At 59.5% G+C, this 57452-nt stretch carries 48 protein-coding genes (2 of these 48 cut by a window edge); 24 read left to right on the forward strand and 24 right to left on the reverse strand.

Features of this window, described 5'->3' with window-relative positions:
• Together HSW_RS01770 and HSW_RS01775 are read left to right on the forward strand one after the other, a co-directional pair.
• Positions 1 to 17, forward strand: partial view of a hypothetical protein gene (locus tag HSW_RS01770; protein ID WP_155832780.1) — the end only. The gene continues 304 nt to the left of window position 1, outside the view; 17 of the gene's 321 nt are visible here — the last part of the coding sequence; its start codon lies off the left edge, out of view; it ends in the stop codon at positions 15 to 17.
• Between the two features lie 177 nt (positions 18 to 194).
• A complete protein-coding gene (locus HSW_RS01775) occupies positions 195 to 1304 on the forward strand; it encodes a catalase family protein (RefSeq protein ID WP_052346007.1) in 1110 nt (369 codons plus the stop codon).
• Between the two features lie 153 nt (positions 1305 to 1457).
• Here HSW_RS01775 and HSW_RS01780 read toward each other — a convergent pair whose 3' ends face one another.
• The 6 genes from HSW_RS01780 to HSW_RS01805 all read right to left on the reverse strand — a co-directional run bounded on the left by HSW_RS01780 (position 1458) and on the right by HSW_RS01805 (position 9702).
• The gene (locus tag HSW_RS01780) at positions 1458 to 2024 is read right to left on the reverse strand and encodes a glycosyl-4,4'-diaponeurosporenoate acyltransferase CrtO family protein (RefSeq protein WP_044000584.1); all 567 of its coding nucleotides are present in this window, start codon (positions 2022 to 2024) and stop codon (positions 1458 to 1460) included.
• A 260-nt stretch (positions 2025 to 2284) separates the two neighbouring features.
• Positions 2285 to 2686, reverse strand: coding sequence for a RidA family protein (locus HSW_RS01785; protein WP_044000585.1), 402 nt, complete (start codon positions 2684 to 2686; stop codon positions 2285 to 2287).
• A gap of 98 nt (positions 2687 to 2784) precedes the next feature.
• The gene (locus HSW_RS01790; RefSeq protein WP_044000586.1) at positions 2785 to 3375 is read right to left on the reverse strand and encodes a Crp/Fnr family transcriptional regulator; all 591 of its coding nucleotides are present in this window, start codon (positions 3373 to 3375) and stop codon (positions 2785 to 2787) included.
• Between the two features lie 1042 nt (positions 3376 to 4417).
• Positions 4418 to 5155 (reverse strand): DUF3800 domain-containing protein, encoded by a 738-nt coding sequence (locus HSW_RS01795; protein WP_197031927.1) that lies wholly within the window; start codon positions 5153 to 5155, stop codon positions 4418 to 4420.
• A 77-nt stretch (positions 5156 to 5232) separates the two neighbouring features.
• Positions 5233 to 7614 (reverse strand): ribonucleoside-diphosphate reductase subunit alpha, encoded by a 2382-nt coding sequence (locus HSW_RS01800; protein ID WP_044000588.1) that lies wholly within the window; start codon positions 7612 to 7614, stop codon positions 5233 to 5235.
• 375 nt (positions 7615 to 7989) lie between these two features.
• Positions 7990 to 9702, reverse strand: coding sequence for a CotH kinase family protein (locus tag HSW_RS01805; protein WP_081768217.1), 1713 nt, complete (start codon positions 9700 to 9702; stop codon positions 7990 to 7992).
• Positions 9703 to 10145: 443 nt separating this feature from the next.
• On the opposite strand from HSW_RS01805, the gene HSW_RS22385 reads away from it, so the two are divergent.
• Complete coding sequence (locus HSW_RS22385; protein WP_155832781.1) at positions 10146 to 11270, forward strand: metallophosphoesterase; 1125 nt, start codon at positions 10146 to 10148, stop codon at positions 11268 to 11270.
• A gap of 266 nt (positions 11271 to 11536) precedes the next feature.
• Here the strand turns inward: HSW_RS22385 and HSW_RS01815 are convergent, their stop codons facing one another.
• Positions 11537 to 12499: a ribonucleoside-diphosphate reductase small subunit gene (locus tag HSW_RS01815; RefSeq protein ID WP_071883048.1), complete on the reverse strand. Its 963-nt coding sequence runs from the start codon at positions 12497 to 12499 to the stop codon at positions 11537 to 11539.
• Positions 12500 to 12952: 453 nt separating this feature from the next.
• Here HSW_RS01815 and rplU point away from each other — a divergent pair, with 453 nt between their 5' ends.
• Together rplU and rpmA are read left to right on the forward strand one after the other, a co-directional pair.
• A complete protein-coding gene (gene rplU, locus HSW_RS01820) occupies positions 12953 to 13258 on the forward strand; it encodes a 50S ribosomal protein L21 (RefSeq protein ID WP_044000590.1) in 306 nt (101 codons plus the stop codon).
• Positions 13259 to 13356: 98 nt separating this feature from the next.
• A complete protein-coding gene (gene rpmA / locus HSW_RS01825) occupies positions 13357 to 13662 on the forward strand; it encodes a 50S ribosomal protein L27 (RefSeq protein WP_044000591.1) in 306 nt (101 codons plus the stop codon).
• Positions 13663 to 13795: 133 nt separating this feature from the next.
• On the opposite strand, the gene ribD is transcribed toward rpmA, so the two are convergent.
• Complete coding sequence (gene ribD, locus HSW_RS01830) at positions 13796 to 14839, reverse strand: bifunctional diaminohydroxyphosphoribosylaminopyrimidine deaminase/5-amino-6-(5-phosphoribosylamino)uracil reductase RibD (protein WP_044000592.1); 1044 nt, start codon at positions 14837 to 14839, stop codon at positions 13796 to 13798.
• Between the two features lie 96 nt (positions 14840 to 14935).
• Here ribD and prmC point away from each other — a divergent pair, with 96 nt between their 5' ends.
• The 7 genes from prmC (at position 14936) to rfbA (ending at position 22193) form a co-directional block, all read left to right on the forward strand.
• A complete protein-coding gene (gene prmC / locus HSW_RS01835) occupies positions 14936 to 15820 on the forward strand; it encodes a peptide chain release factor N(5)-glutamine methyltransferase (RefSeq protein WP_044000593.1) in 885 nt (294 codons plus the stop codon).
• Between the two features lie 107 nt (positions 15821 to 15927).
• Entirely contained in the window at positions 15928 to 16524 is a 597-nt protein-coding gene (locus tag HSW_RS01840; protein ID WP_044003982.1) for an acyltransferase, read from the forward strand.
• Positions 16525 to 16593: 69 nt separating this feature from the next.
• Positions 16594 to 17889, forward strand: a complete 1296-nt coding sequence (locus HSW_RS01845; protein WP_044000594.1) for a nucleotide sugar dehydrogenase — start codon at positions 16594 to 16596, stop codon at positions 17887 to 17889.
• A gap of 67 nt (positions 17890 to 17956) precedes the next feature.
• A complete protein-coding gene (galE, locus tag HSW_RS01850) occupies positions 17957 to 18982 on the forward strand; it encodes a UDP-glucose 4-epimerase GalE (protein ID WP_044000595.1) in 1026 nt (341 codons plus the stop codon).
• Positions 18983 to 19072: 90 nt separating this feature from the next.
• Positions 19073 to 20125, forward strand: coding sequence for a dTDP-glucose 4,6-dehydratase (rfbB, locus tag HSW_RS01855; protein WP_044000596.1), 1053 nt, complete (start codon positions 19073 to 19075; stop codon positions 20123 to 20125).
• An 87-nt stretch (positions 20126 to 20212) separates the two neighbouring features.
• Positions 20213 to 21220: an SDR family oxidoreductase gene (locus tag HSW_RS01860; protein WP_044000597.1), complete on the forward strand. Its 1008-nt coding sequence runs from the start codon at positions 20213 to 20215 to the stop codon at positions 21218 to 21220.
• 100 nt (positions 21221 to 21320) lie between these two features.
• Positions 21321 to 22193, forward strand: coding sequence for a glucose-1-phosphate thymidylyltransferase RfbA (gene rfbA / locus HSW_RS01865; RefSeq protein ID WP_044003983.1), 873 nt, complete (start codon positions 21321 to 21323; stop codon positions 22191 to 22193).
• 181 nt (positions 22194 to 22374) lie between these two features.
• Here the strand turns inward: rfbA and chrA are convergent, their stop codons facing one another.
• Positions 22375 to 23607, reverse strand: coding sequence for a chromate efflux transporter (gene chrA, locus HSW_RS01870; protein ID WP_081768218.1), 1233 nt, complete (start codon positions 23605 to 23607; stop codon positions 22375 to 22377).
• Positions 23608 to 23775: 168 nt separating this feature from the next.
• The gene (locus HSW_RS01875; protein ID WP_044000598.1) at positions 23776 to 24753 is read right to left on the reverse strand and encodes an isopenicillin N synthase family dioxygenase; all 978 of its coding nucleotides are present in this window, start codon (positions 24751 to 24753) and stop codon (positions 23776 to 23778) included.
• 418 nt (positions 24754 to 25171) lie between these two features.
• On the opposite strand from HSW_RS01875, the gene HSW_RS01880 reads away from it, so the two are divergent.
• Complete coding sequence (locus tag HSW_RS01880; RefSeq protein ID WP_071883049.1) at positions 25172 to 27217, forward strand: OmpA family protein; 2046 nt, start codon at positions 25172 to 25174, stop codon at positions 27215 to 27217.
• A gap of 159 nt (positions 27218 to 27376) precedes the next feature.
• On the opposite strand, the gene floA is transcribed toward HSW_RS01880, so the two are convergent.
• Together floA and HSW_RS01890 are read right to left on the reverse strand one after the other, a co-directional pair.
• The gene (gene floA / locus HSW_RS01885) at positions 27377 to 28378 is read right to left on the reverse strand and encodes a flotillin-like protein FloA (protein WP_044000600.1); all 1002 of its coding nucleotides are present in this window, start codon (positions 28376 to 28378) and stop codon (positions 27377 to 27379) included.
• 135 nt (positions 28379 to 28513) lie between these two features.
• Complete coding sequence (locus HSW_RS01890; protein WP_044000601.1) at positions 28514 to 28984, reverse strand: NfeD family protein; 471 nt, start codon at positions 28982 to 28984, stop codon at positions 28514 to 28516.
• Positions 28985 to 29090: 106 nt separating this feature from the next.
• Here HSW_RS01890 and HSW_RS01895 point away from each other — a divergent pair, with 106 nt between their 5' ends.
• The gene (locus tag HSW_RS01895) at positions 29091 to 29615 is read left to right on the forward strand and encodes a GreA/GreB family elongation factor (protein WP_044000602.1); all 525 of its coding nucleotides are present in this window, start codon (positions 29091 to 29093) and stop codon (positions 29613 to 29615) included.
• Positions 29616 to 29724: 109 nt separating this feature from the next.
• Here the strand turns inward: HSW_RS01895 and proS are convergent, their stop codons facing one another.
• Entirely contained in the window at positions 29725 to 31200 is a 1476-nt protein-coding gene (gene proS, locus HSW_RS01900; RefSeq protein ID WP_044000603.1) for a proline--tRNA ligase, read from the reverse strand.
• 187 nt (positions 31201 to 31387) lie between these two features.
• Here proS and HSW_RS01905 point away from each other — a divergent pair, with 187 nt between their 5' ends.
• A complete protein-coding gene (locus tag HSW_RS01905; RefSeq protein ID WP_155832782.1) occupies positions 31388 to 32740 on the forward strand; it encodes a hypothetical protein in 1353 nt (450 codons plus the stop codon).
• A gap of 87 nt (positions 32741 to 32827) precedes the next feature.
• Positions 32828 to 34312 (forward strand): OmpP1/FadL family transporter, encoded by a 1485-nt coding sequence (locus tag HSW_RS01910; RefSeq protein ID WP_044000605.1) that lies wholly within the window; start codon positions 32828 to 32830, stop codon positions 34310 to 34312.
• 80 nt (positions 34313 to 34392) lie between these two features.
• On the opposite strand, the gene HSW_RS01915 is transcribed toward HSW_RS01910, so the two are convergent.
• Positions 34393 to 35334 carry a hypothetical protein gene (locus HSW_RS01915; RefSeq protein ID WP_155832783.1) on the reverse strand — a complete coding sequence of 314 codons (942 nt, stop codon included), beginning with the start codon at positions 35332 to 35334 and terminating at the stop codon, positions 34393 to 34395.
• 177 nt (positions 35335 to 35511) lie between these two features.
• Between HSW_RS01915 and HSW_RS01920 the strand changes: the two genes are divergently transcribed.
• Complete coding sequence (locus HSW_RS01920) at positions 35512 to 37722, forward strand: S9 family peptidase (RefSeq protein ID WP_044000607.1); 2211 nt, start codon at positions 35512 to 35514, stop codon at positions 37720 to 37722.
• 154 nt (positions 37723 to 37876) lie between these two features.
• Here HSW_RS01920 and HSW_RS01925 read toward each other — a convergent pair whose 3' ends face one another.
• Together HSW_RS01925 and HSW_RS01930 are read right to left on the reverse strand one after the other, a co-directional pair.
• Complete coding sequence (locus HSW_RS01925) at positions 37877 to 38119, reverse strand: hypothetical protein (protein ID WP_044000608.1); 243 nt, start codon at positions 38117 to 38119, stop codon at positions 37877 to 37879.
• A 189-nt stretch (positions 38120 to 38308) separates the two neighbouring features.
• Positions 38309 to 39229, reverse strand: a complete 921-nt coding sequence (locus HSW_RS01930; protein ID WP_044000609.1) for a pirin family protein — start codon at positions 39227 to 39229, stop codon at positions 38309 to 38311.
• A 129-nt stretch (positions 39230 to 39358) separates the two neighbouring features.
• On the opposite strand from HSW_RS01930, the gene HSW_RS22390 reads away from it, so the two are divergent.
• Positions 39359 to 40783, forward strand: a complete 1425-nt coding sequence (locus HSW_RS22390) for an energy transducer TonB (RefSeq protein ID WP_052346009.1) — start codon at positions 39359 to 39361, stop codon at positions 40781 to 40783.
• Between the two features lie 11 nt (positions 40784 to 40794).
• Here the strand turns inward: HSW_RS22390 and HSW_RS01940 are convergent, their stop codons facing one another.
• From HSW_RS01940 to HSW_RS01970, 7 genes are all read right to left on the reverse strand, one after another.
• Positions 40795 to 42282, reverse strand: coding sequence for an ArnT family glycosyltransferase (locus HSW_RS01940; RefSeq protein ID WP_081768219.1), 1488 nt, complete (start codon positions 42280 to 42282; stop codon positions 40795 to 40797).
• Between the two features lie 170 nt (positions 42283 to 42452).
• Positions 42453 to 43895: an aldehyde dehydrogenase gene (locus HSW_RS01945; RefSeq protein ID WP_044000611.1), complete on the reverse strand. Its 1443-nt coding sequence runs from the start codon at positions 43893 to 43895 to the stop codon at positions 42453 to 42455.
• 73 nt (positions 43896 to 43968) lie between these two features.
• Positions 43969 to 44898: a glycosyltransferase family 2 protein gene (locus HSW_RS01950; protein ID WP_044000612.1), complete on the reverse strand. Its 930-nt coding sequence runs from the start codon at positions 44896 to 44898 to the stop codon at positions 43969 to 43971.
• Positions 44899 to 44917: 19 nt separating this feature from the next.
• Positions 44918 to 45661 carry a class I SAM-dependent methyltransferase gene (locus tag HSW_RS01955; protein WP_044000613.1) on the reverse strand — a complete coding sequence of 248 codons (744 nt, stop codon included), beginning with the start codon at positions 45659 to 45661 and terminating at the stop codon, positions 44918 to 44920.
• Positions 45658 to 46647 (reverse strand): glycosyltransferase family 2 protein, encoded by a 990-nt coding sequence (locus HSW_RS01960; protein ID WP_081768220.1) that lies wholly within the window; start codon positions 46645 to 46647, stop codon positions 45658 to 45660. Before HSW_RS01960 ends, HSW_RS01955 begins: the two co-directional genes overlap by 4 nt.
• 152 nt (positions 46648 to 46799) lie before the next feature.
• Positions 46800 to 47522, reverse strand: coding sequence for a glycosyltransferase (locus HSW_RS01965; RefSeq protein ID WP_044000614.1), 723 nt, complete (start codon positions 47520 to 47522; stop codon positions 46800 to 46802).
• 32 nt (positions 47523 to 47554) lie between these two features.
• Positions 47555 to 49768 (reverse strand): hypothetical protein, encoded by a 2214-nt coding sequence (locus HSW_RS01970; protein ID WP_155832784.1) that lies wholly within the window; start codon positions 49766 to 49768, stop codon positions 47555 to 47557.
• A gap of 314 nt (positions 49769 to 50082) precedes the next feature.
• Here HSW_RS01970 and HSW_RS01975 point away from each other — a divergent pair, with 314 nt between their 5' ends.
• The 3 genes from HSW_RS01975 to HSW_RS01985 all read left to right on the forward strand — a co-directional run bounded on the left by HSW_RS01975 (position 50083) and on the right by HSW_RS01985 (position 53519).
• Positions 50083 to 51501 carry a hypothetical protein gene (locus HSW_RS01975; RefSeq protein WP_044000616.1) on the forward strand — a complete coding sequence of 473 codons (1419 nt, stop codon included), beginning with the start codon at positions 50083 to 50085 and terminating at the stop codon, positions 51499 to 51501.
• A 103-nt stretch (positions 51502 to 51604) separates the two neighbouring features.
• A complete protein-coding gene (locus HSW_RS01980) occupies positions 51605 to 52138 on the forward strand; it encodes a hypothetical protein (protein ID WP_044000617.1) in 534 nt (177 codons plus the stop codon).
• A 43-nt stretch (positions 52139 to 52181) separates the two neighbouring features.
• Positions 52182 to 53519 carry a hypothetical protein gene (locus HSW_RS01985; RefSeq protein WP_044000618.1) on the forward strand — a complete coding sequence of 446 codons (1338 nt, stop codon included), beginning with the start codon at positions 52182 to 52184 and terminating at the stop codon, positions 53517 to 53519.
• Positions 53520 to 53606: 87 nt separating this feature from the next.
• On the opposite strand, the gene HSW_RS01990 is transcribed toward HSW_RS01985, so the two are convergent.
• On the reverse strand, positions 53607 to 54392 hold the full coding sequence (locus HSW_RS01990) for an SDR family oxidoreductase (protein ID WP_044000619.1): 786 nt from the start codon (positions 54390 to 54392) through the stop codon (positions 53607 to 53609).
• A 165-nt stretch (positions 54393 to 54557) separates the two neighbouring features.
• Here HSW_RS01990 and HSW_RS01995 point away from each other — a divergent pair, with 165 nt between their 5' ends.
• The 3 genes in view from HSW_RS01995 to HSW_RS02005 are tightly spaced (at most 26 nt apart) and all read left to right on the forward strand, a layout consistent with a single transcriptional unit that may run on beyond the window.
• The gene (locus HSW_RS01995) at positions 54558 to 55094 is read left to right on the forward strand and encodes a 3-hydroxyanthranilate 3,4-dioxygenase (RefSeq protein ID WP_044000620.1); all 537 of its coding nucleotides are present in this window, start codon (positions 54558 to 54560) and stop codon (positions 55092 to 55094) included.
• A gap of 26 nt (positions 55095 to 55120) precedes the next feature.
• Positions 55121 to 56449: a hypothetical protein gene (locus HSW_RS02000; protein ID WP_044000621.1), complete on the forward strand. Its 1329-nt coding sequence runs from the start codon at positions 55121 to 55123 to the stop codon at positions 56447 to 56449.
• A 20-nt stretch (positions 56450 to 56469) separates the two neighbouring features.
• Positions 56470 to 57452: the 5' portion of an amidohydrolase family protein gene (locus HSW_RS02005; protein WP_052346011.1), read on the forward strand. The gene runs 46 nt beyond the window's last position; only the first 983 of its 1029 coding nucleotides appear in the window; the start codon lies at positions 56470 to 56472; its stop codon lies beyond the right edge, outside the window.

Here is a 57452-nt window from a genome sequence, read left to right on the forward strand (position 1 = left end):
GCCGCAAACGGCCGTAAAAGACACTCCGCGTCCGTGCCGCTGGTAGCGGCTTTGGAGGGCTGCCCGTAGGGGTAGCCCTTTGTTTTTGGTCCTGTTACTGGTGGGTGCCCGGAAGCTCAGCTATAACTAGCCACCAAGCTTGTCGTATCGGAAAACAAGCCCCTGTATCGTTTCAGGGACTGTTTCTCTGCTATATGCCCGCAACCATTCCAACCCAGTATGTCCGCTTCGATTCCGGCGTCGAAGAAATCCAGCCCAACGAGCAGGAGCTCACCAACGAAACCGTGGAGTCGATGGCGCGGGTGAACCGCTTCATGTTCGAGAAGCACCGCCATGCCATCCGTGACGCCCATGCCAAAAGCCACGGCGTGCTGCGCGGCGAGCTGCACATCTATCCCAACCTGCCCGCGCACCTGGCCCAGGGCATGTTCCGGGAGCCCCGGGTGTACCCCGTGATTCTGCGCCTGTCCTCCGCGCCCGGCTCCATAGACCCCGATACGCAGTCGGCGGTGAAGGGACTGGCCGTGAAGATTATTGGGGTAGAGGGTAAGAAATTCCTGCCCGATCAGGCCGACGAAATCACCCAGGACTTCCTGATGGTCAACGATACCATCATCCCGACCGGCGACATCAAGAGTTACCACGACATGCAGCTGCGCCAGGAAAAGGTGTTTCTGCACGCGCCGGAGGTAGTCACCAAACTTATAACCGAGGCTGGCACGCTGGTCAACTCGGCGCTGGATGCCGTGGGCATCAAAAAGGAAATTCCGCTGGTGGTGCCCCCGCATCCCAACAACCACATTTTGGGCGAAACCTACACCACGCTCGGCTCCATCCGCTTCGGCGACTACGTGTCGAAAATCAGCGTGGTCCCGCTCTCGGCCAACGTGCAGGCGCTAGCCGGCGAGCAGGTGAAAATCACGGAGCCCGCCGGCTGGCGCGATGTGGTGGTGGACTTCTTCCGCACCCAGGGTGCCGAGTACGAGCTGCGGGCCCAGCTGTGCACCGACCTGAAAACCATGCCCGTGGAGGACGCCTCCGTGGACTGGCCCCAGGACCAGAGCCCCTACCAGCCCCTCGGCAAAATCGTCATTCCGGCCCAGGATGCCTTCAGCCCCGCCCGCCGCGTATTTGCCGACGACGTGCTGTCGTTCAACCCATTTCATTGCCTGCCCGAGCACCTGCCGCTGGGCTCCATCAACCGGGCGCGCATCAAGGCCTACGAAACCTCCACGGCCTACCGCCACCGCATGAACGCCCAGCCCCGCCGCGAGCCGCGCGACATCAACGAGCTGCCCGACTAAGGTAACTAGAGCGTAAGCTAAAAGAACGTCATACAGAGCGGAGCGAGGTATCTCGCGTGCTGACGCTGTACTATCTGAACAGGGTAGAGGCGCAATATTTTGCGTCTCGTCATTGCACGATTCGCACGCGACGAGCCGCAACGTATTGCATCTCTACGCTGTTCCAGCGGGGTTTTTCGGTGGGGTTAGACGGAGCCGCAGGTACTGTTGCAACCAGATAGGGTACAGGTTGTAGCCCACGTTCAGCAGCGTGAGCAGCGCCGCCCAGCCCCAGTCCCCCTGCGCGCCAGCATAGCCACTGGCGAACAGAAAAAACAGCAGCGCCGCCACGTGAAACCGCTCCATGTGGTAGCTGTGCCCGATGAGAGCCGCCACGGCCCGCCGGCCGCTGCGCACGTGCCGATAGTGCGGGTAGCGCCGCCGCACCAGCTTGTTTACGAGACTGCCGTGCTGGGCCACGCGGTTGATAAGCGGTACGCCCAAATGCTGGTACGAGGCCGGTTTCTTGCTGAGCTGCCACCATCCAAACCACGCCCGGGGCACGGCATACGCCAGCAAACTCAGCGCCAGCAGCCCCCACAGCCACGGCCGCGCCATGTGCAGGTAGCAAAACCCCGCCAGCGGCCCCAGCGCCAGCCCCGACCACAGCACCGACGGCACCGCATTGTAGAAAGCCAGCCGCGCCTTCGACGGAGATGCGGAATTGGGGGAGGGTATCATGCTTGCAACGTACGCAAGTTTGGTTGCCAGCGCGGGTTTGCAATCAGGCGCCGCTGACGCAAGTTTAGCGCAGCGTAACTTATACCGCACGCCGCCGGGAGGCTGTGCCTCTCCCGCCCAAACGAACCGCGCCGCCCGGATTTCTCCAGGCGGCGCGGTATCGGTTTGCTGCGTGTGGCAGGGGGAGAGAAGCCCCTCAAACGCAGAACAGCCGCTGCCGAGGCGGTAGCGGCTGCAGAATACTGACTGTGTGAGCAATACTAGCGCACGGCCGTGGCTTCCACTTCCACTTGTAGCCCCTCGTAGGCCAGGAAATTTACTTCTACCATCGTAGCCGCTGCCTGGATGCCGTGCCGGGCTACCCAATCGGTGAATACATCAAAGCTTCCGCCCTCACCAAACAGCGCGGCCGTATCGGTCGTGTACACGCGCAGCTGCACAATGTCGCGGCACTGGTAGCCGGCCGTCGTTACCACTTGCTCCACATTACTGAGTACTTGCTGCAGTTGGGCCCGCATGTCGCCGGTGCTGGGCGTGCCTTGGGCGTCGATGGCGGCCTGCCCCGCGCAATAGAGCGTGGCGGATGGCTGACTTACTTCTACGGCTTGCTGGTAGCCGCTGTGCGCTTGCCACTGCCACGGATTGATTGCTCGCTTTTCCATTAGGGAAGTTCGTTACGTGTGCCTAGCCCAATCGGGCGGCGGCACGAGTGAGTTTGTAGAGGCAAAGGTCCGGGTTGGCGGCCCCCACTCCCTGTGACTTAGCTCACTTTTTTGGCAGCTTGGGTGGGCTCAGCCAGCCGGCTCAGGGTTTCGCGCGATACGCCCAGGTAAGCGGCCAGCAATGTCTTGGAAACCCGTTGGGGCAGCCTGGGGTACTGGCGCAGGAGCAACTCGTACCGCTCGCGGGCCGGCAGGGCCAGCAACGACAGGATGCGCTGCTGCGCGGCCACCCCACCCCGCGCAAACTTGACCAGAAAAAAACGCGCCATCTGGGGTAGCTGGCGGCAGAGGTATTCGTAGCCTGCCAGCGGCAGGCACCACACGGCCGTGTCTTCGAGGCATTGCAGCGACAACGTGGCCGGCGTCTGGGCTAAGTAAGCCGCGAAGTCGCCCTCCCACCAGTCTTCCTGCGCAAACGACACGACGTGGACACGGCCCGCCGCGTCGGTATGCACCAGCTTCAGCAGGCCGGTCACCACAAAGTACATCTCCCGCACCTGCTCCCCCTCCCGAATCAGAAACTGATGTTTGCGCACCTGCCGGCTGGTAAACTGCGCCTGCACCAGCGCAAACTCCTCATCCGTCAGCGACACTATTTGTTCCAGATGCTCCCGTAACTGCTGCTGCATGGTCGCTATATACGCTATGCGCAGCTGCCGCAGCCAGGGTAGGGCATGAAGCCTACCTCCCAGCCGCCCCCATCCCGTTACGCCCGGAGCGAAGTGGCGTAATGCTACTGCCCCAACAAAAAAACGCCCTTCGGTTATTCCCCACCGGGCGGCCCGGTAAGGCAACTCTATTCGTTTCGGTGCTCCGGGGGCTTCTTGGGGCTATTGCTGGCGCGCGTGTAGCGGAGCATACCTCTTGCCTCCTCCTGCCGAAAGGCTATGCTTCTCCCGCCCGAACGAAAGACGCCGCCCGAATTGCTCCAGGCGGCGGGGTATTTGTTTTACTGCGTGGCGGCAGTGGAGGTACTACCAGTAGTTGGGCACAGAGCCATTCTCGCCTTGGTTACAATCTATTAAGGGGGTATATTTGTTCCTCAATATTTGACCCACCTTAGGGTGTGAAAGTGCTCATCACAAGGTTTCTAACATCAATCCTGACTCAGCTTCTGTACAAAAAATTTCAAAATCGGCCAAGCACAAGATGCTTATTTACTTCTTGATTGGTTTACTTAACATCAGTTCCATGATGTTGAATTTTGACTTAGTAATAACTGCAGAAAACGAAAAAACGAGAAAGGAGGCCCTCATGACTACAAAAAACAACATCGAAGTAACTGGTGCAAAAGTTTTGAGTCAGGACGCTGTTGTAGGAACTGGAGCACAAGTAGCTTAGGCCTAACCCATGCTATATGAAAAAGGACGGCAATTGCCGTCCTTTTTCGTTTCTATGTAGAGCTTATGGCTCTACTATAGATGTTGGGCTCTGTCTAGTGAGGTTATTCCTTCAAGTAGTAGGCTCATGTACCTAGCACTCGTCATTTCTACATAAATGCGCCTCAGTCAGCAATTTGACGAGCATACAAGCAAATCGAGACAGCAAAAGTTATCCACAAAGAACCATATGTTATCCACAAGCGTTATACTTGCACTGTGACTCGCTTAGGCCCCGTGGCTTCTGCCGGGCCACGACAAAGTCCCCGGTTTTTCAACCGGGGCATTTTTTTTAGCGCCTAACTATACCTTGAGGGTCACTAGAAGCAGCTTCTTTTAGAAGTAGACTATCTAATGAATCGAATATATATTGAAAGCCGAATTTCTTCAAACTGCCTTTAGGATATTCCTTACGGTACAAGCAGTACGCAATAGCGTCAACCGCTTGGATAAAGTATGAATGGGATGATGATCGGTGAAATATGTCTTCAATGATATTGTTTATTACCGGATTGTGAAGCCCTCCAAACTTGGATTCTATCGGGTTATAAACTCTCATTTTACGAATTAGTCTCCGAAGCGCTGCGTCATTAGTGTCGTCAGCAATAATTATTCCTTTGGTTTTGGACTTGCGTAGAAATGTGTCATATCGTTGGATTAAGCGCTTCCAAGCCACTTCTTGATATTCATCGTATTGGGTGAGTTTATTTTTGTCTAAACATATACTTAGGATTTTGCTATTAGGAAAAAATACATGCATTTCGCCTACAAAGCTCTTTAACAGCTGAACTCGCACTGACTTATGTATAGATTTATACGCGTCCAGTTTATGCGGCCGAATAATCTCACTGCTGTGTAGTTCAACACGCTTGCTAAGACCAGTCGCTTTCTGTACTAGCTCCCTAAACTTGACTAAACGGTCAATGGCACTGGACCAATCGTCGATTGAGATAATAAGTCCACTTAAGATGTAATGAGGTGAATTACTACCCATATATTTTCCTGGGTCGCCACTCTCGTCAACGTACATGAAATACATTTAGTCGAATATTTATAAAAAGGCCGCCTCTTGTGAGAGGCGGCCTTTTCGTTAGAAATATGGAGTAGTTACGAACCGCAAGCCTCGCAGGCGTCTGGGTTATCCAGTGAGCAGGCCATGTCGGAGGCGTTCTGGGCCGATACATTCAGCGGCTCCAGGGTCTCGGCGGCTTGCTTCTGCACCGTGAACTTGATGGCGTCGGCGGCGGCTTTGGTGCGCAGGTAGTACATGCCGGTTTTCAGGCCCTTCTTCCACGAGTGGAAGTGCATGCTGGTGAGCTTGCCGAAGTTCACGTTCAGCACGTGCAGGTTCAGGCTCTGGCTCTGGCAGATGTACGCGCCCCGGTCGGCCGACATATCAATGATGCGGCGTTGCGAAATCTCCCACACCGTCTTGTACAGATCCTTGATGTTCTGCGGGATGCTGGGGATGTCCTGCACCGAGCCGTTGGCGGCAATGATGGCGTTTTTCATCTGCTCATTCCACAGACCCAGCTTCACCAGGTCTTTCAGCAGGTGCTTGTTCACCACCATGAACTCGCCGCTCAGCACGCGGCGCACATAAATGTTGGAGGTGTACGGCTCAAACGACTCGTTATTGCCCAGAATCTGAGCCGTGGAGGCCGTAGGCATGGGGGCTACCAGCAGGGAGTTGCGCACGCCGTGCTCCATTACTTGGGCGCGCAGCGTGTCCCAGTCCCAGCGGCCCGAGTCAGGCTGCACGTTCCAGAGGTCGAACTGGAATTTGCCCTCGCTCAGCGGCGAGCCGGGGAAGGTTTCGTAGTGGCCGTCGCGGATGGCCAAATCCTTGGAGGCCGTCATGGCCGCGAAGTAGATGGTCTCGAAGATGTCCTTGTTCAGGCCGCTGGCTTCGTCGCTCTCGAAGGGCATGCGCAGAGCAATGAACGTATCGGCCAGGCCCTGCACGCCCAGCCCGATGGGGCGGTGGCGGCGGTTGCTGCGCTCGGCCTCAATTACGGGGTAGTAATTGATGTCGATAACCTTGTTCAGGTTCAGCGTGGCGTGGTACGTAACATCGTAGAGCTTCTGGTGGTCGAAGAACAGGTTGCCGGCGTCGTCGGGGCGCACGTAGCGGGGGAGGGCCAGCGAGGCGAGGTTGCACACGGCAATTTCGTTCTCGTCGGTGTACTCCATAATCTCGGTGCAGAGGTTGGAGCTCTTGATGGTGCCGAGGTTTTTCTGGTTGCTCTTGCTGTTGGCGGCGTCCTTGAACAGCATGTAAGGCGTGCCGGTCTCAGTCTGGCTTTCCAGAATGGCGAACCACAGCTCCTGGGCCTTCATGGTGCGGCGGCCTTTGCCTTCGCGCTCATACTTCTGGTAGAGCTTCTCGAACTCCTCGCCGTAGGTGGTATCCAGGCCGGGGCACTCGTGGGGGCACATCAGGGTCCAGTCGCCGTTGGCTTCCACGCGCTTCATGAACAGGTCGGGCGTCCAGAGGGCGAAGAACAGGTCGCGGGCGCGCATCTCTTCCTTGCCGTGGTTTTTCTTGAGGTCCAGGAAGTCGATGATGTCGGCGTGCCAGGGCTCCAGGTAGATGGCAAAAGCGCCCTTGCGCTTTCCTCCCCCCTGATCCACGTAACGGGCCGTGTCGTTGAACACCTTCAGCATGGGCACGAGGCCGTTGGAAGTGCCGTTGGTGCCTTTGATGTAGGAGCCCGTAGCGCGCACGTTGTGCACGGCCAGCCCAATGCCACCGGCGCTCTGCGAAATTAGGGCGCAGTTCTTCAGCGTGTCATAGATGCCCTCGATGGAGTCATCCTTCATCGTGAGCAGGAAGCAGGAGCTGAGCTGGGGCTTGGGCGTGCCGGCGTTGAACAGCGTAGGCGTGGCGTGCGTGAACCACCGCTCGCTCATGAGGTTATACGTCTCGATGGCGGCGGCAATGTCCTCTTTGTGGATGCCCACGGCCACGCGCATTAGCATGTGCTGGGGCCGCTCCACCACCTTACCGTCGAGGCGGAGCAGGTAGCTGCGCTCCAGCGTCTTGAAGCCGAAGTAGTCGTAGTTATAGTCCCGGTCGTAGATGATGGCCGAATCCAGCGTGGCGGCGTGTGCGTGCACGATTTCCCACACGTCCTGGGCAATCAGGGAAGCGTTTTCGCCAGTTTTGGGGTCCTCGTAGGTGTGCAGCCGCTTCATGGTGCTGCTGAACGACTTGCTGGTAACCTTATGCAGGTTGCTCACGGCAATGCGGGCGGCCAGGATGGCGTAGTCGGGGTGCTTGGTGGTGAGCGAGGCGGCGGTTTCGGCGGCCAAGTTGTCCAGCTCCACGGTGGTTACGCCGTCGTAAATCCCGTCGATAACCTTCTTGGCTACTTCAATCGGGGAAATGAAATTCTGGTTGAGGCCATAGCAAAGCTTCTCGATGCGGGCCGTAACCTTATCGAACTTCACGGATTCGCGGCGGCCGTCGCGTTTGAGTACCAACATAAGCGTAGCAGTTGATGTGGGGAGTGTTGGGGTATGGGAAAGACCGGAGCAGGCCGGTCAAAGCTGTCGGGACAAAACCAGGCGCCAGCAGGTGACAACGCAGGGTCAACGGTTCCGAAGATATCCGTCCCGGAAGTTCAGGACAAACCTTCTTTTCAGAAGTTTTCCACATAAGCCTAAAACGCTAGTGCTTAGGCCGTTTTTTGTCATTGCGGCGACTCTATATAGTTCGCTAAAACGGTTGGAAATCGAGTTGTTGTTTTCCGGCAGAAGTGGTATTGTCGATAACGAGGCAGCTCCGGCCGGGCACAAAAAAACGGTCCGCTACCTAGCGTAGCGGACCGTTCGGCATAGCGGCAGGAAAGCCGGCGCGGCTTAGTTGATAAGCAGGCGGATGGTTTTCACAGTGGCGTTGCCCTGCACGGTAGCCACGTACACTCCCTTGGTCAGGTGGCGCACATCTACCCTGTTCTGAGTGCCGCGCAGCACGGTTTGCAGCACCATCCGGCCGCTCAGGTCCCGGATACTCAGCTCGTAGGTGCCGACGGGGGCTTCCACGGTCAGGTAGTCGGTAGTGGGGTTGGGGTAGAGCTGCAACTGGGCCGTCTGCGGGGCCAGGGTGGCCGTAAGCGGCGAGCAAGGCTCACTGAATACTTTGTCGAGCAGGTTCAGGCGGGCCGTCAGCCAAGTGGCAATGTAGGGCAGCTGGGCTGAGGACGGCTGGAAAGCCGGCCAGGCCAGCTGTTCGCGGGCGTACACGTTGTTGCTGAGCAGGGTGGTGCTGTTGGCTTCCAGCTTGGCCATAATGCGTTGCTGAGTAATCACGTTGCGGCGCAGCTCGGTCCAGCGGGCGCGCAGCCGGGCCCGGAAGCCGTTGGCTGAGCAGTCGTTGAGGAGCCGGTCGTAGAAGCCGTTGGAGAGAATGTCCGTCGCTTCACCCGTTTCTGAGCCGGTCCAGTCGGTGCCGAACACGCCGTCCAGGTCCCAGGGTACGTAGTAGTAGGGCTCGCCCTGCTTGTATTTGGCGATGTAGATGTTCTTGCCCGTGTTGTCGCCGGCGCGCAGCAGGTTCAGGAAGATATAGTAATCCACCGCGTTGCCCAGGTGAAACTTCTGTTGATAAGTGCGGTAAAAGTCCTCATCCGAGCTGTTCTCCACGAAATCAACGAAGCCGTGCAGCCGCGTCCAGTCGATTTCCTCCTCGGGGTGCTTGTACTCAAAACCGCCCCAGATTTCGCTGGTGTTATCGAAGGGCGGGAGGGAAGTGAAGGTGGTGGCCCCGTCCCAGCCGGCACCTTTGTACAGTTCGCCCGTAATGCCCTTGCTGTACTTTTTGAGCTTGAGTTGCTTGCGGTCAATCCGTTCGGTAAGCGTGTACAGGCCTAGGTAGCGGCCGTTCAGGAACACTTCCGTGTACTCCGCGCTGATGCCGTTCTTGGCGTCGGGTTCGGCCGTTTTGTAATAGATCTGGTGAATCTCCTGCCACAGCGCGTTGGCCGTTTTGCTTCGGATGCGCAACGGCTCGTTGTAGAGGGCCTGCAGGTTGTATTTGTTATCGGTCCGCATGCCCAGCAACGACACATCGGCCGATTCCTGGCCCGTGCTGTCACTCCAGAAGCTCAGCTCGTAGGATTTCTTGGGATACGACTGCGAAAAGCCCCCCCGAATTTCAATGCCCAGGTCCGATTCCGTGATGCGGCCGGTGGGCTCCAGAAGCCGGAACTGCGCGTACACGCTGGGCGTATCGGCAATAACGTGGCGGGTGGTAATACGCACCACTGGCAGCTGAGCAAAGTACACTGTGTAGGCCGTGCCATCGTAGCGCGCCTGGTACACTGAATCGGTAGCCACGGCCGTCAGCGGAGCCGCTAGGCTATACGTATGGTCCAGGGCCAGGTAACGCCGGGCATTCTGAACTGAAACCGGCAGATCGGCCGTTCGCTGGTTAATGAGAATCAGCCGCTGCTGGTGGTCTACGTGGTAAAAATGCGGGGCGATGGTAAGCGTATCACCGGCTACGGCAGCGGAGGAGAAGCATACCAGCGCGCATAGCCACAATAGCATGGAACGGGTAAGGAGTAGGCCCATAAAGCAAGGAAATAAGGTGAAAAAGCGAGGTAGGGACGGAATAAGAATAGCAGCCGAGGTCCACGTCCGAAAGCAGACGGGTAGACCAGTGGCGCGGGCAAACGAGAGGGGAAGGGAGGGAGCCGCCGTATCAGCGGGCTGGTAGTACGCGCAAGGCGTTTAGCGCTTAACCGGGGCGGTTGGACTGTTCAACCAGTATAAGCGGAGATAGGACGAGAAGATGGGTTGCATACGCGTGGGATAATAAGATTTACGGAGGCGATATGGCGGGCCGTAGTAGGATAGGTTGTGGTAGCTGGCGAACAGCTCTGCGGATCGGGCATAATCCCTGCACACGGCCGGGCATTTTTCTAAAGGCCGGCGAGTTACACACAAAAAGTCGGCATCCCGCGTAATACCGGTAAAGTTCTTTTTCCAGTACAATTTAAAGTGCCCCTCGTTCAATGACTGCTTCTCTTCTCTCAGCCGGACGTTGGGTATTGCTCTGGTTTGGCTTACTAATGGCCACCCGCAGTTACGGGCAGCGCTTCGCTGCCATTGGCGACTATGGCTACGCCGGCCCGGCCGAGCGGGACGTAGCCAATCTGGTTAAAAGCTGGGACCCGGAGTTTATCCTAACCCTCGGCGACAACAACTACGACCTAGGCGACTCGATGACCATCGACCAGAACATCGGGCAGTACTACCACGCTTATATCGGCAACTACAAGGGTCGTTATGGGCCCCGGGCTTCTACCAACCGGTTTTTTCCCTCACTCGGCAACCATGATTACTACACCCGTAATGGGGAAGCCTACCGCGACTATTTTACCTTGCCCGGTAATGGCCGGTACTATGATTTTGTGCGCGGCGACGTCCATTTCTTTGCCCTCGACAGCGACCCGGCCGAGCCCGATGGCGTGAGTGCTACCTCGGTGCAGGCCCAATGGCTGCGGGCCCGGCTGGCCGCTTCCACGACCCGCTGGAAGGTGGTGTACCTGCACCATGCTCCGTACTCTTCAGGAGGACACGGTAATACGCCCGCACTGCAATGGCCTTTCCGGGAATGGGGAGCCTCGGTGGTGCTGGCTGGCCACGACCACCACTACGAGCGGCTGTTGGTAGATGGCCTGCCGTACTTTGTGAACGGTCTGGGTGGGCGGAGCATTCGCAGCATCAAGCCGCAGCGGGTGGCGGGCAGCCAGTTCGGCTCCACGGGAGAATACGGGGCCATGCTGCTTAACGCCACCCCCGACAGCCTGATGCTGCAGTTCTTCACCCGCAACCGCATGTTGGTTGATTCCTACGTGTTGCAGCGCCCAGGCGGTACTGTACCGAGGCTGTACCCGATAAGCCCCAACCCGGTGCTGGAAAGCGCAACCGCTGAGGTATTTCTGCCCGCCGCCGCTGCCGTGCAGTTACGCATACTGAACAGCGTAGGGCAGGAGGTGAGTAGCTTGCACCAAGGTGCCTTGCGTGCGGGCTGGCACCGTTTTTCGTGGCAACGGAACTCGCTCCCGGCCGGCATGTACTACGTGCAGCTGTCGGGCTCCGGCATTTCTCAGGTGACGCGGGTAATGGTATTGTAGGCCCGGGCAACAGTTTTCAGCAACGCCGCCACGACCAGAGAATACCCGCAACCAGTACAACTCCTGCGACCAACGCCACGGCCGTAACGCCGGAGCCATAGTTGAGGCAGGTACAGGTGGCGAAAAGCGGCTGGCCATTCCAACGGAACCGACGGCGGCAAGCCAGGCAGGGAGAAGCAAAAACGGGTTTCATGAGCAGGGGCCAAAAAAGAAAAAGTCGGAGCTTAATGCTCCGACTTTGCTTTTGGTAACCGTTAACGAACCGCTTAAAAATCCTCGTCCAGGGAGAAGGCGTTTTCAGTCCGCTCGCTCATCACGCCGGCCTTCTGGTACTCGGCCACGCGCTTCTCGAAGAAGTTGGTTTTGCCCTGCAGCGAAATCATTTCCATGAAGTCGAAGGGGTTGCTTGCGCCGTAGATCTTGCTGTAACCCAACGACTCCAGCAGGCGGTCGGCTACAAACTCGATGTACTGGCTCATCGTCTTGGCGTTCATGCCAATTAGGTTCACTGGCAGCGCATCGGTCACAAACTCCTGCTCAATCTGCACGGCATCCCGGATGATTTCATGTACGCGGGCTTCGGGCAGCTTATTCTGCAGATGGTCTTTGTAAAGGAGGCAGGCGAAGTCGCAGTGCAGGCCCTCGTCACGGGAAATCAGCTCGTTGGAGAACGTGAGGCCGGGCATGAGGCCGCGCTTTTTCAGCCAGAAAATCGAGCAGAACGAGCCCGAGAAGAAGATGCCTTCCACGGCCGCGAAGGCAATAAGGCGCTCGGTGAAGTTCTCCGAGTTGATCCACTTGATGGCCCAGTCGCCTTTCTTCTTCACGCACGGCACCGTTTCCAGGGCGTTGAAGAGGTAGTCCTTCTGCTTGGGGTCTTTGATGTAAGTGTCGATCAGCAGCGAGTAGGTTTCCGAGTGGATGTTTTCCATCATCACCTGGAAGCCATAGAAGCAGCGGGCCTCGGCCATCTGCACCTCCTGCATAAAGTTCACGGCCAGGTTTTCGTTCACGATGCCGTCGGAGGCCGCGAAGAAGGCCAGCACGTGGCTGATGAAGTGCCGTTCGTTGTCGCTGAGGGCTTCCCAGTCTTTCTGGTCCTGCGAGAGGTCAATTTCCTCGGCCGTCCAGAAGGAAGCTTCCGCCTTCTTGTACATCTGCCACACGTCGTCGTGCTGGATGGGGAAAAGAACAAATCGGTTGGGGTTCTCGGTGAGCAGAGGTTCCATTGCGGCAGGTAGTAAAACGAGAAATGGCAAAAAAGGCGAAGCCCTGCGGGGCGGTGTGCAAACCCAAGCGTAGGCTGATTGTTTGGCCCGCTACCGGCGGAAGGCAGAACTCAAAGATAAACCGGCCGACCGGGAAGCCGGGTTCCTATTTTACATTTTTTGCAAGCTAATTTTTCCGTATGCCGTTAAGCGACTGAGGGTTGGTGAAAAACCGAAAATTGCCTGAAAAGTAGGGAAGAGTCCCTTTTTTGTAAAAGTTATCCACATTTCACCTGTGGACAATTGTAGTTATCCACAGAAATTTTATTCGCGTACCTGCTAGCGCGTTCCTGACTTAGGAGTTTTTATGGGCCTTGCGGGTAGGAGCAATGAGGTTTAGTGAGTTAGGGTTTGGATTTGTAAAACGATACTTCTACTTTTGCCTTCCATTTTTCAGAAACCGCGAAGACGCCGATGTACGCAATTGTCAACATAGCCGGGAAGCAGACTAAGGTCGAAGCCAATAAATTTGTATACGCCCACCGTTTGGCTGGCAACGTCGGCGACACCGTGGAGCTGGGCAAAGCCCTGCTGACCGATGATAACGGAACCCTCACCATTGGCTCGCCCGAGCTGGACGTTACCGTAAGCGGTACCATCCTGGCCCACGTAAAAGGCGACAAGGTGTTGGTATTCAAGAAGAAGCGCCGCAAGGGCTACAAGAAGCTGAACGGCCACCGTCAGCAGTTCACCAAAGTTCTAATCAACAGCATCGGCTAGTTGAGTTGCAAGTTGGTAGTTGTCAGTTGTCAGGCATTTTGTGCGGACTGAATAATTACTAACAACTGACAACCAACAACGAACAACTACATAATACCATGGCACACAAGAAAGGCGTAGGTAGCTCCAATAACGGCCGCGAATCAGAATCCAAGCGCTTGGGCGTGAAGATCTTCGGTGGTCAGTCCATCATTTCCGGTAACATCATTGTGCGTCAGCGCGGCACCAAGCACCACCCCGGCCAAAACGTGGGTATCGGCAAGGACCACACCCTGTTCGCTATGATTGACGGCACGGTGCAGTTCCGCAAGGGCCGCAAAGACCGTTCGTTCGTATCGGTTCTGCCGGCTGCCGTTGAGGCTGCTGAAGTGCACACGTCGGCTACGGCTTCGGCCGCCGAGTAGTAGCGCATATCCGCCGCCGGTTTTAGGCCGGTTGTATAAGCAAAAGGGACTATCCGCAAGGACTGTCCCTTTTTGCATTCTGGTATAATACCGCCGGTTCCGACAATCAAAGCCAGTGGTACCAGCGGCTAAATCAGCAGTTTCGGCGGTAGATGAATACTTCGTCTTCGCCCAAGGGAAACTGTTCGCGCAATCCGGCCAAGCCCAAGTGCGGGGCCGGAACGCCGCCGCCCAGCCGTTTAGGCGCCCGAATCACGCGGGCTTCGTCCCACAGGCCATCCTTCAGTAAGGAGTTGAGTACCGTGGGGCCGCCTTCCACCAGCACCGACTGCACATTGCGCCGCGCCAGATTCTGCAGAATCTGGGGGAATAGGTCTTCCGCTTCGGAGAGCGTCACATAGTCGACGCCCTCCCTGGCGGCCCGCTCCCGGTACGTGTAGACTATTGTTGGTTGGGAACTGTCGAATAAATGATGGGTAGGCGGCAGGCTCAGATTTTTGTCGATGACCAGCCGTAACGGGCTCTGGCCGGGCCACTCGCGCACGTTCAGGCGGGGATTATCGTGCAGCGCGGTGCGGGTGCCCACCAGAATAGCCTGCTCCTCGGCCCGCCACTGGTGCACGGCCATCCGGGCCATTTCTCCACTGATAGGCACTGGTTGAAAGTATGGGCCGGCTAAGTAGCCGTCGGCTGTTTCAGCCCATTTCAGCACGACATAGGGCCGCTGCTGCTCCTGAAACGTGAAGAAGCGGCGGTTCAGCCAGCGCCCTTCAGCTTCCAGCAAACCAGTTTCCACCCGAATACCGGCGTCGCGGAGCTTCTGCATGCCCTGGCCGGCTACTAGCGGGTTGGGGTCGAGGTTACAGACTACTACTTCGGCTACCTGCTTTTCGATGAGCAGGTCGGCGCAGGGCGGGGTTTTGCCGAAGTGGGAGCAGGGCTCCAGCGTCACGTACACCCGGCTGCCGGGCAGCAACTGCGGCTCCGCCACCGACTGCACGGCGTTAACTTCCGCGTGCGGCCCGCCGTACTGCCGGTGCCAGCCTTCTCCGATGATGCGGCCTTCATGGGTGATGACGCAGCCTACCAAGGGGTTGGGCCGGGTGAAGCCGGTTCCTAACCGGGCCAGATCCAGGGCGCGGTACATCATCAGGTGGTCGAAATCGGAGAAAGCCATACGTAGGTGGGGCAGGGGAACGGTTCGGAAGGGGTGAAGATACAGCAAGGCCGCTAACGCCACAGCCGCCCACCGGCCGTGGCGTACCTTTGCACCATGCCCACGCTCCGCCAACTGACCACCGACCTGACCACGGCGCTTACGCCCGTCTATGAAGCCCGCGAGGCCGAGGCCATTGCCGCACAGTTGCTGGAACACCTGCTGCACCTCACGCCCTTGCAGCGGCGCATGCAGGCCCAGGAAGTAGTGGACGAAACCCGTCTGTTGGAGTTGGCGGCCATGCAGGCGCGGCTGCTGCGCCACGAGCCGCTGCAGTACGTGCTGGGCACCGCGCACTTTGCTGGCCTGGAGCTGGAGGTTACGCCGGCCACCCTCATTCCGCGTCCCGAAACCGAGGAGTTGGTTGAGCTGATTGCGCGAGAGCAGGCGGGCCGGGCGGGCCTGCAGGTGCTGGACGTGGGTACTGGCTCGGGCTGCATTCCGCTGGCCCTGGCCGGCCGGCTGCCCGGCTGCCACCTGACGGCCGTGGACGTATCGATGGAGGCGTTGGTCGTGGCCCGGCGAAACGCGGTGCATTATGAGGTAGTGATTGATTTTCAGCAGGTTGATGTTTTAACCCAAGTGCCGATGCTGGCCGGGCCGCTGGATGTGCTGGTGAGCAACCCGCCCTATGTGCTGGAAAACGAACGGCCCCTGATGCGGCCCAATGTGCTTCAGTACGAGCCGGCTACCGCCCTGTTTGTGCCCGACCACGACCCGTTGCTATTTTACCGCCGCATTGCGGAACTGGGCCGCGAGCTACTGACCGTTGGCGGCTCGCTCTACTTTGAAATCAACGAGCAGTTTGCTCCCGAAACGGTAGCTATGCTGAAGACGCTGGGATACACGCATGCTGTTGCCCACAACGATATTTTCGACAAGGCCCGAATGGTGCGTGCCATCTGGCCCGGGGCGGCCCAGGCGCGGATAATAGAAAGATAACATGCCAAATCGGTGGCTCTTGGAGTCGGACGGGGCAAGGATTTCTTAACAGACTACTAAAACCCTTACCTTTGCGGGCTGAAAATCTGTTCATCAACCCTCCCGGCATGTCCGACGCCCCCGGCTATTATGCGCACCCTACCGCCGTCCTCGACGCGGGCTGCCGCATCGGGGCCGGTTGCCGCATCTGGCACTTCTGCCACATCAGCGGCGGGGCGGTGCTGGGGGAGCAATGCAGCTTAGGGCAGAACGTGTTTGTGGCCGATGGTGTCACGCTGGGCCGCAACGTGAAGGTGCAGAATAACGTGAGCCTTTATAGTGGCGTACACTGCGCCGACGACGTGTTTCTGGGACCTTCGGTGGTGTTTACCAACGTGCTGAACCCCCGGGCCGCTGTGACCCGGCGCGGCGACGAACACTATCTGCCTACCCGGCTGGCGCAGGGCGTGAGCATCGGGGCCAACAGCACCATTGTGTGCGGCACCGCGCTGGGCGAATACGCCTTCGTAGGGGCCGGCTCGGTGGTGACGCATGATGTGCCGGCCTACGCGCTGGTGTACGGCAACCCCGCCCGGCAGCACGGCTGGATGAGTACCCACGGTCAGAAACTGCATTTCGACGGGGAAGGCTGGGCCTTTTGTTCCGAAAGTAAAGAATCTTATCAGCTAACCGACGGCCGGGTTTGCCGTATGAGCCCCGGCTAAAGCTGGGCCACCGGCCGCGTCAACTACTAGCTTTTCACTCAGTCACTCCATCACTCAGTCACCTTTATCGTGTACGAGCAACTTCTTCAGAAACAGGCCAAGCTGGCCGTTATCGGCCTCGGTTACGTGGGCCTGCCAATTGCCCTCGAATTCGCCCGTAAAATTCAGGTAATTGGTTTCGACATCAACGCCAAGCGCGTGGAGATGATGCGTAACAACATCGACCCCAGCGGCGAGTTGGAAGCCAAGGACTTTGAAGGCTGCGACATTACGTTCACCGATTCGCTGGATGTGTTGCGGGAAGCTACGTTCTACATCGTGGCCGTGCCCACGCCTATCGACGAGCACGCGCAGCCCGATTTGAAGCCGCTAATCGGGGCTTCCTCATCGGTAGGCAAGGTGCTGAAGAAGGGTGACTATGTGGTATTCGAAAGTACCGTATATCCTGGCTGCACCGAAGAGGATTGCATTCCGGTGATGGAAAAGCTTTCCGGCCTGAAATTTCCTCAGGACTTCAAAGTGGGGTACTCACCTGAGCGTATCAATCCCGGTGATAAGGAGCACACGCTCAGCAGCATCGTGAAGGTGGTAGCGGGTTGTGATGAGGAGTCGTTGGAGGAAATTGCCAAAACCTACGAGTTGGTGGTAAAAGCCGGTGTACACCGGGCCAGCAGCATCAAAGTAGCTGAGGCTGCCAAGATCATCGAAAACACCCAGCGCGACGTAAACATTGCGCTGATGAACGAGCTGTCGATGATTTTCGACCGCATGAACATCAATACCTACGAGGTGCTGGAAGCCGCCGGCACCAAGTGGAACTTCCTGAAGTTCTCGCCCGGTCTAGTGGGTGGCCATTGCATCGGCGTGGATCCGTACTACCTCACCTACAAAGCCAAGGAACTGGGCTACGACGCCAAGGTGATTCTGAGCGGCCGGACTACCAACGACAACATGGGCGCCTACATCGCACGCAAGACGGTGCAGACGATGATCAAGCAGGGCAAGGACGTATCCAAAAGCCGGGTGCTGGTGATGGGGGCTACCTTCAAAGAAAATGTGGAGGATATCCGCAACTCCAAGGTGGCCGACGTGATTCAGGAGCTGAAAAACTTTTCGGTAAATGTGGACATCGTGGACCCGCATGCCGACTCTGAAGAGCTGCACCATGAATACGGATTCCGCCTCACTCCTGAAGCCGATATGCGCCAGGATTACGATGCCATCATTGTGGCCGTAAGCCACACGCCTTACACGGAGCTGACGGAGGACTACTTCAAGTCTATCACCAACCAGCCGGCAGTAGTAGTAGATATCAAAGGTCTTTTCCGGGGCCAGATCAAAGACCTCACGTACTGGAGCCTGTAAACTCAATGAGTGAAGGGGTAAATGAGCGAAGAACTCATTTACCCCTTTACCTCTTTACGCATTGCATATGGACCGAACGAAAATACTGGTAACGGGCGGGGCCGGCTACATTGGCTCTCATGCGGTAGTCGAGCTGTATGAAGCCGGTTTTCAGCCGGTTATTGTGGATGATTTCAGTAATTCGCAGGAAGCTGCCGTAGCCGGCATAGAAGCTATTCTACAGGCTAAAGTGCCGGTTCACCGCATCGACTGTAACGATGCGGAGGCCTTGCGGGCAGTATTTGCCGAGGAAGGCAATATCCGTGGGGTAATTCACTTCGCCGCATCCAAGGCAGTTGGCGAGTCGATGCAGAAGCCCCTGAAATACTATCAGAACAACGTAGGCTCGTTGCTGACGCTATTGCAGGTAATGCATGAATTTGGCGTAGAGGCGTTGGTGTTCTCCTCATCGTGCACTGTGTACGGCGTGCCCGACGCGTTGCCCGTAACCGAGCAGACACCTACCAAAAAGGCTAACTCGCCCTACGGCGCCACCAAGCAGATGTGCGAAGACATCCTGCGCGACGTGGCGGCCGCGCCCGGCAGCACGCTACGCACCATCCTGCTGCGCTACTTCAACCCCATTGGGGCACATGCCTCGGCCAAAATCGGGGAGCTGCCGCTGGGCGTACCGCAGAACCTGATTCCGTACGTGACCCAGACGGCCGCCGGCATCCGCGAGCAGTTGACCATCAATGGCGACACTTACGCTACGCCCGACGGCACCAACATCCGCGACTATGTGCATGTGGTAGACTTGGCGAAAGCGCACGTAGTAGCGGTACAGCGCCTGCTTGATCAGAAAGGCGAAGCAGTAGAAACGTTCAACGTCGGTACCGGCCGCGGCAACTCGGTATTGGAGGTGGTACAGGCCTTTGAACGGGCTACCGGCCAGAAGCTGAACTACACTATTGGAGCAGCCCGCCCCGGCGACGTACCCGCCATTTACGCCGATGTAACCAAGTCGGTGGAGGTGCTGGGCTTTCAGACCACTTCTACGCTGGAAGAAGCGTTAGCCAGTGCCTGGAAATGGCAGCAGACCCTGAATGGCTAAATGGCTGAATTGTTAAATGGTTGGCCGTTCTACTGCAGTCGTTGAACGGCCAGCCATTTAACCATTAAACAATCCAACAATTCAATAAAGATGAAAATCATCATCACCGGCGGGGCCGGCTTCATTGGGTCGCATGTGGTGCGCCTGTTCGTGACTAAGTATCCGGAGTATCAGATTCTGAACTTGGATGCGCTGACCTACGCCGGCAACCTCGAAAACCTGCGCGACATTGAAAACGCGCCCAACTACCGCTTGGTGAAAGGCGACATCACCGATCAGGTGTTCGTGGACACGCTGTTTGCGACTGAGGAGCCCGACGCCGTGATTCACTTGGCCGCCGAAAGCCACGTGGACCGCAGCATCACCGATCCGCTGGCCTTCGTAAAAACCAACGTGCTGGGCACGGTGCACCTGCTGAACGCCGCCAAAAACCTGTGGAAGCCGCTCAACTACGAGGGCAAAGTGTTTTACCACGTGAGCACCGACGAGGTGTACGGCTCGCTGGACTTCGGCCCCGAGATGTTCACCGAGGAAACCAGCTACGACCCCCGCTCGCCTTACTCGGCCAGCAAGGCGTCGTCGGATCACTTTGTGCGGGCCTGGCACCACACGTACCACATGCCGGTGAAGCTGAGCAACTGCTCCAACAACTACGGCCCCAACCACTTCCCCGAGAAGCTGATTCCGCTGGCCATCCACCGCATTCAGCACGGCGAGGCCATTCCGGTGTACGGCAAGGGCGAAAACGTACGCGACTGGCTGTTCGTGAAAGACCACGCTACGGCCATTGATGCTGTGTTCCACAAGGGCACCGTAGGCGAAACCTACAACATCGGCGGCGTAAACGAGTGGGCCAACTTGGAGCTGATTCACCTGCTCTGCGACACCCTGGACGAAAAAACCGGCAAGGAAAAAGGTACCTCGCGCAAGCTCATTAAGTTCGTGACGGACCGCGCCGGCCACGATCTGCGCTACGCCATCGACAGCAGCAAAATCATGAATGAGCTGGGCTGGAAACCGTCCGTGACCTTCGAGCAGGGCCTGAGCCAGACCGTGGATTGGTACCTGGAAAACGAGGAATGGCTCAACAACGTCACCAGCGGCGCTTACCAGGACTACTACCAGAAGCAGTATAACAGATAACGTGCAGAATGTGAGGAATGTGGACAATGTGCCAGTAGATAATTCTTCACATTTCTCACATTCTTCACATTCCAACGCATTACCATAGTGTACAACACTCCTTTTCACGACCAGCCGCTTGATAACCTGAGCTTCCTCGTTACTGGCGGGGCCGGCTTCATCGGCTCGAACCTGGTGGAATATCTGCTCAAGTACGGCGCCAAAGAGGTACGCGTGCTGGACAACTTCTCCAACGGCTTCCGCAAAAACGTGGCGCTGTTCAAAGACAACCCAGCTTTGCGCGTCATCGAAGGCGACATCCGTGACCGGCAGACCTGCATCGATGCCTGCAAGGGCATTGATGTGGTGCTGCATCAGGCGGCCCTGGGCTCCGTGCCCCGCTCCATCAACGACCCCATCACGAGCAACGACGTGAACGTGGGCGGCTTCGTGAACATGCTGGTGGGAGCTAAGGAAGCAGGCGTGAAGCGCTTCGTGTACGCAGCCTCCAGCTCCACCTACGGTGACCATAAGGCCCTGCCCAAAGTGGAGGACCGCATCGGCAAGCCCCTCTCGCCCTACGCTGTGACCAAGTATGCCAACGAGCTGTACGCCGACGTATTTGGCAAGACCTACGGCATGGAAATCATCGGGCTGCGGTACTTCAACATCTTCGGCCCGCGCCAGGACCCAAACGGAGCTTATGCGGCTGTAATTCCACTGTTTATTGACGCCGTGCTGGAAAACCGTCCGCCCAAAATGAACGGCGACGGGGGCCAGACCCGCGACTTCACCTTCGTGGAAAACTGTGTGCAGGCCAACATTAAGGCGGCGCTGGTGCAGAACCCCGAGGCCGTGAACCAGGTGTACAATGTGGCCGTGGCCGACCGCACCTCGCTCAACGACCTGTTCAACATTCTCAAGGCAGAGGCCGGCTCCGACATCACCCCCGAGTACGGCCCCGACCGCGCCGGTGACATCCGCGACTCCCTGGCCGACATCAGCAAGGCTAACAACCTGCTCGGCTACCAGCCTCAAATCCGCATTCAGGAGGGCTTGCAGAAGACGCTGGACTGGTTCAAAACCCACCAAGAGTTCATTGCTGAGCGAAATTAACTGTCAAATTGGTGAATGGGTGGATTGCTGAATGGCTGGTTATGGCCGGCTAAACCAATTCAGCAATCCACCCATTCACCCATCCAACAATTCCCCCATTATGAAAGGCATCATTCTCGCCGGCGGCTCCGGCACCCGGTTGCACCCCCTTACTCTGGCCGTATCCAAGCAGATGATGCCGGTGTACGACAAGCCGATGGTGTACTACCCGCTGTCCATCCTGATGATGGCCGGCATTCGGGAAATCCTCATCATCACTACGCCCCACGACCAAGCGCAGTTCAAAAAGCTACTCGGCGACGGCGCCAGCCTGGGTTGCCGCTTCGAGTACATCGTGCAGGAAGTGCCCAATGGGTTGGCCCAGGCCTTCGTGCTGGGCGCTGACTTCATCGGCGACGATAAGGTAGCCTTGGTACTCGGCGACAACATCTTTCACGGCGAAGGTATGGAAGAGCTGCTTAAGAGCAATAGCAACCCCGATGGTGGCGTGGTGTACGCCTATCACGTGCACGACCCGGAGCGCTACGGCGTGGTGGAGTTCGATGCCGATAACAAGGCCCTCAGCATTGAAGAGAAGCCCGCCCAGCCCAAGAGCAACTACGCCGTACCCGGCCTGTACTTCTATGACAACGATGTGGTGCAGATTGCCCGTGACCTGAAGCCCAGCCCGCGCGGCGAGTATGAGATTACCGACGTGAACCAGGAGTACCTGCGCCGCGGCAAGCTGAAAGTGGGCATCCTGGGCCGGGGCACCGCCTGGCTCGATACGGGTACCTTTGAGAGCCTGATGCAGGCCGGCGAATTTGTACGTGTGCTGGAACAGCGCCAGGGCCTGAAGGTGGGCTCGATTGAGGAAGTGGCCTACCGCCAGGGCTTCATCGACGCCGACCAGCTGCGCAAGATTGCCGAGCCCCTGCGCAAAAGCGGCTACGGCGACTACCTCATGCGTCTACCCGAGCAGCTGCTGATGTAAACCCGCGTGTTCTTGCAAAGAGGCACGACGACGCAATCCGCCCTTCTCTGAGCGGAACAAGTGGATTTATTCAAAAAGCCCCTGACGCCAGCACGGACGTCAGGGGCTTTCTGTTTGCCACGGTTTGGGTCTGCTGAAGGAAGGATTGCGTCGTCATGCCTCCTCGCAATGACAGCCAAGTCTAAAATACCAGGCCCGCCACCAGAGCGGCTCCAACGATGAGGTAGGAGGGCACCTTCTCCCACAGCAGCAGCAGGAAGGTAGCGGCAATTAACACCAGATTGATGGGATGGTCGGGTAGCGGATGGTAAAGCAGGAAAGTGGCTGCGCACACCAGCCCGGCCGACACGGCGTTGATGCCTTCCAGGGATGCCTTTACCACCCGATACCGCTTAAGCTGGTCCCAGAACCGGATCAGGAAAAAGATAAGCAACGTACCCGGCATAAAAATGCCGGCCGCGCCCACCAGCGCCCCCAACAGCTGCCCGTCGATGCCGCTGCCCTCCCGGCGCATGGCCAGTGCCCCGATGTAGGAGGCGAAAGAGAAGTTCGGACCAGGCAGGGCCTGCACCATCCCCAAGCCCGACAGGAATTCTTCGGGAGAGAGATAATGCTTGAACTCTACAAACTCGGTGTAGAACAGCGGGGCTAATACCTGCCCGCCCCCAAACACGAGGCTCCCGTTGCGGTAGAAGTTCTCGAACAGGCGCACCGGGAGCCATTGGGTGTACTGGCCCAGCACGGCAGCCCCAATGAATATACCCAGCCACAGTAGAAAATTAGGCCACTCAATGCGCAGCGGTATTTTGGTTTCCTGGGGCATTTTGCGGTAGCGGAACGTGGTAATCAGGCCACCCGCCAATAGCAGAATAGGCATGAGCCACGGCACCTGAAACCGGTAGACCAGCATGGCGGCCACCACCATCAGGGCCACAGAGGTTTTGGTGTGAATCACCTTCTCGGCAATCTTGTAGGCCGAGTACGCCACGAAGCCCACCGCCACGGGCTGCACGTATTGCACCAGACGGGCTACCTGTTCCTTATCCAGGTAGCTGATGGTGAGGCCGGCACAGGTCATAATGCACACAGCTGGCAGCATCCAGACCAGCAGCGTGAGATACGCCAGGTTAGGGCCGCCCAGCCGAAATCCAATGGCGGTAATAGTTTGAGTAGACGTGGGACCGGGCAGAATCTGGCATAAAGCGGTCAGCTCTAATAACTCGGCGGCGGTGAGGTAGCGGCGCTTATCCACCAGCAGCCGCAGCATCATGGCCAAGTGTGCCTGCGGCCCCCCGAAGGCGCTTAGGCCCAAGGCCGCCACATCCTTCAGGAAAATGAGGTTCCGCCCCCGCTTGACCTGTTTGGCGCGGCGGGGTGGAGGAGCCAGTTGAATATCATCTTGCGGTGGAACCACGAAGGCAAGGGAGAGGAAGCGGGAAGAGAGTACCGGACAAGATAACAAGTTGACCGCTCATCAACCCGGCTTATGTATCGGCCGGTTGCTTTTTTGCAGAGAAAAGAATACAAAAAAGCGCCCGCCTTCCAGGGAAGATGGGCGCTTTCAGGAAACATAAAAGCTGGATTACTTCTTCTTGAGGCCCAGCTCAATCAGTCGCTCATTCAGGAATTCACCGGCCGTAATGTCGGCTTCCTTCTTGGGATTTTCGGCGGTTACGCAGTTTTCTAAGGCGGCCAAGCTCATTTCGGAGCGGGGGTGCATGAAGAATGGTACCGAGAAGCGCGAGGAGTTCATCTTCTCGCGGGCCGGGTTTACCACGCGGTGAATGGTGCTCTTGAGCACACCGTTGGTGAGGCGCTGGAGCATGTCGCCTACGTTCACCACAATTTGGTCGGGCAAGGCCGTAATCGGAATCCACTTGTCGTCGCGGCGCTTCACCTGCAGGCCATCAGCCGAAGCCCCCATCAGCAGCGTGATGAGGTTGATGTCGCCGTGCTCAGCGGCGCGGACAGCATCAGCCGGTACCGCATCCGGGTCTTCGATGGGGAAGTAATGAATGGGGCGCAAAATGCTGTTACCGTTACGCACCTTATCGTCGAAGTAGGTTTCCGGTAGTTTCAGGTACAGGGCAATGGCGCGCAGCACGTCCTTGCCGGCGGCTTCCAGCGTGCGGTACGTGGTGAACGTGCTCTTGTGGAAACCTTCCACTTCACTTGGCCAGATGTTGGCCGGATATTCTTTGCCGATGGGGTCGGTGTTGTCTTCTACTTCCTGGCCCACATGGTAAAACTCCTTCAGGTCGCCGGTGTTGCGTCCCTTGGCGTGCTCCTTGCCCTTGCTCACGTAGCCGCGCTGGCCTGCCAACTCGGGCTTCTCGTACTGCTGCTTTACGTCGTCGGGCAGCGAGAAGAACGATTTTACGTCGGCGTAGAGGGCTTGGGTCTGCTCATCGGTGAGGCCGTGATTTTTGAGGGCCACGAAACCGATATTCTGGTAGGCTTCGCCGAGTTGTTGAACGAAGCGGGCTTTGCGCTCCGGGTCGCCGGAACGGAAATCAGCCAAATCGAGGGACGGAATTTCGTCCAGCAGCTTTTCTTCCATGATGAAAAAATGAGGTACTTAAGGGGGGACTCTGGGTACTCTGCAAGGTACGACAAAAGGCCGTATTGCCGGATATCCGGCCCATATACGCAGTTGGTCCGGAAAGTGCAGAGTGCAACTTTCTTCGGGTAAGCTGCGTCTGTGACCCTTGCGCCCAAAATAGGATTGTTTCCCGGCGATAGGATTCTCTTATTGGGCGTCTCGCTCCCGTAATAGGTCGGCTCGGGGGACAATCAATAGTGTAACTTGTTTCTTTTTACGCCACAAAACTCTGTAGTACGTGCCAGACGGACGTATTTGGGGGCTACCTTTCCGGGAACAGCGAAACTTACAACCACGTTAGGACGTCTTCAGAGTTCTGACCGTGTGGTTTAGCTTCTAATGTTCTCCCAAAGGCGTCCGACTTGACCTTGATTGTATGAACGTTACAAAAATACTGTTGTCGCTGGGGTTGATTGTGGGAGGGAGCAGGCTGGCGCAGGCGCAGCATGCCGTGTGGGCAAGTAAAGTGGTGGCAGTATCATCACAAAAGGCCGAGGGCAAGGAGCCGTTCTCGCCTGAAAAGGTATTAGGCGAGCCGAATGCTACCCCGCTGGGCCAGGCTAATAACGAGGCCTGGATTCCGAAGAAGGAAGGCAACAACGAGTTTATTGAAATCCGATTCGGCAAGTCGGTGGTGGCGCGGCAGGTTACTGTTGTAGAAAACTTCAACCCCGGTTCCGTAACCAAGATAGAATTGGTAGATACCCGGGGCACCAAGCACGAAGTATATACCAATGACAGCCCCGGCCCCATTCCGGAACAGTTCCGGACGCTGCAGATTACGTTTTCGCCGGGCACTTACCGCACCATTGGGGTAGTTGTCACGATGAATACCAAGGCCGTAAACGGGGTCAACCAGATTGACGCCATCGGGGTGGCCGACGTGGCCGAGGCCATGGTAAAAAAGGAATTCAAGAACGAGCAGAGCGGGGTAAGCTTCGACTCCGCTATGGTGAACCTGGGGCCCAACGTCAACTCCAAGTACGTGGATACGCACCCGGTTATTTCGCCCGATGGCCGTACGCTGTTCTTTGCCCGCCAGGAAAGCCCCCAGAACGTGGGGGGCGCAAAGGATGCGCAGGATGTGTGGTTAAGCTCGTTGGGCAACGCGGAAAAGAAAGTCTGGAACCAGGCCAAGAATATTGGCAGCCCCATCAACACCCCCCGCGACCCGAATGGGGTAGCTTCCGTGTCGGCTAATGGCCAGCAGCTGCTGGTGATTGGGGTGTACGAGCCGGATGGCTCCATCGTGCCGAAAGGCCCAAGCCTCACGCGCCGCACGGCTACCGGCTGGACCAAGCCGGAGAAGGTGGAAATTGAGGATTATTACAACGACGACGCCGAAAACGTTGACTTCTTCCTGGCTACCTCGGGGAAGGTGATGCTGATGGCAGTAGACCGCAAAGACGGGCAGGGAGAGCAGGATCTGTACGTGAGCTTTATGAAGGCCGACGGCAAAACCTGGAGCAAGCCCCGCAATCTGGGCACTACCATCAACACCAAAAGGCCCGAGTTTGCCCCCTTCCTAGCCTCCGATGGCAAGACGCTATACTTCGCCTCGGAAGGCCACGGCGGTTACGGTAAGAGTGACCTGTTCTACAGCAAGCGGCTGGATGACAGCTGGGTGAACTGGAGCAAGCCGCGTAACCTGGGCCCCAGCGTCAACTCCCCCGATTTTGATGCCTACTACACCGTTTCAGCGGCGGGCGAGGATGCCTACCTGGTTTCAGACCGCAACGGTACGGGCGGCTCGAAGGATATTTTTCGCATCAGCCTGAAGCCCACGTTCCGGCCCGAAATTGTGACGCTGGTACGCGGTAAAGTGTTGGATGCCTCCAGCAAGAAGCCGGTAGCCGCCACTATTCGCTATGAAAACCTGCTGACCGGTGAGGAAATTGGGGTGGCCGAAACCAGCCCGATTGATGGCTCTTATACCATTGTGCTGCCTTCCGGGGCGCATTACGGCTACCGCGCCGAGGCCAAGGACTACCTGGCCGAATCAGATAACCTGGACGTAACGGACCGCCAGAAGTACTCCGAAATCAACCAGGATTTGTATTTGGTGCCGTTTGCGGTGGGCCAGAGCATCAAGCTCAACAACATCTTCTTCGCCCAGAGCAAGTACTACCTGCGCGAAAACTCCTACCCGGAGCTGCTGCGCTTAGTACGCATTCTGAAGGATTACCCGCAGGTGGAAATCAAGCTGGAAGGCCACACCGATAACCAGGGCGACCCGGCCCTGAACGTGAAGCTGAGCCTGGACCGGGTGAATGAGGTGAAAAAGTACCTAGTGCAGAAAGGTATTGCCGGGACCCGTATTACCACCGAAGGATACGGTGGCAGCAAGCCCATTGCCAGCAACGAACAGGAAGAAACCCGCAAGCTCAACCGCCGCGTAGAATTCCGAATTACCAAGAAGTAAACCCCGTCAGTGCGAGCGGAGCAATCCTTCTTTTCTTGAGCGCGAAACGCTAATTCATTAAAAAGCCCCTGACGTCCATCTTGGCGTCAGGGGCTTTTTAGTTGATCAAGGCTGCAAACAAATAACAAGGAAGGATTGCTTCGCTCGCACTGACGGAAGTTAGCTCATCCGGCCCTCGTCGCGGCCGGGTTTGATGCTGCTGCTTTGGCCGCCGGGGTTGGCAATGGAGTCGCGCATGTCGGTGTCGGCCTGCACGTTGCGCATCTTGTAGTAATCCATCACGCCTAAGTTGCCCGAGCGAAAGGCTTCGGCAATGGCTTTCGGAATTTCGGCTTCGGCCTGCACAACGAGGGCCTTGGCTTCCTGGGTTTTGGCGCGATTTTCCTGTTCCACGGCTACGGCCATGGCGCGGCGTTCCTCGGCCTTGGCTTCGGCTACCTTGAGGTCGGCGGTAGCCTGGTCGATTTGCAGCTTGGCCCCGATGTTTTCTCCAATGTCGATATCGGCAATATCAATGGAGAGAATTTCGAAGGCAGTGCCGGCATCGAGTCCCTTGCTGAGCACCAGCTTGGAAATCTTATCGGGGTTTTCGAGTACCTCCTTGTGGGAGCGAGACGAGCCGATGCTGGTCACGATGCCCTCGCCCACGCGGGCCAGAATGGTTTCCTCGCCGGCGCCACCTACCAGTTGAGTGATATTAGCACGGACCGTAATGCGGGCCTTGGCAATGAGCTGAATCCCATCCTGGGCCACGGCGGCCACGTTGGGCGTGTTGATTACTTTGGGGTTCACACTGGTGGTCACGGCCTCAAACACGTCGCGCCCGGCCAGGTCGATGGCGGTGGCCTGCTTGAAGGTGAGCGGAATGTTGGCCTTATCGGCGGAAATCAGGGCCTTAATGACGCTGGGAATATTGCCACCGGCCAAGTAGTGGGTTTCCAGGTCGTTGGCGGTCAACTCCAGGCCAGCCTTGGTGCTGGTGATGAGGGAGTTCACAATCAGGGACGGCGGCACTTTGCGCACCCGCATGAACGCCAGCTGGAACAGGCTCACCTTCACCCCCGAGAACAACGCCGTAATCCAGAGGCTGATGGGGAAGAAGTAGAGAAAGACCAGTAACACAATGCCGCCCACAATGAGCGGAAACAGAGGGAAATCCATAGGGGATTGGGTGAATGGTTGGACTGGTGGAGTGCTGAAGGGTTAGACTGCTGGACTGTTGAATGGGGAATTGGTGGGCATTGGATGGGTGAGGTGTTGAAACTGCCTGATGCAACCATTCAGCCATCCTCTCGCTTACCCGTGCACCTGCTCCACTACAATGCGGTTCTGCTCGATGCTAAGCACGCGTACTTCGGCCCCGGCCGAGACAAACTCGCCCCGGGTCGTGACCTCGCGCCGGTCTTCTTGGAACAGCACAGTGCCAGCCGGGCGCAAGGCCGAGAGGGCGCGGCCGGTGGTGCCGGGCGGCACGTCGGGGTGGCGCACATCGTGTACGCGGGCGTGGTTGACCTGTGTGAGGGCCACGCGGTTGAGGTTTTTGGGCCGCAGCCCCAGGTACACCAGCAGCCCGGTGACTACCAGAGAACCTCCCAGCAGCACATGCCCGGTGGCGCTGCCCAGGTCGCGGTAGCCAAACCAGATGCCGGCTGCTAGGAGCCCAAAGCCCACCAAGCCCACCACCGTGGTACCGGGAATGAAGATGACTTCGGCCGCCAGAAAGGCCAGCCCGAAGAGCAGAAGCAAGGCAATCGTAAGCCAGTCCATAGGAGTAAGGGAGGTTGGTTGCGGAAAAGATACGCAAACCCGGCACACCGGCGGCTTTAGTGCCGGCCGGTAACCCGCCCGGCGGCTGCCCGTTAGGTAGAAGCCTATGAGCCGTGCATTTACCAAGGAAGATGATTCCCTCGAAGCCCCTATTATCCCGTCCCGGGCCGCCCTGCCGCCGGGTACGCCCAACTACGTCACGCCTGTAGGCCTGGAGCAACTCCGGCAGGAACTCACCGAGCTGGAAGCGGCCCGTTCTGCTGCCGAAGCCAACCGTGAAAACGAAGCTGACCGTACCCGCCTGCTCACGCTGCTCAACGGGCAGCTCAGCCAGCTGCAAGCTCGCCTCAATACCGCGCGGCTGGTTGACCCGCGTAGCCAGCCTGCGCAGGAGGTGCGCTTCGGGGCCACGGTGGTGCTGCGGCCCGTTGGGAGCAAAGGCCCAACGCGCCAGTTCACCATTGTAGGGGTAGATGAAGCGTCCGTAGCTGAGGGCAAAGTAGCCTTTGTGGCCCCCATTGCCCGCGCTGTGCAGGGTGCCAAGCTGGGGCAACGGCTTACACTGCATCTGGGGGCCAAACCCGAGGAAGTGGAAGTCGGCAGCATCACCTACGACCCCGGCACCAGTTGAACCCCCAACTAAAAACGGGAGCTGCCTACTGGCAGCTCCCGTTTTTAGTTATTTCACCTTTCGGCCTGAAGCAGGCAAAGAAATCCGTGCAATCCGAAAAATTTGTGATTTAGTAGGCCCGGGCGAAGTGGGCGCGACGCGTGCTGGGCCGGCCGGTGAGGATGCAGACGCCTTCCTCCTCCGGCTCGGCCAGGGCCAGGCAGCGGATGGTGGCTTTAGTTTCCTCCTTGATGCGCTCCTCTGTTTCGGACGTGCCATCGTAGTGGGCCACCACGAAGCCGCCCTTGCCGTCGAGAACCTGCTTGAACTCCTCGTAGGTTTCTACGCGAGTCGTGCGCTCCTCCCGGAAGTGCAGGGCCCGCTGGTAGATGTTCTTCTGGATGTCCTGCAACAGCTGGTCCACGCTGTTTACAATGTCGGCCAAAGGCAGGGTCAGCTTCTCCTTGGTGTCGCGGCGGGCTACTTCCAGGGTGCCGGCGTCCAGGTCGCGCATGCCTACGGCAATGCGTACGGGCACACCTTTCAACTCCCACTCGGCAAACTTGAAGCCGGGCCGCTCGGTGTCCCGGTCATCAATCTTCACCGAAATGCCGCGCTCAATCAGGCCCATCTGCATGGGCCGGATGCGCTCCAGTAGCTCGTCGAGCTGGCCGGTTTTGTAAATTGGGATGATAACTACTTGAATAGGAGCCAGCTTGGGCGGCAATACCAGGCCCTCGTCATCGGAGTGGGCCATGACCAGAGCGCCCATCAGGCGGGTGCTTACGCCCCAGCTGGTGCCCCACACGTACTCCAAACCGCCGGCTTTGTTGGCAAACTGCACATCGAAGGCCTTGGCGAAGTTCTGGCCCAGGAAGTGAGAGGTACCAGCTTGCAGGGCTTTGCCGTCCTGCATCAGGCCCTCGATGCAATAGGTTTCCACGGCTCCGGCAAACCGCTCGTTTTCGGTTTTTACGCCTTTCACCACGGGCAGGGCCAGCCATTCCTCGGCAAATTGAGCGTACACGTCCAGCATCTGGCGGGTTTCGGCCAGGGCTTCCTCGGCGGTGGCGTGGGCCGTGTGGCCTTCCTGCCACAGGAACTCGGCGGTGCGCAGAAACAGGCGGGTGCGCATTTCCCAGCGCACTACGTTGGCCCACTGGTTGATGAGCAGCGGCAGGTCGCGGTAGCTCTGAATCCAACCTTTGTAAGTGCTCCAGATGATGGCCTCCGAGGTGGGACGCACAATCAGCTCCTCTTCCAGCTTGGCGTTAGGGTCCACGCGCAGCTTGCCGGGCCGGTCGGGGTCGTTTTGGAGGCGGTAGTGGGTAACCACGGCGCACTCCTTGGCGAAACCTTCGGCGTTTTTTTCCTCGGCCTCAAACAGGCTTTTGGGGACAAATAGTGGGAAGTAGGCGTTCTGGTGGCCCGTGCGCTTGAACATATCATCCAGGGTGCGCTGCATCTTCTCCCAGATGGCGTAGCCGTAGGGCTTAATAACCATGCAGCCCCGCACCGAGGAGTTTTCGGCCAGACCGGCGCGTTTCACCAACTCGTTGTACCACAAGGAATAATCTTCGGTACGCTTGGGCAAACTTTTGCTCATGTTCAGAGGTATCTTTGAGTAAGTGAAAAAGTTCCTTTTTTGGTACAAGATTTGAAGTAGGAAAAAGGCACCGTTTCGGTGCCAAATTACGTTATTAAATCCGGAGGAACTGAGGGCCAACGGCCTGCGCCGCTCCGGTTCACCTTCGTTCTCCGTCTTCCTGATCCAACTTTACGCGTAAGCAGCCATGAAAAAGATCCTTCCCCCCTTATTGCCCGCCCTGGCCCTGCTTACGCTGGGAGGCTGTGCAACAACATCCACCTTATCAACTACCGAAAACGACGGGATGTACTACTCGTCGGCGGCAGACCGCGTGACGGCCCCCGCCCCGGTGGCCGGTACCGCTACGCAGTATCAGGAAGATGCCCCGGCCGCCAGCTCCGGCGACGTGGCCAACCCCGACTATGTAGCCGGCAGCACCGCCACCGAGGAGGCGGAGTATTACGACGAGGATTACTATTATGCCTCCCGGCTGCGGCGCTTCCACAGCCCGTACCGGGGTATTGGCATGGGCTATTACGATTTCGCCTACACTGACCCCTTCTGGTACGGTGGGTCGGCGTTCGGCTACTCGCCTTACTCTGCCTGGGGTGGTTACGGCGGCTACGGAGCCTACGACCCATTTTTTAGCCCCTGGGGCTACGGCGGGGTAAACATCAGCATAGGGTTTGGCCGGCCCTGGGGCTGGGGGCGGCCGTGGGGTGGCTATGGCTACGGCTATAACCCCTACGACCGGTTCGGCTGGGGTGGCTATGGTGGTTATCCGGGCTTCTATGGTGGTGGCTACGGCCTCGGCTATTACGGCGGTGGTGGCTACTACGGCGGCAACGGCGGCTGGGGCACGGTATATGATCGGCCCGGTCGCACAACTACCTATGGTCCACGCCGGGGCCGCACCAACGACAGTCCGGGCGTAGCCGCGCCAAACGGCACGGGCGGCGTGAGCACTGGTCGTCGCCGCATTCAGGAAGGCGGTTTTGCTGATCCGAATACGGGAGGCGTAGGCACCAACGGAGCCGTAGCTCAGCCCAACATGGGTAGCCGCCGCCGCGGGCAGGAAACCTCCACGGCTGCCGGAGCCACGGAAGTAGCCCCAGCCGTTACGCTGGACCGCTCCCGCCTGAGCAGAACCCAGGCCGACCCCACCGGCACGACGTCTCCGGAAGGCGGCCGGCGCTGGCGGGTGTTGGAAAGTACCACAAACGGTGGGGCTTCGCCCAACGGGCAACCGGCCGGTACCGTTGCCGAGCCCATCCGGCGCCGCCGGGCCGACTATATGGGCGGCAACCCTACCACTGGCGGCGACCAGCAAACTTCCCAGCCGCGCGTGGCGGAACAGCCACGCCGGCAACGGGTGTATACGCCCGCTCCTGCTGCCGAGCCCACCCGTACCTACGAGCAGCCGGCGCGTACCTACGAGCGGCCTACTCGTTCGTATGAGCCGTCCCGTTCCTATTCCGAGCCTTCCCGCAGCAATTCCAACTCCGGCGGCGGTAATTCCGGTGGTGGCGACTCGGGAGGCGGCCGGCGGCGTAACTAACGTTTGATCAGGCAGCTATTTTGCCCTGTGCTATCAGTTCTATTCCCGGCCACCGAATGAGGGGCCGGGACCCTTCCCTTCCTTTCCATGAAAACGCTGAAATATGGCTTTGCCGTGGCCCTGCTGGGTTCGGCCAGCCACGCCTTTGCCCAATACAACGCAGATGCCCTGCGCAACTCCCAGCTGCAACCCGTCGGCACGGCCCGTACCCTCGGTATTGGGGGAGCCACGGCGGCGGTGGGCGGTGACTATGGTTCGGTGGCGGTGAACCCGGCCGGTTTGGGTATGTTCCAACGCTCAGAGTTTACTTTCTCGCCGGGGCTGTCGTCGATTAATTCCGATGGCCGGGCTTTCAATACTACTTCCAGCGACTCGCGCAGCAACCTCAACGTGGCCAGCATGGGCCTCGTGTTTGCCAACCGCCGCACCGACGACGACACCAATCCCTGGCGCTCCAGTGCCTTGGCGTTTGGCCTCATTCGCACGGCCAGTTTCAACCAGAACTTCCGCTACAATGGTACTCCGTCACAAAACCAGGATATTTTCCAACGGTTCAGTGATGATCAGAAGGCGGCACTGGATGATCTGGCCTACAAAACCTACCTCACCGATACGGATGCTCAGGGCACTTATATCCCCATTGATTTTGACCGGACCGGGCCGCTGAACCAGGGCGAAACCGTGCGGCAGACGGGGGCCAACACGCAGTTCGATCTAGCGTACGGGGCTAATTATCAGGATAAGGTTTACATCGGGGCCGGTATCGGGTTGATTTCGAGCCGGTACACGTCAGAAAACGTGCTGACGGCCACCGATCCGCAGGCTCCTACCTCGGTCCGGGATGATGGGAAGTCTTTCGCCTCCCTGACGTTGCGCGACAACCTGCGGACTACGGGCGGCGGAGTGAATGCCCGGCTGGGCGTAATTTACAAGCCCGTGGAAGCGGTACGCCTCGGGGCTTCCGTGCAGACGCCCACTTACTTCCGGTTCACGGAAACCTACGACACGTCGCTGGATGCCCGATTCGATAAAGCCGTGACGGTGGACGGGCAGACGTATATGTCAGCCAGCTCGGCGCTGGACCCGAACGTGTTCGACTACGCCGTGACCACGCCGTTCCGGGCGACGGGCGGGGTGGCCGTGGTGCTTGGTAAATACGGTTTCTTGAGCGGCGACGCGGAGTACGTGAACTACTCCCAGGCCCGCGTGAGCCGGTATAACAACAATGCGGATTTCGGCTCCGATAATGATGCCATTAACAACCTTTACGGCAGCACCGTGAACCTGCGGGCCGGGGCCGAGGCCCGGCTGGACATGTTCCGCATCCGGGCGGGATACGCCCGCTACGGCGACCCATACAAGGTGCAGGACGTAGACCGGAGCCGCTCTTACTACAGCGGTGGTCTGGGCCTGCGGCAGAATAACTTTTTCCTGGATGGCGCGGGCGTATACAGCACCGGCACCCGCCTGTACAGCCCGTATTCCATCAGCCCGTCGGTTGGGGAAACTCCAACTGTTACGGTGGATAGCAAGCAATTTACCGTGACGCTCACGGCCGGCTTCATGTTCTGATCCGCCCCGCCATTTCTCAACGCAGAACGGCCGGCCCCGATACTATCGGGGCCGGCCGTTCTGCGTTGAGAAATGGTAAGCTATTTCGCTACTCGCACCTGCAGCACCAGCGTGCGGATGCCAGTGGTGATGATGTCACTGACCAGGATGAGGCCATCCTTATTCTCGGGAGTTCGGAAAGCCAGAATCTGGCCTTTAGTAAGGGGGCCAGTGCGGGTAGCCGTGGTAAACGCCGTGCTCTGGTTGAACAGAGTAGTAAATTGGGCTGCAGTAGCCGCGTTAGTGAAGTCGTTGGCGGTTAAGTTAGTGCTGCGAATCTGGGTGGCGCGACCGGTCCAGGGTAGCTTCAGGGCCGCATCAGTGGTGGTAGCCAGACCGGGCGCGGCGATAGTGGTGCCGGGCACGTAGACTAGATCTGTCATCCGCTGGTTTTCGGGAATACGGCGCAACGAGAAGCTGGGCAGCGTCAGGCCTTCGCGTAGGGCCAGAAATGTGCGCCGGCTGATGCCCGCCGCGCCGGTCAGCGGTGCCTGCAACGGAACCGTGTAATTATGAAAGGCCGCCGCCGAATCGGTGCGGCCCAGGCGCAGGAAAAAGCTGCGCGCCCCCCGGTTGCCTTTCGTGTCCGTGAATTCGTACTGCCACGTTTCCTTGCCGGCCGTGGTGCGGGCCGGCTGCACGCTCTGGAAAGCAAACTGGCCGGTTTCGGCCAGCAGTGTATCCAGGTAAACCAGCTCGAAGGCCAGCGAATCATCTTCCTTGTAAAGACTGGGGTAGATGATGGGACGAGCCCGGGGCGTGTACCGGGCCCGGATAACCAGGTGTTTCAGCGGGGCCTCGTCGTTTTCTGCTTCGGCATATACTTTCACCGCAATGGTGTCGCCGGCCGTAGTCAGGCGGCGGTCGGAGGGGTTGAACCGGGAACTGCCCACGAATTCCACGCGCGGACCCGACTGCAACGACGGTTCACAGGCGGTCAGAAACAGCGGGGCCAGCAAGAGGGAGGACGGACGAAAACGCATAGCTGGGATAAAGATACTCATGGATTGGGCGGATTAGCAGGGCTGCCGGGATGCAGTACACTCCAGACGGCTAATGCACGGTACCCGCCGACGGCCGGTTCGGGGCACCGTGCAACCTTGCGGGGCGCATTTCCTACCTTAACGCCTGAATCCCGCCGACATTTTACGACAAACCACATGAAGTTGAGTTCCCTGGGCCTGGCCCTGTTTCTGACCACCGTCAGCCCCGCTCTTTTGCCCGGTTTCGCACCGGTGGCCGTTGCCCAGCAAAAGCAGAATATCACCCTCGAAGACATCTGGCAGAAAGGCACGTTCTCGGCCAAATCAGTGCCCGGCTTCAACTGGATGAAGGATGGCCGCTACTATTCGTCCCTCAGCAAGGGTAATTTGGTGCAGAACGACGTGACCACCGGCCAGCCCGTGCAAACCCTGGTGGCCGGGCAGGATCTGAAGCTGGCCGGCCAGAGCCAACCGCTACAGGTAGATGGCTACAGCTTCAACGCCGACGAAACCAAAATCCTGTTCAGCACCGATACGGAGCCCATTTACCGCCGCAGCAGCAAAGCATTTTTCTTTGTGTATGACCGCGCCGCCAAGAAACTCACACCGCTGAGTGCCGGTGGCAAGCAGCTCTACGCCAGCTTCTCACCCGACGGCAAGCGTGTAGCTTTCGTGCGTGACAACAACCTGTACGTAACCGACTTGGCTACCATGCAGGAAACCGCCGTGACGACGGACGGTGCCTTCAACAAAGTCATCAACGGGGGCACCGACTGGGTGTACGAGGAAGAATTTGAATTCGCTCAGGGCTTCCAATGGTCGCCCGACTCCCGGCAAGTGGCATTTTACACCTTCGATGAAACGGAGGTGCCCGAGTACAACATGCAGGAGTGGGGGCCGCTCTACCCCAAGGACTACCGCTACAAATACCCCAAAGCCGGCGAGAAAAACTCGGTAGTGAGCGTGTCGGTGTACGACGTGGCCGCCGCCAAAACCGCCAAAATGGACGTGGGCGCGGAGAAGGATCAGTACATCCCGCGCATTCTCTGGACGCAAACGCCCAACCTGCTCAGCATCCGGCGCATGAACCGCCTGCAGAACAAGCTGGAAGTGCTGCACGCCGATGCCAGCACCGGCAAAACCCAGGTAGTCCTCACCGATACCGACAAAGCCTATGTGGAAGTCAACGACGACTTGCGCTACCTGGAAGGTGGTAAGGAGTTCCTGTTCAGCAGTGAGAAGGACGGCTACCGCCACCTCTACCTGTATGATATGAAAGGCAAGCTGGTGCGCCAGCTCACCAAGGGCAACTGGGAAATTACCAGCATTGATGGCTTCGATGAGAAGAAGGGCTTGGTGTATTACACCAGCACCGAGGGCTCGGCATTACAGCGCCACCTCTACCGCGTAGACCTGAAAGGCAAGGGAAAAACCCGCCTGAGTGAGGCCGGCCGTGGCACCGACGCCGTGAACCTCAGCCCCGATACCCGCTACTTCCTCAATTACCACTCCGAAGCTGGCGTACCTGCCGTAGTAAGCCTGCGCAGCGGCCAGGATGGCAAGCTGGTGAAAGTGCTGGAAGACAACGCCAAACTGCGCGAGAAGCTGGGCCAGTACAACCTGGCCACGCCCGAGTTTTTTACCTTCAAAACCAGTGAAGGCGTGGAGCTGAATGGCCAGATGCTGAAGCCCGTGGGCTTCGACGCCACCAAAAAGTACCCCGTGCTGATGCACGTATACGGTGGCCCCGGCTCTCAGACCAATGCCGACTCCTGGGGTGGCACCAACTACCTGTGGCACCAGATGCTGACCGAAAACGGCTACATCGTAGTGATTGTGGACGGGCGCGGCACCGGGGCCCGGGGCGCGGCCTTCAAAAAGGTCACTTATGCCAACCTGGGCAAGCTGGAAACCGTGGACCAGGGTGAAGGTGCCAAGTACCTGGCCACGCTGCCCTACGTGGATAAGGCTCGCATCGGTATTTGGGGTTGGAGCTTCGGCGGGTACATGACCACCCTGGCCCTCACCAAAAACGCCGACCTGTTCAAGATGGGCGTGGCCGTGGCCCCCGTGACTAACTGGCGCTACTATGATACCGTGTACACCGAGCGGTTCCTGAAAACGCCCCAGGAAAACCCCCAAGGCTACGACGACAACTCGCCCGTTCAGCACGCCGATAAGCTGAAAGGCAAGCTCCTGCTGGTCCACGGTACCGGCGACGACAACGTGCACTTCCAGAATTCCGTCTCGTTCGTGGATGCCATGATCAAGGCCAACAAGGACTACCAGACGCTGTACTATCCCAACCGCAACCACGGCATCTACGGCGGCAACACCCGCCTGCACCTCTACCGCCAGATGACCGATTTCGTGTTGAAAAACCTGTAAGCCAGCGTGTCATCCCGAGCAACGCGAGGAATCTGAGTTTGCCCTTCTGATGATCAAACCAGATTCCTTGCTTTACTCGGAATGACAAATCAGCTCTTCGGAACCTATAAAAAAAGCCCCTCAAATAGAGGGGCTTTTTTGTTTCCCCGGCGGACTATTGCAGTAGTTCCGCGTGGCCGGCAAATTCGGGGGCCAGCCGGGGGCTGATGGAGGTGATTTGCAGGCCGAGCAGCTGCGGGCTGCGGAATTGCTCGTAGAGGTCGGCAAACAACTCACTTAGCTCGGCTGTGGTGCTGCGTACCTGCTGCTTATGCTGCGAAGTACCCACCACCTGCCCACATTCCAGCTGCGCCAGCGTGAGGCGGCAGCACACCATATACTCCAGCGTGTTGTTCATAGCGGTAAGGCAGAAAGGAGGGAGCAAGAATAGAATGTAAAGCTAAATATTTTAGTTTAAATATCTAATATAATTGGGGTGATTTTAATGCCGTGTAGGTATCGTCAGCTGACACCAGCACGAAGATGGAACAACATCAGCTGACGATAACCGGCCCGACGAGCTACGCCCGCCGGACCGGGACGCCAGCTACGATAGTGCCTGCGGAGCCGGGAAGCCACTGCCAGCAGGCCGGGTTTTGTCCTGGGGCAGCGGCACGAATTCCAGGTTATCGTTGGGCGGGAGCAGGATGCGGCCGGCCAGCCAGTCGGCCTTGGCCTGCTCGATGCGCTCCTTCCTCGACGACACAAAGTTCCACCAGATAAACCGCTCCCCCAGCGGCTCGCCGCCCAGCAGCATGAGTGTGGTGGCTTCCCGGGCCACCAGCACCGGGTCGAGGCCGGGCGTGAACACCAGCAGCTGGCCGGGACCATAGAGGCGGCCATTGACTTCTAGTTGGCCTTTGGCCACGTAGGCGCCCCGCTCGGGGTAGCCGCGCGGCAGGCCGAACCGGGCCCCCGGCTGCAACACTACGTGCAGGTAAAACAGTGGGGAATGGGTCTTGACACTGTTTTTTAGCCCGAAGGCGTCGCCGGCAATCAGGCGCAGCCATACGCCGGGCTCCGTAAAAATGGGTAGCTCGTGGGGCGCGTAGTTATCGAAAGCGGGAGCCGTTTCTTCGTCGGCTTCTGGCAGGGCCACCCAGGTCTGTAACATTTCCAGCTGCCCGCCAGCCAGCATGGCCGGGTCCTCGAACCGCTCGGAGTGCGCAATGCCGCTGCCGGCCGTCATCCAGTTTACCTCGCCCGGCCGGATAATCTGCTCCACGCCCAGACTATCCCGGTGCGTGACCTGGCCACCAAACAGGTAGCTAACGGTGCTGAGGCCAATATGTGGGTGGGGCAGCACATCCAGCGTAGGCAGAAGCTCTGGCGTGAGCTGTACCGGCCCGGCGTGGTCCATGAAAATGAACGGGCCCAGCATCCGGCGCAGCCGGTAGGGTAGAATGCGCTTTACTTCAAACCCCGGGCTGAGCGCGGCCGGGCGGGCGTCAATAACCAAATCAAGCATAAGGCAGCAGGTGAAAAAAGCAGGGAATAAACCAACGGGTGAAAAGTAAACCGGTTTTCGCTCAGGTATTTACCAGAAAAAGCCGACTTTCGACTAATAAAGCCGGTATTTCCCGCGTAGAGGTGTTTCATGCCGAAGTTTACCCCCACCCATTTGTTGTTTCTGGGCCTGCTTGGCGGACTGGCCACGGCCTGCCAGCCGGAGCGCCCGGCGCAGCGTACTGCGCCGGCCTCCACCGTGCCCGCCCTGGCCGATACGCTGGGCTACGACTCGCTGGCCCAACCCATTGGGGCCGTGCGGCGCGACTGGCACCGGCTGGAGCGGCCCACTAGTCGGCGGGCTCCGCTGATTGTGTATCGCAGCAGTGCGCGCCCCTCTGCGGACGGTGCCGATGCGCCTCCCACTGAGGCCCGGCTGCAGGACCTGACCCTCAAGGCCAGCGAGTATTTCCAGATTGACCCCACCAAAGCCGCCGAGGTGCGCGGCCGCGAGGGAACGGTAGTTCGGATTCCGGCTAATGCATTGGTAGACAATCGGCAACGGCCCGCCACCGGGGCCGTGTGGGTGGAGCTGAAGGAGTGCTACGCCGCCTCGGATTTGCTGCTGTCTAACCTGCTGACCGAAACCCTGGCTGGCGCGCCGCTGGAGCTGACCGGGGCCGTGCTGGTCCGCGCCACGGCCGGCGGGCAGCAACTGGCGCTGGCAGCCGGCCGGGCATTGCAGCTGGAACTGGCGGGTAGCCGGCCTGGCCTGCCGTTGTTCTATGGGCAGGTAGCGGAAGGCACCGTACGCTGGGACGAAAGTAAGCAGCCCGCCCCCGAGGTCATCCGCACGACGGCCCAGCAGATGCCCAGCTACGGCCAGGGCCCGGCTGATTTCAACCGCTTGGTACGCTACCCGCAGAGTGCTCAGGAAGCCCGGGCCGAAGGATTGGTGTTTGCCTCGTTCGTGGTGGATGAGGCCGGCCGCGTGGTACAGCCGCACATCGTGCGCGGCGTGGGCCACGGCTGCGACGAGGAGGTGCTACGAGTGCTGCGCCAGACGTCGGGCCGCTGGCAGCCGGGCCGCCACGATGGACAACCGGTGAAGGTGCAGATGACCTTGCCCATCCGGTTCCACTTCGAGCCCGGCCTGGCTACTGCCCCCGAAACGGCCGCCGTGGCTACCGTGGGTACCCCCGCCGCCGAAGATACCGCGCCGCTAGAGCTGGCCGCCGACCCCAATGCTGCCTCCGTGACGCAGCTGGGCTGGGTAGCCGCCGGGAACCCCTGGCGGGGGCGTACTGCGCCGCTTTTTGTGCCCGTTGCCGGCCCCAATGAGCACTCCACGGTACGGCTGGTGTTGCCCGGCCACCGCGTAGTGCTGGCCGGTGTACCGTGGGCCGGGGGCTACAAGTTCATGGAAGCCCCCGTGGGCGCCACCATCATCGGGCTCCGTTACGAAAACGGCATGCCCTTCCTTGCCCGCCCCGACAAAAGCACCGCTCCGGATACGCTCCGCTTTCAGGAAACCACCCTCGCCGACCTCGAAACCACGCTGGAACGATTGAATTAATGCGGCAATAATTACCGCCGGGCCCCCAACCGTAATGTTCGACAGGAGTCTGATTGCACCAGAGTTTCAGTCTGGAAGGCAGTTTGCCAGGCTCTGGTGGCCTTCTGCCCGCATACTACAACGGTTTCACCGGAGCGGGCCTCGGCTACCCGCCAAGGTGCAAGAAGACGAACGGTATGGTGTTGCGTATACTCGGCGGCCATGCGGTAGAACTCCGGCGCGTCATTAAAAGACCCATCGGTACCCAGTGTATACTGCCAAATGCCGGGCTGTTGCTGCCACTGCTGCCGCAAATGGTGCCCGTACACCAGTTGGTGGTTATCGAAGCGGTATTTGGAGAGCTGACGCAGATACTGCACTTGATTCAGGTAGGGAAACGCCGCTATGCCCAGTACGCCTGCCAGCAGCCCCCACAAGGAAAGCTGCAACTTGGCGGCCTGGCGGATTAGCCGAAAACCCACCGTGAGGCCGGATGCCGCCAGCACGGCCATGAGCGGAAACGCTGGGGCATCGTACCAGCTAAGCTTGGTCTGGGCAAGGGAAATAACCAATAGAAAGCTGCCCACCACAGCCGTCAGCACCCGGCCCAGCCACCAGGCAGTACTGCCCTTGGGCTGCCACCATCCCAGACTCATGCCCAGCAAAGCGGGTAGTAGCCACAGCGCAAACTTTGTGTTAGCCAGCAGGCTTAGGTACCACTCGAAGGGGGCGTTGTTACCCTCCAGCTCGTGGGCCGCCGGACCGCCTACCTCGAACTGCCACACGGCTTCTAGGTAGCCGGGAGCCGCCGCCTCACGCACCAGGTACCAACTGGCTGTGACCAGTAGTACCAGGCCGGCCGCCAGCCAGGGAGCAGGGCGGCGCAGGCGGACCCAACTGCCCGTCAGGGCCAAGGCCAGCACCAGTCCGGGCCCGAACATGGCCCCCGCAATGCCTTTGGTGAGAATAGCCAGCGTGAAGCCTACGCCGGTTGCCCACGCCCACCGCGTCCGACCGGTGCGCAGATACGCTAGCCAGCTCAGCGTGCCGGCCGTAGTCCAGAGCGTTAGAAAGGCATCAAAATCAGCCGTACGGGCAACGTGGAAACACACATAGCCGGGGCTGGTGAGGAGCACGAGCCCGGCCAGTAAGCCAGCTACCGGGCTACGCAGCCACCGGGCCGCCGCGTAATACGTCAGGCCCACGGTGGCCAGTGCGGCCAGGGCGGCAGGCAGGCGCAGGCCCAGTTCCGTTGGGCCGAACAGGTGGATGCTACCAGCCAGCGTCCAGAGCCAGAGGGGCGGTTTGCAGTTCCAGAGGTCCGGCTCGCCCAGGTAGCGGGCCACCAGCCAGTCGTGGTGGACCAGCATACCCAATGCGTCAAGGGCTGTGCGGGACTCGTCCCACTGCTGCACCGGAAACGAGGAAAGCTGCCAGAATAACGGGAAATATGCCAGCACCAACAGAAGGAACAGAGGTAGATAGCGGCGCCAGGGCGGGAGGGTAGAGGAAGAGGACACGCGCTAAGCCAGGGGCTTGGTTAGGTTACAAAAGGGGGCTATTTGAACGTCATTCCGAGCCTGTCGAGGAATCTCGCGTGCTGAGGTTGTTGGGAAAAGAACATCAGGCAAAAAAACGTCATTCCGCGCCTGCCGAGGAGTGATGTTCTACCGTCACCTCACCACTTCCTTTACAGCTTCACGCACACGTTCTGAGGCTCGGTGAAAAAGCGCAGGGCTTCCAGGCCGCCTTCCCGCCCCACGCCGGAGTTTTTCATGCCGCCGAAGGGCGTGCGCAGGTCGCGGTGCAGCCAGGTGTTCACCCACACCACGCCGGCATGCAGCTGGTGGGCCACGCGGTGCGCCCGCGTCAGGTCGCGCGTCCAGATGGTGGCCGACAGGCCGTAGTCGGTGCCGTTGGCCCAGTGCAACGCCTCCTCCTCGGTATCAAAGGGAGTGAGCGTCACAACCGGCCCGAAGATTTCCTCCTGGTTTACCCGGCAGTCGGGAGCAAGGCCCTCAAAAACCGTGGGCTCCAGAAAGAACCCGTCGGCGCAGCGGCCCGGTACCTGCACCCGGTGGCCCCCGGTCAGGAGCCGGCCGCCTTCCTGGTGGGCCAAGTCGATGTAAGAAAGAACTTTCTGGAGGTGAGCCTCGCTTACCAGCGCACCTTGCCGGGTAGTTTCCAGCAGCGGGTCGCCGACGGTCAGCGCCTGCACCTGGGCTAGAAACTCCGCTTTGAACTGCTCATACACCGGCCGCTCCACGAAGATGCGGGAGCCGCACAGGCAAATCTGGCCCTGGTTGGCAAAGCTGCTCCGGATGCTGGTGCGTACGGCTTCCGTCAGGTCGCAGTCGGCAAAGACGAGGTTAGGATTCTTGCCGCCCAGCTCCAGGGAGAGTTTCTTGAACTGCGGTGCGGCCGAGCGGGCAATATGCTGGCCGGTTCTGGTGCCGCCCGTGAAGCTGATGGCCCGGATGCCCGGATGTTCAATGAGGGCCTGACCCGCGCCCGGCCCGGTGCCGTGCACAATATTGAGCACGCCCGCCGGCAGGCCCGCTTCCTGCGCCAGCCCGCTCAGCAGAAAAGCGGTGTACGGCGTGACTTCCGAGGGCTTGGCCACCACGCAGCAGCCAGCAGCCAGAGCCGGCGCAATTTTCCAGGTGAACAGGTACAGCGGCAGGTTCCAGGGCGAAATGCAGGCCACCACACCCAGCGGGTGCCGCACGGTGTAGTTTACGGCCACGCCTTCCTGCACATGGGCTTCGGAGGAGAAATGCTGGGCCGCAGTCCCGAAAAACGCGAAGTTGCTGGCGGCTCGCGGGATATCCAGCGTGCGGGCCAGACTCAGCGGTTTGCCGTTATCCTGGCTTTCGGCGCGGGCCAGGCGGTCTAGGTTCTGCTCAATCAGCTCCGCCAAGCGAACCAGCAAGCGGCCCCGCTCTTCGGCTGGGAGGGCGCGCCAGGCGGGCAGCGCCACCTCGGCGGCCTGCACGGCCGCGTCCACGTCGGCGGCATCGGAATCGGGAACCTGCGCGAATACCTGGCCGGTAGCCGGTTCAACCAGCGGAAGATACCGGCCGGCAGCCGGGGCTACCAGTTGCCCGCCGATGAAGTTCTGGAGCTGCATCATGACCATGAAAGAAATATCCGGGAAAGAATCACTCAACCAGGCAACGCTGCTCCGCTTTCAGGAAGCGGCCGGGTTACTCCCGGCGCAAGTCGGTTTCCTCAATAATATAGAGTGGCCGCTGCCGGGCGTTGGCTCCCAGCCGCGCCATATATTCCCCAATGATACCCACGGCCATCAGCTGGACGCCGCCCAGAAACAGCACGCTCACCATAATGGATGGCCAGCCGGTGCCGTAGTTATTCATGAAGAAGCGGGCGTACATGGCGTACAGCATCACCAGAAAGGCAATGCCCGACACCACAAAGCCGCCCACGGTAGCTACGCGCAAGGGCAGGTCTGAGAAGGACGTAATGCCATCCAGAGCCAGCCGAATCAATTTGCTGTAGGTATAGCCCGGCTCCCCGCCGGCCCGCTCCGAGCGGTCAAACTCGAGGAACGTCTGGCGGTAGCCAATCCAGGCAATCTGGCCCCGGATAAACTTGTTCTGCTCCGGCATCTGCTTGAGGGCATTCACCACCTTGCGCGACACAATGCGGAAGTCACCGGTATCAAGCGGGATATTGACGGAGGTGATGCTGGCCAGAATCCGGTAGAACATCTTAGCTGTGAAGAGCTTGATCATACTTTCGCCCTGGCGGGTCCGGCGCTTGGCGTACACCACCTCGTAGCCCTCCTGCAGCTTGGCGTACAGCTCCGGCAACAGCTCGGGCGGATCCTGTAAATCCCCGTCCATCACCACCACCGCCGCCCCCGACGATAAATCCAGCCCGGCCGTAATGGCAATCTGGTGGCCAAAGTTGCGGCTGAACGTGATGTAATGCAGGCGAGAGTCTCGCGCGGCCAGCTCCCGCATAATGGTCAGGGACCGGTCGTGGGAGCCATCATTCACCAGAATGACTTCGGCCTGCCACGGTTGGGCGTCCAGCATGGCGGCCAGGCGGGCGTAGAGGGCCGGCAGGTTAGTTTCCTCGTTGTAGATGGGGATGATGATGGAGAGGTCCACGGGGATAGGGCAGAAAAAGTTAAGCCGCTTTGCGGGCCAGGGCAAATACACTGACGCCTACCGGGGCATTGAGGGCCCGGAGCAGGCGGTTTTCGGCGGTGATAATGCCGCGCAGTACCGTGTTGAGCAGCGGCGGCGTGGCAAAGAAGTCGTCTTTCAAAGGTTGGTCTTCGGCGGGCAGCAGCCGCTTGAGCAGGCGCACGGCCGCCGTCGGGAAAAACAGGCCCACATTCCAGTACGACTTGCGGCGCACCTGTAAACCGGCCTGGTGCAGGCGCTGGGCCAGGTGGGCCGCCGTGTAGCGCCGGAAGTGCTGATTTACCTCATCGTGCTTGCCCCACAAAAACTGAAAGGCCGGCACAAACACCACCAGCTGCCCGCCCGGCCGCAGCACCCGTGTCCATTCGCGCAGGGCCTGGGCCTCGTCCTGAATATGCTCCAGCACGTCGGAGGCAATAACCAGATCGAAGGACGCATCCGGAAAATCGAGGTGGGCTCCATCCATGCACGACACGTTGGGAATGCCCCGGGCCTGGGCCACGGCAATGCCGGCCTCACTTACATCAATGCCCGTGAGGTGGCGGTAGCCTTGGGCGGAGAGACGTTGCAGCAGCGGCCCGCCGGAGCAGCCAATTTCCAGAATGGGGGCCGTAACGGGCAGGCGCAGGTCCTGCACCAGCTGAAACACCATGTCGCGCCGGGCCTGAAACCACCAGTAGTTTTCCTCAATCTGGTGGTACTTCAGTTCGTATTCAATATTCATGAAGCCATAGGAGTAGACCACCCGGCTCCGGCTCCGGCTCCGGGTGCGGAGGCGGCCGGTGGCAGGTTGGTATCGGATACGATGTAGAGGGGGCGCTGGCGCACGTTGGCGTTCAGGCGGGCAATATATTCCCCAATGATACCCACGGCAATCAACTGGACGCCGCCCAAAAACAGAATGCTGATCATGAGCGAAGCCCAGCCCGGCTCATAGTCGCGCGTTACGAAGCGGGAGTACAGCGTGTAGAGCATCACGGTGAAAGCAACCCCCGACACCAAAAACCCGCTGATAGTGGCTACTTTCAGCGGAAAATCGGAGAAAGCCGTGATACCGTCGAGGGCCAGCTTCATCATCTTCCGATAGGTGTAGCCCGTTTCCCCGCCGGCCCGCTCGGCGCGGTCATATTCCAGGTAGGTCTGGCGGTAGCCGATCCAGGAAATCTGGCCCCGGATGAACTTGCTCTGCTCCGGCATGCGCCGCAACGCCTCCACTACCTTGCGCGAAATCACCCGGAAGTCGCCGGTGTCCACGGGGATGGAAATGTGGGTGATGTTGGCCAGCAGGCGGTAGAACAGTTTGGCCGTGAGCTTTTTGGCGGCGCTTTCGCCTTGGCGGGAGCGGCGTTTGGCATACACCACCTCGTAGCCTTCCCGGAGCGTGGCGTACAGCTGCGGAATCAGCTCGGGCGGGTCCTGCAAATCGGCATCGATAATAGCTACGGCCTCGCCCCGAGTACAGTCGAGCCCGGCCGTCACAGCAATCTGGTGGCCAAAATTGCGGCTGAAATTAATGTACCGCACCCGTTCGTCGCGGGTGGCCAGAGTCTGAATCAGGGCCAGAGACTGGTCGCGGGAGCCATCATTGATGAAGATGAACTCGTAGCCGCCCGGCAACTGCATCGGGTCGAGTACACCGCGCAGCCGCTCGTACAGCGCCGGAATGTTCTCCTCTTCGTTATAAATAGGAATGATGACGGAAAGATCCACGGAAGTTGGGCAGGAATGGAGCAGGCGGAGGGCCAGAAGACCGGGCTAAATGCCGAAAGTACGGAATTCGTAAAGTTATATTGACGAAGCTGGCTGGCCCGTGCCGAACAAGGCAAGAAAGAGGCCACGCACAAAATAGCTGCTTCAGCTGCTTACGCGGCGGGCGTAGCGCGGCGGATAATGCGCAGCAGGTTATAGCCTTCGGTGAGGAGCAGCCGGAAATTCATGCGGCTGAAAATGATGCCCGGCTTCAGTTGCACCTGTACTGGCAGCACCCGCAGGTTAGGGATGCGGGCCGCCCAGTACAGAAACTCCAAGTCAAACAGGTAGCGGTTGACCTGCGTCTGTAGAAACAGGGCTTTGCCCGCCTGATTGAAGCCCTTGATGCCGCACTGCGTATCGGATACGGGCAGCCGCAACAAATGCTGGGTGCAGAAGCGCAGGGAGCGGGAAATGGCGGTGCGGGCAGCCGGTACATGCTGGTAATACGCCTCGTTGCGGGAGCCCACCGCCACGTCGCACTGCTGGCTCAGCAGGGTCTGCAGTACGGCCGCTACGCCCTGCTCCTCGTACGGAAAGTCGATATCCGTGAACAGGCAGATGGCGTGCTGCGCTGCCTGCACGCCGTGGCGCAGCGCGTAGCCCTTGCCTTGGTTCTGCTCGTAGGAGTCGTAATGGAAATCAGGGAGCTGACTGCGCAACAGGTCAATATCGGCGGGCGTAGGCGGCTGGCTCGAGCCGTCGTTTACGACCCGCACCGTAAAGGCTACCTGTGGCAGATAGGTGTTTACCTTCCGGACGCTGGCAATAAGGTTGGCCGCCCAGCCGGCCGGCGGATTATAACAGGGCAACACCAAATCAACCGGAATAGGCATGAAGCGCGAGGTAGAGGGCAAAGCGCGGGGCGCTAATCCTGTAAGGGGAAGTTGTTTTTGAATACCCGGCCGGTCGTTGGCTGGTCGAACACGTCGGTATAGGCGGGTCGGATGAGCAGATGCGCGGCCTCAAACGGGTCACCCTCCAGTTCCACGGCAATGTGGCTGCCGGGGTGGCGGGGCTGGAAGACACAGGCGGGCCGCATCCAGCCCCGGTAAATGTCGGTGCCGACGCGGGCGGGCACTTCGTAGCTCTCCAGCGGATTGCCGGTTTGGGCGTCCAGCTCCCGCACCCGAAAGATGGGCAGATTCTTCATGCCAACCACCCGCACCCACACGGAGGCTTCATAGTGGGCAGTATCCTGCCGCTGCGGAATGACGCCGCTAAAAAGCACGGCCTTCTGCTCGTGGCGCAGGGAACCGCCGCCGAGGGGAGTGGTGGTTCCGGTAGCCGGCCAGGTCAGGCGTACCTTGTCGGGCCGGGCCGGAGTGGCGGTGGCCGCTGAGAGGGCCGCCTGGCGGTATGGGGCCGCTTCCAGGGCGGCTACCGGCAGTTCATAGAGGCTTACGTGCGCATCCTTCAGCACCAGCCGGCCCAATGCAACCAGTCGTTTTTCGGGCCCCGAGAGGCCTTCATCGGATACCAGCAGCAGCAGAGCCTTGCGGGAAGGGAAGTGTGTGAGCAGCTCTTTGGGCAGCTCCGGCGCGGCCAGCAACTGGGCCGCGGCCAGCCCCTGGGCCTGGGAGGTGCGCGACATAGACGAGGCCACGATGGGCAGGCCGGTTTGCAGGGAGGCGCGCATGGCTTCGTAAGCCGAGGCTGGCATGTTGTTCGTGCCGAACTGCTCGGGGCCCAGCAGGAAGTAGGGCAGCGGTACAATGGCCTGGTAGGTGCCGTTGCCCTGCCACTGCAGGTAATCGAAATACGTCTCGGTGGGGTGTAGTAGGGCCTGGGGCGTGTAGCGGGCGTCGGCGTTGGTATCGGTAATGCGCTTGTTCCAAGCGGCCAGGGTGGTGTGGCCTTCCCAGGCCCATACCAGTATCACCAGCGGCACCAGCGTGTAGGCAAAGCTAGCCGCCCGGCGGTGGCGTAGGTATCGGCTCAGCTGGTAGAAATAGAACACGGCATACACCGTGAAGAAGTAGTAGAAAATCCAGGCAAACCGGCCAATGGAGCGGAACTGCTTCAGGGGCTTCACCCATTCCAGCAGCCCCTCCAGGCCCCAGCTGAACGGCACGCCGCAGGCAAACAGGAAGGTGAGCAGCCCGGCATACAGGCCCACGCGCAGGGGAGCCGGCAAAACCGGCCGGAACAGGAGCCGCCACTGCCGGCGCACCAGGTACCGGACGGCTTTTATCGTCGTCAGCACCAGTACCAGCAGGCTCATCAGGCCGGTGTAGGCCCAGCCTTCCCCCATGGTTTCGGAGGTGTTGAACGCATTGCGCCAGAAGGAAGCCAACGGGTCGAGAATAGGATAGAACACGCTGGCAAACGTGGAGCGGTATACCAGGAAGCCGTACGGACTGGCCGGCCGGTCAGAAACGGTATCGGTCAGGGCCATCCACACCTGAAACAGCACGATGGGCAGCACCGCCGTTAGGGCCAGCCGGACGATAAGGCCCGTGGAGTAAGCTGAGCGTGTATGGCGCTTCCGTTGCAGTAGCAGCACGAGGGCGTATGCCAGTCCCAGCAGCGCCGCCAGCAGCAGAAAGTACGGGTGCAGTAAGCCGGCAAACAGCCCGGTGGCGGCGTAGCCCACCAGCGGCCACCAGGAGCGGGGCGCACTTACGGCCCGCACCAGCAGATACCACAGCAGCGGCACCACGAAGGCATACGACAGGGCATAGTGGCCCAGCCACCGCTCCAACTGCGGGGCCATAAAGCTGATCAAGAGTGCCCCCACCACGGCCGGCCCGGCCGGCAGCAGTACGCGCCGCAGCAGCAGGTACACAATAACTGCCGTGAGGGGCAGGGAAAGCAACATCAGGATATTAAGCAGGGCCAGGCCGGAATCGGCAACGGGCAGACCGGCCTGCTGCAGGTACGCCAGCGGAATGCCCAGTAGCGGCTGCCCATCGGCGTACACCAGATGGTCGCCGAAGGGGTAGAGCATCCCGGTAAAATGGGTGCCCTGTCCGTAGCGCAGGTGATAGAGCAGGGAGTAATAGTTCTTCGTGCCATCACCTCCCGCCGCAAAGGCATACTGCCCCGGATACAGTACGATGGGGCCAAGAACGGCATACATCAACCCGGCTGTGAGCAGCAGGAGCGTAAGCACTGGGAGCCCGTGCCGACGAAAAAAGGCAGCGGCGGAAGACGGAATACGCACGAACAGGGATTTGAACGGAGAGAAACTCGGGCAAAGATAATAGCCCAGACATGCCCTGCTTACTTGTTAAGGCGGCTCAACTCAGTGAAAATCATTTGGGCCGGCGCTGTGCGCCGTGGCGGTTGCATTCCTGCCCGCCGCTAGGTCGGGAATGGAGGCTGGTGCCCCTTGCTTCTCTATATTTGCTGCCCCCGACTCTCTGGTGGCTGTTTCGCCCTATCCCGTATTCTATGACTCTTCTTTCCCGAGCGGGGCGCACCCTGTTCTGGCTCCTGCTGGGGGCTCTGGTGTTGATTAGTGCCGGCCTCTACAATGGCTTTCCGCTCGTCACCTCCGACTCAGGCACGTACCTGAACAGTGCCGTGACCCTGACCGTGCCCGATGACCGGCCCGTAACCTACGGCTTGTGGGTACTGCTTACCGGCATGCGCGGCACGCTCTGGCTGGTGATTTTTGCCCAGGGGCTGCTGCTGGCCGGGCTGCTGTGGCGGTGCATCACGGTATTTGCGCCCCGGCTGCAGCATCCGGCGGCGCGGCTGGCTCTACTGGCCGGCGTTACCTGGCTGACGGGTGTTTCGTGGTACTGCAGCCAGTTGATGCCCGATATTTTTACCGCCGTGGGCGCCCTGGCCCTAGCCCTGCTGCTGCTGAAACGCTCGGGGCTGCCGGAACAACTGCTGCTGCTGGCGGTGCTGCTGCTTTCCGCTCTCATGCACTCTTCCAACCTGCTCACCTTTTTGCTCACGGTACTCGGCGTGGGCGCGGTGGGCTGGCAGCAGGGGCTATTCCGGCGGCAGGTGCTGCACCGCCCCACCTGGCTCCTGACGCTGCTGGTTACGCTGGCGGGCTGGGGTATTCTGCCGCTGCTGCACGCCAGACTGGGCGGGGGCTTCGAGCTGTCCAAAGCGTCGTCGGCATTTCTGATGGCCCGACTCTCGGAAAGCGGCGTGCTGGAGAAGTTTCTGCAGGCGAATTGCGGCCCCCAGAACCAGTACCGCTTATGCGAATTCCGGGACAAGCTGCCCAATGATGCCATTACCTTCATGTGGGACGCCAACAGCCCCCTGAACCAAACGGGTGGCTGGAACGCCAACCGGTCCGAATATCAGCAGATCATCGGGCAGGTGCTTCGTTCCCCTCGCTACTACCCGCTGCTGGTGTCGGAGAGCGTGCAGGCAACGCTGCGGCAGCTCACCCACATCGGCCACGGCGACGGGCTGACGGCTTTCCGCGAGAATACCAACCCCTACTGGAAGGTCGGAGAGTATGCTCCGTATGAGTTGAAAGAGTACATGTCGTCGATGCAGAACCGCAGTCAGCTGGACTTCAAGGACCTCAATGAGCGGGTATACGGAGCACATCTGCTGGCACTTTTAGTGCTGGGGGCGTTGCTGCTGGGCCCCTGGCGGACCCGCATTGCCCCGGCAGCGGTGGGACTGGTACTGGTTTGTGGGGCCGCAGTGGTGAGCAACGCGCTGGTTACCGGGAGCCTGGCCAACGTGCTCGACCGGTTGCAGGGCCGGGTTTCGTGGCTGCTGCCCTGGGCGTGTCTGCTGCTGTTGGCGCAGTATCTGCCGCGCTGGACGCCCCGGGTGGCGCAGCTGCTGGCCCGGACCGAACCGCCGCAACCGCCACGGATGCCGGAGTAAGCCGCCTGCCGCCGCCGGTTACCGTAAACTAATGCTCCGGGGCCGGTGGCAACTACTGATATTCTGTCTAATTTCGCCGCTAAAATAACCTGCTGATTCCCGCATGAAATCATTGTTTTACGCTCTGACGGCCCTGAGCCTGGTTGCCTGTTCCTCTGATGCCGAGAAAGGCGACGCCGGCGACTACATCACCCGCAACGATTTTGAGTCGATGGTTGGCTGGCTGCCCGATGCCGGTACGCTCACCAAAGCCCACGCACATTCTGGTGCTTATGCCGTAGTAGTAGACCCCGAACACGAGTTCAGCCTCACGTACAATGCGCAGCTGGGCAAAGTAAGCCCTCACAAGCTGAAAGGTATTACACTGGAAGCTTGGGTTTTCCTGCCCGATAACAAAGCCACGGGCGTGCTGGGCGTGCAGATAACCGATCCGGACCAAGGCAATAAGGAGGTATTCGGCGACGGTATCAAACTGCAGGAGGCGGTGAAGGAGTACAACAAGTGGGTGAAAGTGAGCAAGGAAATCACCCTGCCCGCCAACATTGCCTACACCCAAAACCTGAAGGTATTCCTGTGGCGCTCCGGAGCCGCTTCGCCGGTGTACATGGATGATATCAGCATTAAGGGCGTAGAATAAGCCGCCGGTTGCGGGCCACCCGAGCCGCTTTCTTTTGGTGTATATGCAGCCAGCTTCTTCGCGTATTTCCGCCTCCTTCGCCCGCCTGAGGCAGCAACCCTGGGCGTGGCAGCTGGGCGCCACGCTGGCTTTCTGGGGACAGGTTCGCCTGTTTACCGATCTGCGTGGCCATTACGGTCCGCTCTGGAGCCCGCTCTGGTTTTACCTGGTATCCGTGCTGCTGTGCGGCTGCGCCCTGATGGCCCAATTGCGGGCTACGCCGGCTGCGGTGCCGCCCGCCCTGGAAAGCCGGCGGGTGCTGGGGTCCTGGGCCACGGTGCTCTTGGGGGGCTTGGCGGTATTGTACGTGCAGGCTCCTGTTATTGCCGGGCACCCCATCGACGTGCTGCAGTCCGATATCATTCCGATTCTGCAGAATTACGTGACGCGGTTTCAGAGCGGCGAGGTGGTGTACCGCTATATCACTAACCTGCCGTATCCGCTGTTTCCTAACCACCTGCCGCTGCAATGGCTACCCTACGTGGTGGCGGAGCAGTTGGGAGTTGACTACCGCTGGTGGGCGCTGGGCATTCTGTTGTTGGGAGGCTTGGGCGCGTACCTGGCCTTCCTTAATGCGCAACGGCTACCACTGGTGCTGTTTGCCGGGTTGGCCGTGCTGCCCTGGCTGTTGCTGCGGCATCTTATCAAGGTAGATAGTGGCCTGTATGCGCAAACAGTTGAGCTGACCATCATTGCGTATTACTGCCTGCTGGCTGCTTCCATTTTCTCCCGCTCGGCACTGGTACAGGCAACCGCCTTGGTTTTGTGCCTGTTGTCGCGTTACTCAGTGGTGTTTTGGGTGCCGTTTTTTCTGTGGCTGCTGTGGCGGGAGCGGGGGCGGTGTCACGCGGTAACGGTGGCGGGGCTTACGGGACTGGGCATCGTGCTCATCTACGTGGTGCCCTTCCTGTCAAAGGACTGGACAATTTTTACGCACGCGCTGAGCGAGTATAAAATTGCTACCCTCGGCGAATGGAGCCGTGACAACGGCCCCGGCGGCAAGCCTTATCATCTGTTTTCGGGTCTGGGCTTTGCTTCCTACTTCTACACCTTCGGCGGGGGCGATATTCCAGCGCGTATCAGTCTGCTACAGAAAGCCCATATCCTGGCCTCGGCGGGAGCGGTAGCATTGAGTGCGGGCGTGTACTGGAAGCTGCGTCACCGGCTCGATTACCGGGCCCTGGCCCTTATTTCGCTGGGCTTCTACCTGAGTACATTCTACGCCTTCATTCAGATTCCCTACGCCTACCTCACCTCCCTCACGCTGTTTATTGCCGTGTTTGTGTTGGCTATTGCCTGGCGGCAGCCGGTCAGCAAATTGCCAGCTCCGGCGCAGCCCTGAACAGATAAAACAGCCAGCCGGTAGCTACCAAAACCAACCCGCCGTTCCTTTCCGCCAAGTGCCGGAAGAAGCGGCGGGTTGCGTGCGTTACAGATTTCCCGTTCGGCCGCCGTCAACCGGCACGTTGATACCCGTGATGTAGCCGGCCGCCTCCGAGGCCAGGAATACCACGGCTGCCGCTACTTCCGGGGCCTGCCCGAAGCGGCCCGCTGGAATTCCCTTGAGCATAGCCGCCTCCACCTGTTCGGTAGTCTGGCCGGTCTGCTCGGTTTTCTTCTCAATAAGGGAGGTGTGCCGCTGCGTGACGGTGGCCCCGGGCAGCACGTTATTTACGGTAATGCCGTCGGCGGCCAGCTCAGTAGCCAGCGTTTTAGCCCAGTTGCCCACGGCCGCCCGAATAGTATTGCTCACGCCCAGTCCCGGCAACGGCTGCTTCACGGAAGTGCTGATGATGTTGATGATGCGGCCGTACTGGCGCTGCCGCATGCCCGGCACCAAGGCCTGGGCCAGCAAATGGTTACACACCAAGTGCTGCTCAAACGCTGCCCGAAACGCCTCAATGGGAGCATCCAGAATAGGCCCGCCGGCGGGGCCGCCCGTGTTGTTCACCAGAATATCGAAGCCGGCCGGGTGCGCCGCCAGATACATCTGTACCTGCTGCTGCAACTGGTCCGGGTAGCTGAAATCGGCCACGATAAAGTCGTGCTGCTGGCCGGCCGGGGTGGGCAGGGCCGCCACGGCTTCATGCAGGCGGGCTTCGTTGCGGGCGAGTAGCGTGACGGTAGCGCCGCGCCGGGCCAGTTCTTCGGCCACGGCTCGGCCAATACCCTGCGTGCTGCCTCCTACCAGGGCGCGTTGAGAAACAAAATCCATTGGTGTTTTAGTGGGTTGACTACGGAATGAATTACGGTCTTAGGTAGCCGTAAAGTACGTGGGAACCGGTAAGTGAACCGGTAGCGGGCGTTGGAACGTCATGCAAACACCTACATTCGTACTGCCGCATAATTTAGTAAGTCACTACATCAACCCCTCGTCGCTATGCTCGTCGCTCGTCCGTTCAACTTCCAGCAGTGGATTGATGACCACCGTCATCTGCTTAAACCGCCGGTAGGTAACCAGCAGGTTTTCAAAGATAACAAAGACTTCATCGTGATGGTGGTAGGTGGCCCCAACGCCCGCAAAGACTACCATGTGGATGAAGGGGAGGAGCTGTTCCTGCAGCTGGAAGGCGATATGGTGGTGAAGATCATCGAAGACGGCAAACCGGTGGATATTGAAATAAAGGCAGGAAGCATGTTTCTGCTGCCGGGCGGGGTGCCTCACTCGCCGCGCCGGCCGGCCGGCACCGTGGGCCTGGTGCTGGAGCGCTACCGCACGCCCGGCGAGCTGGATGGCTTTCAATGGTACTGCGAAAACTGCGGCCACAAGCTGCACGAGGAATTCGCCGAAATAACCGACATCGTGGCCCAGCTGCCGCCGATTATGGACCGTTTCTGGGCTTCCGATGCCCTGCGGACCTGCAAGGTGTGTGGCACCTACATGGCGGCGCCAGCGCCGGTTGTTCCTGTTTCTTGAGTTGTTAGCTTATCCCGGTATCCTGCGTGAAATCCAGTATCGTCTTTTTTCTCACCGCTGCCCTACTGATCCTGGCCACTTTCAACGACAAGCGTTGGAAGCCCTTGGAAGTATTCGATAACGACCCGGGCGGCTACTATGTGTATCTGCCCTCGGTGCTGCTCTACCAAGATGCCGGCCGCGCCGATTCGCTGCAGGGTGTTCGGGCCACTTACCGCCCGGGCCCCCGGCCTTATATGGGGCTGGTGCAATTGCCCAATGGCAACACCATTTCTAAGTACCCGCTGGGTGTAGCCCTGGCCGAGCTACCCTGGTTTGCCGGGGCGCACACCTGGGCCCGCCTGCGCGGTCAACCCGCCGATGGCTTTTCGCGGCCTTACCAGCAGGCCATTATGCTGGCTGGGTTATTTCACGGGTTGCTGGGGCTGTGGCTACTCCGCAAGTTGCTGCGGCGCTACTTCCCGCAGGATGACACTACCGTGGCTTGGGCACTTGCCGGCATCGGGCTGGGAACCAACTGGTTTATGTACGCCAGCTACGAAAGCCCGATGGCGCACAGTCTGCTTTTCCTGTGGCACGTGGGCATTGTGTGGACTACCGGGGCCTGGTACGAAACCCGGCAAACCCGCTGGGCCGCCGGCCTGGGCCTGCTACTGGGCCTAGCAATGCTGGCCCGACCCACCGAAGCCCTGTACGCGCTGGTGCCGGTGGGCTGGGGAATTGCCACGCAGGGTGGCTTGGCCGGCTGGGGTCGCTGGCTTCTGGGCAGGCCCCGGCAGGTAGTATTGGCGGTTGCCTGCGCGCTGGCCGTGGTGATATGGCAGCCCGTATTCTGGCACGCCGTGAGTGGGCATTGGTGGCTGGATACGTACCAGGGCGAGGGGTTCGACTTTGCCCGGCCTCACTTGCTGGAGGGGTTGTTCAGCTTCAAAAAGGGCTGGCTGCTGTACACGCCGCTGGCCGGCGTAGCCTTGCTGGGCCTGCTGGTACTGCCGTCCCGTTTGCGCGGGGTAGGAGGGGCCTTGCTCCTGACGCTGCCCGTCGTGCTGTACGTTACCTTCAGCTGGCGCGAATGGTGGTACGGGGGCAGTTTCGGGGCCCGGCCGCTCATTAGCGCGTATCCGTTACTGGCCCTGGCCCTGGCGGCGCTGGTAGCCACTTCGGCCACCTGGAAAACGCCGCGCCGGGTGGCGGTACGAGCAGTGCTGGTACTGGGTATTACCCTAAATATGTGGCAGACCTACCAGTACGCGGCCGGGGTTATTCACTGGGACAGCATGACGGCGGAACGGTATCGGCGCGTATTTTTCCTGACTTCGCTCCGGCAACTGCCCGAGGATTTGCGCACTCCCTGATTTTAGCTCTCCTTCGCGCCGTGCTTACCATCGACATCCACACGCACATTCTGCCCGAGCGGTGGCCCGACCTGCGGGAACGGTACGGCTACGGCGGCTTCATCCGGCTGGAGCATCACCGGCCCTGCTGTGCCCGCATGATGCAGGACGACAAATTCTTCCGGGAAGTGCAGGATAACTGCTGGGACCCGGCCGTGCGCATGCGCGAGTACGACCAGTTTGGGGCGCAGGTACAGGTGCTCAGCACCGTGCCCGTGATGTTCAGTTACTGGGCCAAGCCGCTGGATACGCTGGACCTGAGCCAGTTACTTAACGACCACATTGCCGGCGTGGTGCAGCGGTATCCCGGCCGCTTTGTGGGGCTGGGCACGCTGCCCCTGCAGGCCCCTGATCTGGCCATCCGGGAGCTGGAGCGGTGCATGAAAATCGGCCTGGCCGGTATTCAGATTGGCTCCCACGTCAACGACTGGAACCTAGATGCCCCGGAGCTTTTTCCGGTTTTTCAGGCCGCTGAAGAGTTGGGTGCCTGCATATTTGTGCACCCGTGGGACATGATGGGCCAGCAGCAAATGCCCAAATACTGGCTGCCCTGGCTGGTAGGGATGCCCGCCGAAAGCAGCCGGGCCTTGTGCAGCCTTATTTTTGGTGGCGTGCTGGAACGGTTGCCCCGGCTGCGGGTGGCCATAGCCCACGGCGGCGGCTCTTTCGCCAGTACCATTGGCCGCATCGAGCACGGCTGGCAGGTGCGCCCCGACCTGTGCGCCGTGGATAACCCCGTGAATCCGCGCGAATACCTGGGCCGCTTCTGGGTTGACTCGCTGGTGCACGACCCGCTAATGCTCGACTTCTTGGTAAAAACCCTGGGAGCTGATAAAATCACGCTGGGTACTGATTACCCCTTCCCGTTGGGTGAGCTGGAGCCCGGCCAGCTTATCCGCTCCATGGCGTACCCCGATGAGGTGAAAGCCCGCATGCTGGGCCAGAACGCGCTGGACTGGCTGGG

It is taken from the genome of Hymenobacter swuensis DY53, from assembly GCF_000576555.1.
Classification (GTDB): domain Bacteria; phylum Bacteroidota; class Bacteroidia; order Cytophagales; family Hymenobacteraceae; genus Hymenobacter; species Hymenobacter swuensis.

What these genes read in the sequence shown, in the direction of transcription:
- HSW_RS01805 (WP_081768217.1), bottom strand. Translation starts at nt 9,702, where the DNA reads ATGGGCCTACTCCTTACCCGTTCCATGCTATTGTGGCTATGCGCGCTG.
- HSW_RS01930 (WP_044000609.1), bottom strand. Translation starts at nt 39,229, where the DNA reads ATGCTTGATTTGGTTATTGACGCCCGCCCGGCCGCGCTCAGCCCGGGG.
- HSW_RS01880 (WP_071883049.1), top strand. Translation starts at nt 25,172, where the DNA reads ATGAACGTTACAAAAATACTGTTGTCGCTGGGGTTGATTGTGGGAGGG.
- HSW_RS01780 (WP_044000584.1), bottom strand. Translation starts at nt 2,024, where the DNA reads ATGATACCCTCCCCCAATTCCGCATCTCCGTCGAAGGCGCGGCTGGCT.
- HSW_RS01995 (WP_044000620.1), top strand. Translation starts at nt 54,558, where the DNA reads ATGCTCGTCGCTCGTCCGTTCAACTTCCAGCAGTGGATTGATGACCAC.
- HSW_RS22385 (WP_155832781.1), top strand. Translation starts at nt 10,146, where the DNA reads ATGACTGCTTCTCTTCTCTCAGCCGGACGTTGGGTATTGCTCTGGTTT.
- HSW_RS01775 (WP_052346007.1), top strand. Translation starts at nt 195, where the DNA reads ATGCCCGCAACCATTCCAACCCAGTATGTCCGCTTCGATTCCGGCGTC.
- HSW_RS01840 (WP_044003982.1), top strand. Translation starts at nt 15,928, where the DNA reads ATGTCCGACGCCCCCGGCTATTATGCGCACCCTACCGCCGTCCTCGAC.
- HSW_RS01875 (WP_044000598.1), bottom strand. Translation starts at nt 24,753, where the DNA reads ATGGAAGAAAAGCTGCTGGACGAAATTCCGTCCCTCGATTTGGCTGAT.
- HSW_RS01910 (WP_044000605.1), top strand. Translation starts at nt 32,828, where the DNA reads ATGAAAACGCTGAAATATGGCTTTGCCGTGGCCCTGCTGGGTTCGGCC.
- galE (WP_044000595.1), top strand. Translation starts at nt 17,957, where the DNA reads ATGGACCGAACGAAAATACTGGTAACGGGCGGGGCCGGCTACATTGGC.
- HSW_RS01920 (WP_044000607.1), top strand. Translation starts at nt 35,512, where the DNA reads ATGAAGTTGAGTTCCCTGGGCCTGGCCCTGTTTCTGACCACCGTCAGC.
- HSW_RS01975 (WP_044000616.1), top strand. Translation starts at nt 50,083, where the DNA reads ATGACTCTTCTTTCCCGAGCGGGGCGCACCCTGTTCTGGCTCCTGCTG.
- rfbB (WP_044000596.1), top strand. Translation starts at nt 19,073, where the DNA reads ATGAAAATCATCATCACCGGCGGGGCCGGCTTCATTGGGTCGCATGTG.
- floA (WP_044000600.1), bottom strand. Translation starts at nt 28,378, where the DNA reads ATGGATTTCCCTCTGTTTCCGCTCATTGTGGGCGGCATTGTGTTACTG.
- proS (WP_044000603.1), bottom strand. Translation starts at nt 31,200, where the DNA reads ATGAGCAAAAGTTTGCCCAAGCGTACCGAAGATTATTCCTTGTGGTAC.
- rfbA (WP_044003983.1), top strand. Translation starts at nt 21,321, where the DNA reads ATGAAAGGCATCATTCTCGCCGGCGGCTCCGGCACCCGGTTGCACCCC.
- HSW_RS01800 (WP_044000588.1), bottom strand. Translation starts at nt 7,614, where the DNA reads ATGTTGGTACTCAAACGCGACGGCCGCCGCGAATCCGTGAAGTTCGAT.
- prmC (WP_044000593.1), top strand. Translation starts at nt 14,936, where the DNA reads ATGCCCACGCTCCGCCAACTGACCACCGACCTGACCACGGCGCTTACG.
- HSW_RS01905 (WP_155832782.1), top strand. Translation starts at nt 31,388, where the DNA reads ATGAAAAAGATCCTTCCCCCCTTATTGCCCGCCCTGGCCCTGCTTACG.
- HSW_RS01990 (WP_044000619.1), bottom strand. Translation starts at nt 54,392, where the DNA reads ATGGATTTTGTTTCTCAACGCGCCCTGGTAGGAGGCAGCACGCAGGGT.
- HSW_RS01790 (WP_044000586.1), bottom strand. Translation starts at nt 3,375, where the DNA reads ATGCAGCAGCAGTTACGGGAGCATCTGGAACAAATAGTGTCGCTGACG.
- HSW_RS01955 (WP_044000613.1), bottom strand. Translation starts at nt 45,661, where the DNA reads ATGAATATTGAATACGAACTGAAGTACCACCAGATTGAGGAAAACTAC.
- HSW_RS01795 (WP_197031927.1), bottom strand. Translation starts at nt 5,155, where the DNA reads ATGTACGTTGACGAGAGTGGCGACCCAGGAAAATATATGGGTAGTAAT.
- HSW_RS01985 (WP_044000618.1), top strand. Translation starts at nt 52,182, where the DNA reads ATGCAGCCAGCTTCTTCGCGTATTTCCGCCTCCTTCGCCCGCCTGAGG.
- HSW_RS01970 (WP_155832784.1), bottom strand. Translation starts at nt 49,768, where the DNA reads ATGTATGCCGTTCTTGGCCCCATCGTACTGTATCCGGGGCAGTATGCC.
- HSW_RS01890 (WP_044000601.1), bottom strand. Translation starts at nt 28,984, where the DNA reads ATGGACTGGCTTACGATTGCCTTGCTTCTGCTCTTCGGGCTGGCCTTT.
- HSW_RS01980 (WP_044000617.1), top strand. Translation starts at nt 51,605, where the DNA reads ATGAAATCATTGTTTTACGCTCTGACGGCCCTGAGCCTGGTTGCCTGT.
- HSW_RS01815 (WP_071883048.1), bottom strand. Translation starts at nt 12,499, where the DNA reads ATGGAACCTCTGCTCACCGAGAACCCCAACCGATTTGTTCTTTTCCCC.
- HSW_RS01785 (WP_044000585.1), bottom strand. Translation starts at nt 2,686, where the DNA reads ATGGAAAAGCGAGCAATCAATCCGTGGCAGTGGCAAGCGCACAGCGGC.
- HSW_RS01915 (WP_155832783.1), bottom strand. Translation starts at nt 35,334, where the DNA reads ATGCGTTTTCGTCCGTCCTCCCTCTTGCTGGCCCCGCTGTTTCTGACC.
- HSW_RS01945 (WP_044000611.1), bottom strand. Translation starts at nt 43,895, where the DNA reads ATGATGCAGCTCCAGAACTTCATCGGCGGGCAACTGGTAGCCCCGGCT.
- rpmA (WP_044000591.1), top strand. Translation starts at nt 13,357, where the DNA reads ATGGCACACAAGAAAGGCGTAGGTAGCTCCAATAACGGCCGCGAATCA.
- ribD (WP_044000592.1), bottom strand. Translation starts at nt 14,839, where the DNA reads ATGGCTTTCTCCGATTTCGACCACCTGATGATGTACCGCGCCCTGGAT.
- HSW_RS22390 (WP_052346009.1), top strand. Translation starts at nt 39,359, where the DNA reads ATGCCGAAGTTTACCCCCACCCATTTGTTGTTTCTGGGCCTGCTTGGC.
- HSW_RS01925 (WP_044000608.1), bottom strand. Translation starts at nt 38,119, where the DNA reads ATGAACAACACGCTGGAGTATATGGTGTGCTGCCGCCTCACGCTGGCG.
- HSW_RS01895 (WP_044000602.1), top strand. Translation starts at nt 29,091, where the DNA reads ATGAGCCGTGCATTTACCAAGGAAGATGATTCCCTCGAAGCCCCTATT.
- rplU (WP_044000590.1), top strand. Translation starts at nt 12,953, where the DNA reads ATGTACGCAATTGTCAACATAGCCGGGAAGCAGACTAAGGTCGAAGCC.
- HSW_RS01965 (WP_044000614.1), bottom strand. Translation starts at nt 47,522, where the DNA reads ATGCCTATTCCGGTTGATTTGGTGTTGCCCTGTTATAATCCGCCGGCC.